The sequence below is a fragment of the Nakamurella sp. genome, from assembly GCF_044224575.1.
Taxonomy (GTDB): domain Bacteria; phylum Actinomycetota; class Actinomycetes; order Mycobacteriales; family Nakamurellaceae; genus Nakamurella.
Genome location: NZ_JBGAKE010000031.1, coordinates 1 through 57115, shown reverse-complemented (window position 1 = coordinate 57115; position 57115 = coordinate 1). Strand labels below are relative to the sequence as shown.

Genomic DNA, 57115 nt, shown 5'->3' with positions numbered 1-57115 from the left:
TCCGGCACCTACCTGTGGCTGATCGGCCGGGAGGCCGGCGCGGTGAGTTACCGCGCCAAACTCACCCTGACGGCCAACGGCGTCACCACCCTCTCGTTGACCCGTAGCAACAACGGCACCGACACCACCCTGGCGACGGTTCGGGTACCCGGCACGGTTGCCGCCGGCACGACGCTGCGGCTGCGTTTCGAACAGTTCGGCAGCGCGCCGACCAGGCTGCGCGCTTCGGCCTGGCCGGCGGCCGGGGCCGAGCCGGCGGACTGGATGCTGACCACCACCGACGCGACCGCGGCGCTGCAGTCACCCGGCGGATTCGGCATCGACAGCTACGTGTCCAGCAGCGCCACCGCCGGCCAGACGATCCAGGTCGACCGGTACTCGATCACCCGTCCCGGGTCGTCCCCGCCGCCACCGCCGCCACCGTCCAACGTCGCACCGACCGCGGTCATCGGCACCCCCGGGATCAACGGCCGGGCGGTGACGCTGGACGGCAGCGGGTCGGCGGACACCGACGGCACGGTGACCGCCTGGCAGTGGTCGTTCGGTGACGGCACCACGGCGGACGGGAAGAACGCCACCCACACGTACACCGCCGACGGCACCTACCCGGTGATCCTGACCGTCACCGACGACGATGGAGCCAGCGGGACCGCAACGGCGTCGGTGACGGTGGCCGCGCCGCCCCCGCCGGCCGCCGAGGCTGCGCGGGATGCATTCGGCCGCAACGCGACCGGGGCATGGGGGACCGCCGAGACAGGCGGCGCCTGGACGGTGCAGGGTGCGGTCGCCCGCTACTCGGTCGCCGATGGCGCCGGCCGCCAGGTGCTCGGCACCGCCGGCAGCACGGCCGAAAGCGCACTTCACTCGGTCGCGGCCACCGGATCGGACACCCGGTTGCGGATCGCCTGGAGCCGCACCGCGGCCGCCGGCACCCTGTACGCCACGGTCGTCCCACGGGCCGTCACCACTGCCGCCGACTACCGGGTCAAGGTGGTCGTGGGATCGAACGGGCGCCCGACGCTGTACCCGATCAAGCGGGTCGGAGGGGTCGAGACCAACCTCGCCATGATCACCCTGCCGATCACCGTCACCGCCGCCACGTCGTACTCGCTGGCGATCCGGTTGGCGCCGAGCGGCGCGTCGACGGTGCTGTCGGCGAAGCTGTGGCCGACCGGCACGGCGGAGCCGACGGCCTGGCAGGTGAGCGCGACCGACGGGACCGCCGCGTTGCAGGGCGCCGGCTCGGTCAGGCTGAGCAGCTACCTGTCCAGCTCCGCGACCGCGCCGGTGACGACGACGTTCGATGATCTGGTGATCAGCCGGCTCTGAGCGCCTCCGGGCGCCCCGGCCTGTGGGCCGGTCAGCCGGCGAGCAGGTCGGCCGGGGCCTCCGCCAGGTCGACCGGTTCGAGGCCGAGCAGCCTTTCCAGGTCGGCCGGCGAATGGTCGCGCAGGAACGCCGGGTACTTGCGGGCCACTGCCGCCCAGTGCTCCTCGGCCACTTTCCGGCTGATGAACAGCCGGCGGGCGATGCTCTCGAACTTTTCCCCGCGGGCCCGGGCCGACAGCACCATCTGCTGACGCTCGGTGAGCGACGGCACGGCCGAACGATCCAGTTGAGCCAGACCGGTCAACGTGGTGGTGACGACCAGCCGGCCGGCGGCGGCACCCCGGACCGCGGCCCGCAGCTCGTCCAGCGAGTCCGAGGTGTGGGCCATCGCCGTCGCCCCGGCGGTCAGGCACCCGAGCAGCACCAACGCGCTGCGCTCCGGGGTGTGCAGGCAGACCCGATAGCCCACGTCGGTGAGCGACCGGACCGCCCGGGCCCAGGCAGCGGACGGGGCGTCGTCGGTACCGGCGCGGTGGACGCCAAGGATGACCACGTCGGCGACCGGTCGGGCGGCCAGTAGCTCGTCGACCGTCGCGAACGCGCCGGCGCACGCGAACTCCGGCAGCACCAGCGGCAGCGCGGCCCGGGTCAAGGTCTGCGGGTCGATCACGGCGACGGTCCGCCCGGAACTGGCCGCCGAGCTGACGAGAGCGGAGTGGGCGCTGCGTGTCGCCACGGGGAACGATCCTTTCTGCCGACCGACGATGCCTGGGACCTATCCTGTCCAGCCACCGCCACGATCCGGCCCCGGATCGGTGAATCCGGACGACTCCGAACATGTGGCGACTATCTCCGCAGGTCTGAGCCCTCCACCGGGCCCGAGGGCGGTGGCGGTCGAACGTCCCAATCCGGAAACTAAGGTTGAGGTCATGACGAAGGGGGCAATTTCGGGTCGGTTCGCGGCGCCCGAGGGGGAGGATCCGTCGGCGATCGACGGCCGGACGGAATTGGCGGCGGCGTTGACCCGCCTGCGGGAGCGAAGCGGCCTGAGCGTGCGCGACCTGGCCCGGCGGGTGGACAGCCCGGTCGCCACCGTCGGCGGCTACCTCAGCGGTCGGCACCTGCCGACCACGGCCCAATCGGCGGTCTTCCTGCGGATGCTGGCGGCGTGCGGCGTCACCGATGACGCCGACCGGCGGGCCTGGTGGGAAGCGGTCGCCCGGGTACGGCGGGCCGGCGCCGCCCGCCCGGCCTCCGCCGTGCCGCCCTATCGCGGGCTGGAGAGCTTCCAGGTCCAGGACGCCGCTCTGTTCTTCGGGCGGGAACGGCTGACCGCTGATCTCCTTGCCCGGGTGAACGCGATCGGCGGCGCCGGGGGCCGCATGGTGGCCGTGGTCGGCCCCTCCGGTTCAGGTAAGTCGTCGCTGGCCCGGGCCGGGCTGATCCCGGCCTGGTCGGCCTCCGACGGTGCCGCCGAACGGCACCATGCGGACATGCCGGCGGACCGTGGCGGGCCGCGGTCCGGCGAGCCGTCCGCCTTCGTGATCACCCCGGGTGACCGACCGCTCCGCCGGCTGGCCGAGGTGCTGGCGGCCGGCCCGGGGTCGGGGCCGACCGGGGCGGAGGCCGTCGAACGAGCCCTGCGCGCGGAGGCGCCGGTGGCCGCCGGGTGGCTGGCGTCCGGCTTGCTGGTCGTCGACCAGTTCGAGGAGGTCTTCTCCTCCTGCCCCGACGAGCACGAGCGTCGGATCTTCATCGCCGCTCTCTGCGGGCTCGCCGGGGTGGGTGGTCCGCCGGCGCCGGGCGCTCGGGTGGTGATCGTGATCCGCGCCGACTTCTACGCGCCGGCCATCGGCGAGACCGCCCTGTTGCCGGTGCTGGCGCAGGCCCAGGTGGTGGTCGGCCCGATGACCACCGACGAGGTGCGGCGGGCCGTTCTGGAACCCGCCCGGATCGCGGGATGCGAGGTCGACGGCGAGCTGGTGGAGGTGCTGTTGCGGGACCTGAGCCCGCGGGGCGCCCCGTCCGGGGCCCTGGACGCGGCCGCGTTGCCGCTGCTGTCCCATGCACTGAGCGTCACCTGGCAACGGGCGACCCGGCGGCGTCTGACGGTGGCGGACTACCTGGCCACCGGCGGCGTCGCCGGCGCGGTGGCCCAGAGTGCCGAGGCCGTGCTCGCGGCCATGCCGGCCCGGCAGCAGGAGCTCACCGCCCGGATGTTCCTGCGGATGATCAACGTCGATGACGAGGCGGCCGTCACCCGTCGCCGGATGCCGCTGGCCGAGCTGCCCGGCCTCAACCTGCTCGCCGGGGCCGGGCCTACCGACGAGGCCGGCGGCAACGACCCCGCCGGGACCGGCGGGGTGGAACCGAACCGGGACGCGCAGGACGTCGTCGACCGATTCGTCGCCGCCCGGCTGATGACCATCGACGCCGAATCGGTGCAGATCTCGCATGAGGCACTGCTGGGGGCCTGGCCGCGGTTGCAGGGTTGGATCGACGAGAGCCGGGTCGCGCTGGGTGCGCAACGCCGGCTCGGCGAGGCGATCCGGGTGTGGCACGACAGCGGCCGTGACGCGTCGGCGCTGCTCGGCAGTACCCGGCTGGCCGCGATGCAGGAATCGCTCGACGCCGGATCGATCGTCCTCACCACCGGGGAAGCCGAGTTCCTCGCCGCGAGTGCGGCTGCCGTCGCCGAGCAGCGCGCCGCCCGGGTCCGCGGTACCCGGCGGCGCCGGGTCATCGTCGCGGCCATCACCGCGCTGGCCGTGCTGGCCTCCGGACTGGCCGTGTTCGCGGTTGTCTCCCGCCGGGCCGCCGCCGTCCAGCAGCAGGCCGCGGCGGACTTGCGCAACCTGGCCATGGCGGGCGACCTGGCGACCGCGGCGGCGAACACGGTCCGGTCGCAGGATCCCAACGTGGCGGCGCAGCTGACCATCGTGTCCTACCGCATGGCGCCCACCCTGCAGGGCCGGTCCGAGCTGCTGAACGCGACCGCCCAGCCGCTGGTCACTCGAGTGCTGGGCGCGAAAGGCCCAACCATGCAGGCGTTGTCGCCGGACGGCCGGCTCCTGGCCGTCGCCGACGGGTCCGCCGGCTCGGTACGGCTGATGTCGATCGCCGACCCCTTGCACCCGACCGTGCTCGGTACCGCGGTGCCGGCCGCGCGGACGCAGCAGTTCTCGGTGGCGTTCAGCCCGGACGGCCGGATCCTGGCCGCCGGCAGCAGCAAGGGCGTGGTCCAGCTCTGGGACGTCACCGACCCCGCCCGGCCGGAACCGCTGGGTGAGCCCATCACCCGGTTCCCGTCGGGAGTCTTCGGCGTCGTGTTCACCCCCGACGGGCAGACCCTGCTCGCCGGCGGGGAGGGCGGGACGATCGCTCGGTGGTCCATCGCCGACCCCGCCCGCCCCGCCGAGCTCCCCGGCCTGCCGACCATCGGCCTGGTGCAGACCATGTCGCTCTCGCCCGACGGGTCGCTGCTGGCCGTCGGTGGTCGCGACCCGAACGTGCAGCTGTGGTCGCTGGCCGGTCCGGACGGACCGACCCAGGTCGCCGCCGTCCCCGGCGGGCAGCTCGTCGTGACGTCCGCGGCGTTCGGCCCCGACGGGACGACCCTCGCGGTCGGCGCTCGCGACGGCGCCGTCACCGTCTGGAACGTCGGCGACCCGGCCGCCCCCGTCCGGATCGAGGCCGGCCTGACACCGTTCACCAACCTCGTCAACGTGCTCGCCTTCAGCGCCGACGGGTCGCTGCTGGCCGCCGGCGGGTCCGACGGAACGGTCCGGGCCTGGCGGACCACCGACTGGGTGCCGGTCGGCCAGATGGCCCACCCCGGGCCGGTCACCGGGCTGGCCGTCACGGCCGACGGCTCGCGGCTGATCTCGTCCGCCGCCGACGGCACCACCCGGCTCTGGCTGACGGCCGGCACCGCGATCCGCGAACTGCCCGACACCGTGTTCAGCCTCGGCTGGACGCCGGACGGGAGGAACCTCGCCGTGGCCCCGGGACCGGCCGCCAACGCGATCTCGCTGTGGGACGTGGCGGGCAGTCCGAACCCCGTCAAGGAATCGACCGCGGCCCCGACCGACCCCACCCAGCGCTACGGCGGAGGGGTGGCGATCAGTCCCGACGGCCGAACGATGGCCGCCACCCTCAGCGACGGCGGCACGCAGCTGTGGGACATCGCCGATCCGGACCACCCGGTGCCGATCGGCACGCCGTTGACCGGACCGACGGACATCGTCCAGCAGGTGACGTTCAGCGCCGACGGCAGGCACCTCGCCGTTGCGGTCAACGATGCCTCGGTGTGGTTGTGGAACGTCGCCGACCCCGCCGTCCCGGTGCCGGAGGCGACGCTGCCGGACCTGGGCGGCCCGGTGTACTCGGTGGCATTCGGGGACGGCGACCGGATCCTCGCCGCCGCGACCACTGCCGGCCAGGCGAAGGTCTGGACCCTCGACGATCCCAGCCATCCCGTGTTGGCCAGCACCATCGACGCCGGGCAGAGCTACTCGTTCGCCGTGACCGTCTCCCCGGACGGGCGCGAGCTGGCCGTCGCCGGCGCCGACCGGGAAGTCCGCCGCTGGGACATCCACGATCCGGCGAACCCGGCGGAGATCAGCCGCCCGTTGACCGGACCCGGTAGTGACCTCTACTGGGTCGACTACAGCCCGGACGGCCGGCTGCTCGCCGCCGCCGGCACCGACCACAGCGTGTGGCTGTGGGACGTCAGCGATCCCGCGAACCCGCAGACCTACGCGACCCTCGGGAAGTCCGACGGGCCGCTGTTCGTCGCCGAGTTCAATCCCACCGGGAGCACGATCGCCGCCGGCGGGTCCGACCACTCGGTCCACCAGTGGCTCACCGACCCGGCGGCCGCGCAGGACATGATCTGCGCGACCGTTGGTGCCCCGCTCACCGAGCAGGAATGGCAGGTCTACCTGCCGGACGAGCCGTACGCGCCGCCCTGCACCTGACCGTCCGGTCCCGTGTCAACCCGGATAACTCCGGGTTGTCCGGTTTCGCCGGTTCGGCGAAGCTGGAGGCGGAGGGTGAACCAGGGGGCCGCCGCACACGGGGCCGAGGCCCGACGTCGGCCCCGTGTGCGTCGGGACGGAAGGTCCATCCGAATGTCGCCGGCGAGAGCGCCGTGTGATCACCGTCGCAGTGAAATATTCCTCGAATCGGAATCAAACTGCCCTGCCGGGCGTCTGTATAAGTGGCCGGCCCTGGATGCGAAGGTGGCAATCACCGGCAGACGGTGCGCGTGACGCGCGCGGCAGTCGAGCTTGGGCGATGCGGGAGGTTCGATTCCTCCCGACGGCACCACGTGTTTCTTGATGCGAACCGCACGCGGCCTCTCCGAGGAAGTTCGGAGGGGCCGTTCTCGGCATTCGGCACAGGTGGTCGGCACCCGGCGCAACAGACCGCGCGACCCCGTCACTCATCGTCACGTTCGCCGCGGAAGGCTGAACTGCGCGACTCGCGCGGGGGACAGCAGGCGCGGCGGGTGTCGTGAGCCGCCGGACTGAGCGACAGTGGCCGGACAGCACGCTCAGCGGGCGGCACGCCTGGCCGGGTCGCCCTTCCGGGGGGCCAGTGAGCACGATCGACGAAGGTGCGGCGGATTCTCGAGCCGTCGCCCCGGGCCGTGGGGGACCAACCGTGTGGCGCAGGCCCGCGGTCTACTGCGCGGGCGCCTTCACCGCATTGCTGATCGCGGCGTGCCTGCTGGCCAACCTGCTGACCGGCGAGGACTCGTCGACGGCGTCCGTCGTGTACAACCTGGCCCAGCTGGCCGCCGCCACCCTCGCCGCGGTGGCCTCGGCGGTGGTCGTGCGAAGGCACCGGATGCCGGTTCGCCGGACCTGGATCGTCGTCGCGATCGCCAGCGGGTGCTGGGCCATCGGCCAGAGCTACTGGTGCTATGTCGAGGTCCTGCGCGGTGGCGAAATGACGACGGTGTCGATCGCCGACCTGTTCTTCCTGGTGTTCGCCGCGCTGATGGTGGTTGCGGTCGCACCGACCCAGGGCCTGCAGACCGACCGGCTGCGCACCTTGCTGGACGCCTTCATCATCGGCATGTCGCTGTTCACCATCAGCTGGTCGACGTCGATCAACGAGATCGCCAAGACGGCGGCCGACGGCACCGAGATCCTGACCCTGCTGGTCAACCTTGCCTATCCCTGCTTCGACATCGTCGTGCTCACCATGGTCATCCTCAATGTCTCGCGGCGAACCGGGCAGCGCTCCAGCCTGACCGCGCTGGCGCTGGCCATGGGCCTGATCACGGTCTCGGACAGCTTCTACGTCTATCTGATCGCGACGGAGTCGTTTTCGTCCGGATCCACGGTCGCCCTCGGATGGATCGCCGGCTTCGGGCTGATCGGGTGCGCGGCCTTCGCCAGCCCGGATCACCCGTCGACCGGGTCCGCCCGTGGGTCGGTCGGGCCGGCGCGGCCGATCCACACCCGGCGGGCGAGCAGCCTGCCCTACATCCCGTTGGTGCTCGCGCTCCTGGTCGTGGGGATCAACCGGTTGGACAATGTCGTCGACCGGGTGAGCGGCATCGCCCTGGTGCTGACCTTCATGGGCGTGCTCGCCCGCCAGTACCTGACCATTCGGGACAACGCCACCCTCACCCAGGACCTGGAGAAACGGGAGAGCGAGCTCGCTCGGCAGGCGTTTCAGGACATCCTGACCGGTCTGCCCAACCGGGCCCTGTTCATCGACCGGGCGGCCCATGCCCTGGAACAGCATCGCCGCAGCATGCGCCCGCTCGCGTTGATGTTCGTCGACCTGGATGACTTCAAGGCGGTCAACGACACGCTCGGTCATCCGGTCGGCGACCAGCTGGTGATCCGGGTGGCGGAGCGCCTGCGCGGGGCCATCCGGTCCAGCGACACCGTCGCCCGCTTCGGTGGTGACGAGTTCGCGGTGCTGGCCGAAGGGGAGGACACCGACGCCGTCGAACTCGGTTCCCGGCTGGTCGAGTCATTGCGCCCGCATTTCACGCTGGGCAAGGAACAGCTGTCCATCGGCGCGAGCATCGGAATCGCCGAGGTGGCGGCGGCTCAGGTGACCCCCACCCTGGACGAGCTCTTCTCGCAGGCGGACATCGCGATGTACGCCGCCAAGCGGGCCGGCAAGGGTCAACTCGCGATCTACGAGCCGTCGATGGTGCTGCCGGAGGCGGCCGACCTGCGATACCGGCCGCTGCTGACGGAGGCCATCCGCACCGGCGCGATCGACTGCGTCTACCAGCCGATCCTGGACCTGGCCACCGGGCGGGTGCAGTGCATGGAGGCGCTGGCCCGCTGGCAGGTCGACGGCCAGCCGGTCCGTCAGGACTACTTCATCAAGCTCGCCGGCCGACTCAAGCTACTGCCGGCGCTCACCGACCTGATGGTCGATCGGGCGTGTGCCCAGCTCGCCGACTGGGCCGCCCGGCTCGGTCGAAGCGACCTGCAGGTCGGGGTCAACGTTCCGCCCGGCCTGATGACCGATCGCGAGTTCCCGCACCGGATCGCCGCCACCCTGCAGCGGCACCGGGTCCCCGCCGACCGGCTCGTGCTGGAGATCACCGAGGACGCCCTGCTCGGCGAGCTGGCGGTGGCCCGCTCGGTCGCCGATCAGCTGCGCCGGGCCGGGGTGCAGCTCTGGCTGGACGACTTCGGCACGGGGTACTCCTCACTGCTGAGTCTGCGGCAGATCAGCCTGCAGGCGGTCAAGATCGACATCGCGTTCGTGGCGAACATTCACACCGACCCGTCGGCAGCGCAGTTCCTGCGGGCCCTGCTCGCGCTGGGTCGTGATCTCGAGCTGACGGTCACCGCCGAGGGGGTGGAACTGCCCGAACAGGCGGCGGTGCTCCGCGAGCTCGGCTGCCCGTTCGTGCAGGGCTTCCTGTACGCCCGCCCGGCCCCGGCCGGCGAATTCGACCTGCTGCTGAGCACCGGAAGCGCCGAGGCGGCCGAGGCCGCCGCGCGCTTCGAGTCGGGTGCGCCGACCCGACCGACCACTCCGGTCGACCGGGGGCACCCGCTCACCCTGGGTTGACCATGGAGTGCGGTTGCTCGTCGGGCCGGCTCTGACCGGGGTGGCCGGTCCGTGATCGGCAGCGATGCGGGAGCGGGGTCGGGTCGGCTGTGGGGTCAGCCCGGGCGTTGACCCCACATACGCGCGATGGCGATCGCGTGCCGCCACCGGGCGCGTTCCGCGTCCCGCCGGTCCACCGGCATCGACGGGCGCCATTCACCTGCCTTACGCCAGAAGCCGCGCAGCACCTGCCGGTCGGACCAGTATCCGGCGCCGAGCCCGGCCGCGTACGCCGCGCCCAGCGCGACCGTCTCGGCCATCATCGGCCGGACCACCGGGATGTCCAGCACATCGGCGATCGTCTGCATCAGCAGGTTGTCGCTGGTCATCCCGCCGTCCACGGCCAGCGACCGGGCGGCCACCCCGGCGTCGGCGTTCATCGCGTCCACGACGTCGTGGGTCTGCCAGGCCGTCGCCTCCAGCACCGCCCGGGCGATGTGCCCCTTGCGCACGTACGACGTCAGGCCGACCAGGACGCCCTGGGCGTCGTTGTCCCAGTACGGCGCGAACAGTCCGGAGAACGCCGGCACCAGGTAGCAGCCGCCGTTGTCGGGTACGGATCGCGCGAGCGTCTCGATCTCCGCCGGCGAGCGGATGAGGCCGAGACTGTCCCGGCACCACTGCACCAGGCCGCCCGCCTGGGCGATCGATCCCTCCAGCGCATACACCGCCGGCTCCCCGTCGAACTTGTGGGCCACCGTGGTGATCAGTCCGTGCGTCGATCGCACCACCTCCTGGCCGGTGTTGAGCAGCAGGAAGCTGCCGGTGCCGAACGTGCACTTGGCCTCGCCTGCGTCGAACGCGGTCTGCCCGAACAGGGACGCCTGCTGGTCGCCGATCAACGCCCCGATCGGGATGCCCGGCACCGGATCCACGGTCGTCCCGACGGTGCCGATGGTGGGCCGGATCTCCGGCAGCACCGCTCGCGGGATGTCCATCGCCGCGAGCAGCGTCTCGTCCCAGTCCAGGGTGTCCAGGTTCATCAGCATCGTGCGGCTGGCATTGGTCACGTCCGTCACGTGCACTCCCGGCGGCCGTCCGGTGCCCCCCGGGCCGCCGGTCAGGTTCCAGGTGATCCAGCTGTCCATGGTGCCGAACATCAGCTCGCCGGCCTGGGCCGCGGCGGCCACGGCCTGGTCGCGATCAAGCATCCAGCGCAACTTGGACGCCGAGAAGTAGTTCGCCATCGGTAATCCCGTACGGGCCTGGATCGTGGCCGGGCCGATCCGGTCGGCGAACCGGGCCAGCACCTCGGCGGTCCGGGTGTCCTGCCAGACGATCGCCCGACCGACCGGAACGCCCGTCCGCCGGTTCCACAGCACCGACGTCTCCCGCTGGTTGGTCACCCCCAGGGCCACCACCTGGGTGGGGGACACCCCGGCGTCGTCGAGCGCCTGCGGCACGATTCGCCGGACGATCGACCAGATCTCGGCGGCGTCGTGCTCGACCCAGCCCGGGTGCGGGTAATGCTGCTGGTGCTCCCGCTGAGCGATCGACACCATCCGGCCCCGCCGGTCGAACAGCATGCACCGGGTCGACGTGGTGCCCTGGTCGAGCGCCGCGACCAGCCGCTGCGGGCTCGTCACCGCCACCCCCGGCGTTCCCCGCCAGGCTGATCAAACCCGCGCGCGGTCCCCGGTTTGCCCGGTCGGGGCGCGGCTTTGATCAGCGGTCCGCCGGGCGGCGTCGGGGTTCGCTGATCAAACCCGCGGCCTGTGCCCGGTTTGCCCGGTCGGGGCGCGGCTTTGATCAGCGGTCCGAGGTGGGCCGGCCGGGCGTAGACCCTCATCGCGCCGCTCGCCCGTGCCCGAGCTCACGGGAGATCGCCCGACCGGCCCGGACAACCTGGTTGACCAAGGCGGTCCGCGGCCGCAGGCGGTCGTCGCAGACCCGATCAGTCGCCCCCTCGATGCCGACGACCGCCACGACATACCCGCCGCGGTCGCGGATGGGGGCGGCGATACCCGCGACCACCGGATCGACCTCACCCACCGACCCGGCCCAGCCCACGTCCCGGATGCCGGCGAGTTCCTTCTGCAGGGTGACCCGATCGGTGATCGTCCGGCCGGTCAGGGCGGGCAAGTCCTGCCGCAGGATGCTGCGGGCGGCACCCGGGTAGAAAGCGAGCAGCACCTTGCCCAGCGCGCTGGCGTGCAACGGGACGATCGAACCGGTCATCAGCACCTGCGTGCCGCCGTCCGCCCGGAAGACATGGTGGGCGACCTCGGCCCGGCCGCGATGGAAGGTGGCCACCCGGGCCGACTCGCCGGTGCGCGCGGCCAGCGCGTCCGTCCAGTTCATGGCCAGCGACCGCAGCTCGTTCGGGTCGAGCTTCTCGCCGCGTCCGAGGTGGAACAGGTCGGCGGCCACCCGGTACGGCCCGTTGGGCACGTCCTGCTCGACGAAGCCGACGTCCTCCAACGTGCGCAGGATTCCGTGCGCGGTCGGCTTGGCCAAGCCGAGCGCGGAGGCGACCTGGGCCAGGGCCAGGGGCTCGTCCTCGTCGGCCAGCAGGCGCAGGATCGACGCCGCGCGCTCGACGGACTGAACGTTGCCGGGCACGCTCGCACCCTACTCCGCGGTCGGGCCACCCGTTCGACTATGTCGAACGCCACGGATTGTGCGGGGTCGGTGGCCCGGATACGGTCGCGAGCGAATGGGCACTGGGCCATGATGAGGCGGACGGCGAGGAGGCGGTGGGATTGCGGATCGTCGCGGCCCGCTCGACGTGCTCGCGGTCGCGTTCCGTGCCAGCGTGGTGCGCGGTTGCCGCCGGTCCCCGACCGGTGGTCCACCCGGCCCGTCCGCCCTTCGAGTGAGGATCCATTCATGACCAGCACCCAGCCCCGTTCCACCGGCCGCAAGCGCGAGCCCGACCGCAACCTCGCGGTCGAGCTCGTCCGCGCCACCGAGGCCGCCGCGATGGCGTCCGGCCGATACCTGGGGCGTGGCGACAAGAATCAGGTGGACGCGGCCGCGGTGGACGCGATGCGGCCGGTGCTGGGCACCGTCGCCATGCGTGGTGTCGTGGTGATCGGCGAGGGCGAGAAGGACGAGGCGCCCATGCTGTTCAACGGCGAGCAGGTCGGCGACGGCACCGGGCCCGAAGTCGACATCGCGGTCGATCCGGTGGACGGAACCACCCTGGTCGCCAAGGCCCTGCCGGACGGGCTGTCGGTGGTCGCGCTCGCCGAGCGCGGCAAGATGTTCGATCCGGGCCCGTGCTTCTACATGCGCAAGCTCGTGGTGCCGCCGGCGGCGGCCAGCGCGATCGATCCGGAGGCACCCGTCGGCGAGATCATCGCGGCGGTCGGCAAGGCGCTGGGCCGCAGGACCGACGATCTGACGGTGGCCGTGCTCGATCGCCCCCGGCACGAGGGGCTGATCGAGTCGATCCGGTCGGTCGGGGCAATGATCAAGTTCCTGCCCGACGGGGACGTGGCCGGGGCGATCATGGCCGCGTCCGAGGACACCATCGACGCCGGCGTCGACCTGCTGTTCGGCATCGGCGGCACCCCGGAGGGGGTCATCGCCGCCGCGGCCCTGCGCTGCCTCGGCGGGGCCATCTTCGGTCGGTTGCATCCGCGCAACGACGAGGAGCGGGCCGCGGCCATCGAGCAGGGCTACGATCTTGACAGGATCCTGACCACCACCGAGTTGTGCGGTGGGGATGACGTCTTTTTCGCGGCCACCGGTGTCACCGATGGTGCGCTGCTCAAGGGTGTGCGCTACGGCTCGGAGCGCATCAGCACCACCTCGCTGTCCATGCGTGCGCGCTCGGGCACCATCCGTTTCATCCAGACCTTCCACGATCCCGATCGTTCGTCCCTGGTACCCCCGCTCGGCTGAGCGCGGGTCCGGGCTGATTCAAAGGAGAACAGCGAATATGGGCGTTCAGCCCTCCGAACTCAGTCCCACCACCCGGGCCAAGGCCCTGGACGAGATGGCCGCCGGCGAGGTGGATGTGCTGGTCATCGGCGCCGGCGTGGTCGGCGCCGGGGCGGCCCTCGATGCGGCCAGCCGAGGACTGTCCGTCGCCCTGGTCGAGGCCCGGGACCTGGCGGCGGGCACCTCGAGCCGGTCGTCCAAGCTGGTGCACGGTGGCCTGCGCTACCTCAAGCAGCTGAACTTCTCATTGGTGTTCGAGGCCCTGCGGGAGCGCTCGCTGATCCTCGAGACGCTGTGCCCGCACCTGGCCCGCCCGGTCGAGTTCATCTACCCGTTGGAGCGCAAGGGGATCGACCGCGGTTACGTCGGTCTCGGCATCGGCGTGTACGACGTGCTCGGCGCGGGCAAGGGCGTGCCGTCGCACCACAAGCACCTGAGCAAGCGCAAGACACTGGAGATGTTCCCGGACGGCAAGAAAGGACACATCCAGGGCGCGATCAAGTTCTACGAGGGCCAGCTCGACGACGCCCGGCACACCATGATGATCGCCCGGACCGCCGCCGCCTACGGCGCGCTGGTGGCGACCAGCGCCCGGGTGACCGCGCTGACCAAGCGGGGCGAGAAGGTGGTCGGCGCGACCGTCCGCGACCTGGAAACCGGCCGGGACATCCAGGTCAAGGCCAAGACCGTGGTCAACGCCACCGGCGTCTGGACCGACGACATCCAGCAGATGATCGGCGGCAAGGGCGGCTTCCGGGTGCAGGCGTCCAAGGGCGTGCACATCGTCGTCCCGCGGGATCGCATCAAGTCCAAGACCGGGCTGATCACCGAGACCGAGAAGAGCCTGCTGTTCATCATTCCGTGCCCGTGGAGTGACGACTTCTGGGTGATCGGCACCACCGACACCCCATGGGATCTGGACCGGGCGCATCCGGCCGCCAGCCGCACGGACATCGACTACATCCTCGAGCACGCCAATGGTCTGCTCGAGAAGCCGCTCACCCGTGACGATGTCGTCGGTGTCTACGCCGGCCTCCGGCCGCTGCTGGCCGGCGAGTCGGACCAGACCAGCAAGCTGTCGCGCGAGCACGCCTGCGTCTCGCCGGTACCCGGGCTGGTCATCATCGCCGGCGGCAAGTACACGACCTACCGGGTGATGGCCAAGGACGCCGTCGACGAGGCCGCCAAGCAACTCGCCGGCCCCGTCGAGAAGTCCTGCACCGAAAAGGTTCCCCTGATCGGGGCGGACGGCTACCAGGCGTTGTGGAACACCCGGGCCCGGCTGGCCGAGCGGACCGGCCTGGATCTGCCCCGGGTCGAGCACCTCCTCGGCCGGTACGGCAGTGCGATCAACGATCTGCTCGCCCTGATCGACGACGATGCCGCGCTGGCCCAGCCGCTCACCTCGGCGCCGAAGTACCTGAAAGTCGAGGCCGTCTACGCGGTTTCGCACGAGGGAGCGTTGCATCTGGATGACATCCTGGCCCGGCGTACCCGCATCTCCATCGACACCTGGGACCGGGGTGACGGTGCCGCCCGCGAGGTCGCCGACCTCGTCGCGCCGATCCTGGGCTGGGACGCGTCCGCGATCGAGCGCGAGGTCGACCACTACCGCAGCCGGGTGGCTGCGGAGCGTGAGTCCCAGGAGCAGCTCGACGACCGCACCGCCGACGCGGCCCGCCTCGGCGCGGAGGACGTCCGGGTCGGCGCCGGATGACGCCATTGATGTCGAATCGAGAACATATCGTCACAAAGTGATCACAGCTGAAAAGTCTGGGCTCGTGACCCCCGGGAAGGGCGTACGTTCCGTTCTGATCGCTTGGTGATCATGGTATTTCCCGCCCCGCAGGTGTTGCGTGGGCGGCTCGATCGGCAAGGAGGCCGCATTGCATCCGACCAACGGACAGATCTTCATCTCCGAATTCACCGGCACGGCGATGCTGTTGCTGCTGGGTTGTGGGGTGGTCGCCACCGCAATTCTCAAGGGCAGCAAGGGTGAGGGCGGAGGTTGGCTACTCATCAACTTCGGGTGGGGCCTGGCCGTGTTCGCGGGCGTGTACGTCGCGTTCCGCAGCGGCGCCCACCTGAATCCGGCCGTCACCCTGGCGCTGGCGATCACCGGACCCGACAACGGCGGCATCCCGTGGTCGGAGGTACCGATCTACTTCGCCGCCGAACTGCTCGGCGCCTTCGTCGGCGCGATCGTCGCCTGGCTGGCGTTCAAGCAGCACTTCGACGCCGAAGAGGATCCGGGCAAGAAGCTCGGCGTCTTCTCCACCGGCCCGGCGATCCGCAACTACGGGTGGAACACGCTCACCGAGGTCGTCGGCACCTTCGTCCTGGTGTTCGTCATCCTCATCTCCGGCGGCACGCCGTCCGGCCTCGGCCCGCTGTTCGTCGCCCTGCTGGTCGTCGGCATCGGCGCCTCGCTCGGTGGGCCCACCGGATACGCGATCAACCCGGCCCGTGACCTCGGACCGCGCATCGCGCACGCCATCCTGCCCATCAAGGGCAAGGGCTCGTCGGACTGGGGCTACTCCTGGGTCCCGATCGTCGGCCCGTTCATCGGTGGTGCGCTCGGCGCGCTGCTGTTCCTGGCGCTGGGTGGCCCGGGGATCTTCCCGGGCGTGTCCTGACGCCCGTCCGCACCATGTGATCGGCGAGGTGCCCGGCCCTATCCGGGCCGGGCATCCCGGCCGTGTTCCCCACCAAGTGGTTCACCGCTTCACCGTCGAAGCAACGAAAGGGAAGTAGCAGCGCATGAGTGAGAAGTACGTCGCCGCAATCGATTCCGGTACGACCTCGGTCCGGTGCATGATATTCAACCGCGAGGGCCGGGTCGTCTCGGTCGATCAGCGCGAACATGAGCAGATCTTTCCGCGCGCCGGTTGGGTCGAGCACAACGCGACTGAGGTGTGGCACAACACGCGGCTCGTGGCCGCCGATGCGCTGGCCAAGGCCGACCTGAACGAGAGCGACATCGCCGCGGTCGGCATCACCAACCAGCGGGAGACCGCGCTGGTCTGGGACCGCACCACCGGCGAACCGGTCTACAACGCGATCGTCTGGCAGGACACCCGCACCGATGCCATCTGTCAGGAACTCGGCGCCCTCGGTGGGGGCGCCGAGCGGTACAAAGCGAAGGTGGGTCTGCCGCTGGCGACCTACTTCTCCGGCCCGAAGGTCCGCTGGATCCTGGACAACGTCGAGGGTGCGCGGGCCAAGGCCGAGGCCGGCGACCTCGTGTTCGGCAACATGGACACCTGGACGTTGTGGAACATGACCGGCGGGGTGGACGGTGGCCTGCACGTCACCGACCCGACCAACGCCTCCCGGACCATGCTGATGGACCTGGACACGTTGTCCTGGGACGCCGGGATCGCCAAGGACATGGGCATTCCGCTGTCCATGCTGCCGGAGATCCGGTCGTCGTCCGAGGTGTACGGCAACGGCCGGGAGAAGGGCTCCTTCGCCGGGGTGCCGATCGCCGGCATTCTGGGCGACCAGCAGGCGGCCACCTTCGGCCAGGCCTGCCTGTCCCCGGGCGAGGCCAAGAACACCTACGGCACCGGCTGCTTCATGCTGCTGAACACCGGAACCGAGAAGGTGCCGTCGAAGAACGGCCTGCTGACGACGGTCTGCTACAAGATCGGCGACCAGCCGACCGTGTACGCGCTGGAGGGCTCGATCGCCATCGCCGGCTCGCTGGTGCAGTGGCTACGGGACAACCTCGGTCTCATCTCCAGTGCCCCGGAGATCGAGGAGCTGGCCGCCGACGACAACGGTGGTTGCTACTTCGTGCCCGCCTTCTCGGGTCTGTTCGCCCCGCACTGGCGCTCCGACGCCCGCGGCGCGATCGTCGGCCTGACCCGGTACGTCAACAAGACGCATATCGCCCGGGCGGTGCTGGAGGCCAACGCCTACCAGACCAAGGAGGTCCTGGACGCGATGAACGCCGACTCCGGCGTCGCGCTCACCGCGCTCAAGGTCGACGGCGGCATGGTCGCCAACGACACCCTCATGCAGTTCCAGGCCGACATCCTCGACGTCCCGGTGATCCGCCCGGTCGTCGCCGAGACCACCGCGCTCGGCGCCGCCTATGCCGCGGGCCTGGCCGTCGGGTTCTGGAACTCCGAGGACGACATCCGCAACAACTGGGCCGAGGACAAGCGCTGGGAGCCGTCGATGGACGGGTCCGAGCGGGATCGGCTGTACCGGCAGTGGAAGAAGGCCGTCACCAAGACCCTCGACTGGGTCGACGAGGACACCGCCTGAGTGGTGCTGGGCCCGTCCGCCCGGAGCAGTTCTGGCTGCGGGCGGACGGGCCGAACCGGATCAGATGTAGATCGCGGGGTCGTCGAACTCGGCCCCGTCCTGGGCGGATCCGGGCAACGGCCGGATCCGCACCGGGATGCCGACCGCCAGATGGTCGGCCGGCACGTCCGAGATGACCACGGCGTTGGCCCCGATCTGGGCGCGCGCGCCGATCGAGAGCGGACCAAGGATCTTCGCGCCCGCCCCGACGGTGACGTGGTCGCCCAGGGTCGGATGCCGCTTGCCCTTGCGCATCGACCGCCCGCCCAGGGTGACGCCGTGGAACAGCAGCACGTCGTCGCCGACCTCGGCGGTCTCGCCGATCACCACACCCATCCCGTGATCGATGAACAGCCGTCGACCCAGCCGGGCGCCGGGATGGATCTCTATGCCGGTGAGGAACCGGGACGCCTGCGACAGCAGCCGGGCCGGCAGGCGCAGGCCCGGCCGCTGCCACAGCCAGTGCGACACCCGGTGGATCCAGACGGCGTGCACACCCGGGTAGCCCAGCGCGATCTCGACCAGAGAACGGGCCGACGGGTCCTGCTGATGGGCCGCCCGAAGGTCCTCCAGGGCGACGGTCAGCGCGAGCCGGAGACCGGCCATCAGTCCATCAGGTCGGCGTAGAGCACGGACGACAGGTAGCGCTCGCCGAACGACGGCACGATCACGACGATCAGTTTCCCCGCGTTCTCCGGACGCCCCGCCACCTGGATCGCGGCATGGATCGCGGCACCGGAGGAGATGCCGACCAGCAGGCCTTCCTGGGTGGCCGCCGCCCGGGCCACCGTCACCGCGGTCTCGGCGTCGACATCGATGATCTCGTCGTAGACGGTGCGGTCCAGGATGTCCGGCACGAAGTTGGCCCCGATGCCCTGGATCTTGTGCGGGCCGGGCGCGCCTCCGTTGAGGATCGGCGATTCGGCCGGCTCGACCCCGATCATCTGCACGGACGGCTTGCGGTCCTTGAGGACCTGGCCGACGCCGGTGATCGTCCCGCCGGTGCCGATGCCGGCCACCACCACGTCGACGGTGCCGTCGGTGTCGTCCCAGATCTCCACGGCCGTGGTCTGCCGGTGGATCTCGGGGTTGGCGGGGTTGGCGAACTGCCGGGCCAGGACGGCGCCGGGACGTTCCTTGGCGATCTCCTCGGCCTTGTCCACGGCCCCCTTCATGCCCAGCGGGCCGGGCGTCAGGATCAGCTCCGCGCCGTAGGCGCGCAGCAGGGCGCGGCGTTCCTTGGACATGGTCTCGGGCATCGTGAGGACGACGTTGTACCCGCGGGCCGCGCCGACGAAGGCCAGCGCGATCCCGGTGTTGCCACTGGTCGCCTCGACGATCGTGCCGCCGGGCGGCAGCTCGCCGGACCGCTCGGCCGCGTCGATGATCGCGACGCCGATCCGGTCCTTGACCGAGCTGGCCGGGTTGTAGAACTCGAGTTTGGCCACGACGGTTGCGCCCAGGCCCTCGGTCAGTCGGTTCAACCGCACCAGTGGCGTGTTGCCGATCAGCTTCGTGACGTCGTCGTAGACCTTCACGTCCGGATCCTTCCCGTACCGTCGTTCGGCCGATCCCGGCCGTGCACCAACCTACGTCGCCCGGCCGAGCGCGACCGCCCGGGCCAGCACCTCATCCAGCATGGCCGGAGTCAGCCGGCCGGTGAAGGTGTTCTGCTGGCTGACGTGGTAGCACCCCAGCAGAGTCAGCGCCCGGCCGTCCGGATGGCTCAGGACCAGCTCCCGGCCGTGGCCGAACGCCGGCCGGGGCCGGGGGACGATCCAGCCGTCGGTCGCCAGGACGGCCAGCAGCGCGGACCAGCCGATGGCACCGAGGGTGATCGCCACCCGCAGCGTCGGCGCCAGCAGCTCCAGTTCCCGGCGCAGGTAGGCCGCGCAGGTGCGGATCTCCTCCGGTGTCGGCTTGTTGGCCGGCGGTGCGCAGTGCACCGGCGCCGTGATCCGGACTCCGGCCAGCGTCAGGCCGTCATCGATGCGGGTCGCGGTCGGTTGGGATGCGAGGCCGGCCCGGTGCAGGGCGGCGTAGAGGACGTCGCCGCTGCGGTCCCCGGTGAACATCCGGCCGGTCCGGTTCGCGCCGTGGGCGGCCGGTGCCAGGCCGACGACGAGCAGCCGGGCGTCGGCCGGCCCGAAACCGGGAACGGCTCGGCCCCAGTACGTCTCGTCGCGGAAGGCGGCGCGCTTGACCACGGCGACCTCCTCCCGCCAGGCCACCAGGCGCGGGCAGGCCCGGCAGCCGGCGACCTGCCGGTCCAGCTCGGCGATGGTGGTCGGCTCGGTCACCCGGCCGATGGTAGGCGCCGACCGTTCTCGATCGACCCGGCCTGTCCACCGTTGATCATGGCGAACTCTGTCCGACACACCGACGACACGCCGGTCGGGCAGCAGAGAACGCCATGATCAACTCAGGATGTGGCCGCGGGATCGGGCCCCGGCGGGCTCCGGTGTACGAGGAAGGGAAGGGACGGGACGGTGGAGATCAGGCAGCTGGAGGCGTTCGTAGCCGTCGCCGAGGAGTTGCACTTCGGCCGGGCCGCCGCCCGGCTGCACCTGGCGCAATCGCCCCTGAGTCAGACGATCCGGAAGCTGGAGCGCGACCTGGGGGTCACCCTGTTCGACCGCAGCACGCGCAGCGTCGCCCTTACCCCGGCCGGTGCCGCACTGCTGCCGCACGCCCATCGGGTGTTCGAGGAGCTCGAGCTGGGCCGGCAGGCCACCCGCGCGGTGTCCGGGGAGGTCTACGGCACCGTCACCATCGGCTTCTCCGGAGCGCTGAACCACCGCACCCTGCCGCCGCTGACCCGCGCGGTGCGGCGCCGCTACCCCCAGGTGACCCTCGACCTGGTCGCCGGCGTGCTGACCGGCGACGGGGTGGTGCAGATCGAGCGGGGCGCACTGGACCTGGCCTTCGTCGCTCTGCCGCTGGACCCGTCCCCGCGGCTGCGGAGCCGGTTGATCGCCCGGGAACCGCTCGGCGTCGCGCTGCCCACCGACCACCCGCGGGCCGGCGACGAATCGGTCGACCTGGGCGAGTTGGCCGATGACGACTTCATCACCATCCCGGCGGCGTCCGGCTCCGGCCTCCGGGAGACCGCCATGCGGGCCTGCATCGTCGCCGGCTTCCGCCCCCGGGTGGTGCAGGAGATCACCGATCCGTTCATGATCCTGACCCTGGTGGCGGCCGGTGTCGGGGTGTCGCTGGTCTCCGACGGCGTCGCCCAGATCATGCCGTCCGGGTCGGTGTTCGTGCCGCTGGCGGGCCCGCCGACCTACCTCGACCACGCCATCGCCTGGGCCGCCGACAACCCGTCGCCCGTGCTGCGGGCGGTGCTCGCCGTCGCGGACGAGGTGATGCCGACCCCCAGCTGAGCCACTCCGGATTATGCGCCATGGGAACAAATTGTTTGATCTATTCGGTGTTGGACGGGACATACTCGACCGTGGGAACGTCGGTGCATGCCAGCCACCGACACCGACGTCAGCCCCGCCACCCATCCCGACGACCAGTGGGACGAGCAGGTCGATCTGCTCGTCCTCGGCACCGGGGCGGGAGGCCTGGCGGCCGCGGTGACCGGCGCGCACGAGGGCCTGTCGGTTCTCGTGCTGGAGAAGACCGAGTTTCTCGGCGGGACCACCGCCTATTCCGCCGGGACTTGCTGGATCCCGAACAACCGGTTCCAGCGGGACGCCGGGGTGACCGACGACGCGCAGGTCGCCGCCGGCTACCTGGACCGGCTGGTCGGGGACAAGGCACCACGGGAAGTGCGCGAGTCCTACCTGCGCAACGGCAGCGCGGCGATCGACTACTTCGACCGCCTGGGAGTGCGGTTCTGGCACTCGAAGACGGTCGTCGACTACCACCCCGAGGTCGAGGGCGCCAGCCTGGGTGGCCGGGCGCTGGAGCCGCAGACATTCGACGGGCGGACCCTGGGCCGGGAGAACTTCGACCGGGTCCGGCCGCCGGTGCCCGAATTCGCGTTGTTCGGCGGCACCATGATGGTTCGCCGCGCCGAGGTGAACCAGCTGCTCACCCTGCTGCAGGGCTCACCGAAGGCGGCGCCGCTCGCGGTGAAGCTGGGCGCACGATGGGCCAAGGACCGGCTGACCTACCGCCGCGGCACGCGGCTGGCGATGGGGAACGCGCTGGTCGCCAACCTGTTTCACCGGCTCCTGGAGCGGGACGGGCAGGTCTGGTTTCATGCGACCGCCACCCGGCTGGAGACCGGGACGGACGGCCGGGTGACCGGCGCCATCGTGGCGTACCAGGGTCGTGAACTGCGGGTCCGGGCGCGGCGCGGCGTGGTGCTGGCCGGCGGCGGGTTCGCCGCGAGCTCGCAGTGGCGGACGGCGCACCTGCCGAGTCCGGTGCCGCAGTACACCCGCGCGGCGGAAGGCTCGACCGGGGACACGCTGTCCCTGGGCCGCAGCGTCGGCGGCGAGCTGAGTGCTCCCCAGGACGACAACGCCTTCTGGTTCCCGTCATCGGTCGCGCGGCGCCCGGACGGGTCCGTCGCGGTGTTCCCGCACATCTGGGACCGGTCGAAGCCGGGGATCGTCGCGGTCGGTGCGGACGGTCGGCGGTTCGTGGACGAGTCAGTCTCCTACCACCGCTTCGTCAGAGCGATGTACGCGACCAACACGGTGCCGGCCTGGTTGATCATCGACGCCCGCTCCCTGCACCGGTACGGGCTGGGCATGATTCGTCCTCACCTGCCCAAGGCCTACCTGCGCAAGTACCTGCGCCGCGGCTACCTGCACGCCGCGCCGACGATCCGCGAGCTCGCCGAACGGATCGGGGTGGACGCGGGCGGGCTGGCCAGGACCGTCGCCGACAACAACCGGTCTGCCGCCACCGGGGTGGACGCGGAGCTCGGGAAGGGCACCAGCCCGTTCGGGTTGCAGTACGGCGACCCGGCGCACCGGCCGAACGCCAGCCTGGGCCCGATCGAGACGGCGCCGTTCTACGCCATCGCCCTGGTGCCGACCCCGTTGGGTACCGCGCTGGGATTGCGGACCAACGGTGACGCGCAGGTGCTGGGCGCGGCGGGTGAGCCGGTCGCCGGCCTGTACGCATGCGGCAACGACGCCGCATCGATGAGCGCGGCCGAATACCCGGGCGCCGGCTGCCAGGTCGGCGGTGGGCTGACCTTCGGCTACGTCGCCGCCCGGCACGCCGCCCACGCTGCGCCCTCCCCTGTCGAAACCCTTGCCTCCGTGGAGATGTCATGACCGAAGGACGGCCCACCAACTCGTATCCGCAGCTGTCCGGACAGACCCTGGTCGTGCCGATCGTGGGTGACCCCATCGCCCAGGTGCGCTCGCCCGACGGCATCACCCGGGCGTTCGCCGCCCGCGGCCGCAACGCCGTCGTCGTCCCGCTGCAGATCACCGGGGAGCGCCTGGACGCGTTGATCGAGGGACTCATCCTGTCCGGCAGCATCGGCGGCATCATTGCCACGGTGCCGCACAAGTTCGGGCTCACCCCGCACTGCGCCACGCTGACCGACCGGGCCGCGTTCCTGGGCTCGGTCAACGTCGCCCGCCGCAATCCGGACGGCACCCTGCACGGTGACCAGGTCGACGGCGCCGCCTACGTCACGGCCGTCATCGCGAACGGCGGCGAGCCGGCCGGCGCCCGGGTGCTGCAGGTCGGCGCGGGTGGCGCGGGCACCGCGATCGCCCTGGCCCTGCTGGAGGCCGGCGCCGCCGAACTCGCCCTGCACGACGCCGACCCGGTGCGCCGGGACAGGCTGATCGGCCGGCTGCGGGAGCGCTTCGGGGACCGGGTCACCGTGGGATCGAGCGATCCGACGGGCTTCGACATCGTCGCGCACGCCACCCCGATGGGCATGCGGTCCGGCGATCCCCTACCGATCGACGTCACGCAGCTCAAGCCGGCGACCTTCGTCGCCGACGTCGTCACCAAACCCGCGGTGCCACCGCTGATCGAGGCGGCCCGGGCGCTGGGCTGCGGCACCTCGACCGGCTCGGACATGTTCGCCGCCGTCTCCGAGCTGATCACCGACTTCCTGGTCGCCGACGGCCCGCTGAAGGACCGGTGAGCGTCATGGCGCTGACCGTTGACGTGGCCGTGATCGGTAGCGGTGCCGCCGGTTTGGTCGCCGCCTGCCGGGCCGCCGACGGCGGACACTCCGTCGTCGTGCTGGAGAAGGCGGAGTTGCTGGGCGGCACGTCGGCGATCTCCGGCGGTGTGGCCTGGATGCCGAACCACCATTTGATGGGCGCCGAGTTCCCCGACTCGGCCGATGCGGCCCTGACCTACCTGACCGCTGCGACCGGCGGCCGGGTTCCGGCCGACAGTCTCCGTTGGTACGTCGAAACATCGGGCGAGGCGGTGCGCTGGCTCGACGACAGCACACGGGTCCGGCTGGCCGCGCTGCCCCGGCCCGACTATCACACCGAGTGGGCGGGGGCGGCCCGCGGCCGCGGCTTGGACAACCTCCCGTTCGACGGGACCGAGCACCCCGGTCTGACAGCCCGGATCCGCCCGCCGACGTACTTCCCGTCGATCACCATGACCGAGCGGGATGCCATGGCGGCCAGCGGCTTCGACGCCGAACTGATCGCCGGCCGGGACGCGGATGGCACCCGGACGATGGGCGGCGCGCTGATCGCGTCGCTGATCGTGTCGGCGCAGGAGCGCGGCATCGACATCCTCGCCGGCTGCGGCGTCGAGGATCTCCGCCGGACCGGGGACGGCTGGGTGCTGACCACCACGCGGGGCGCGGTCACCGCCCGGGCGGTGGTGCTGGCCACCGGTGGGTTCGAGTGGAACCCGCGGCTGCAGGAGGCGTTCCTGCCCAACCCGGTCACCCCGATCAGTGCCCCCAGCAACACCGGCGACGGGCTCGAGCTCGGCCTGGCCGCGGGCGGCACCGTCAGCACCATGCGGGCGGTCTGGGGCGTGCCGGTGCTGCAGGACCCGGCGCACGTGTACGACGGGCGGCCGTCCGGGCGGATGGCCAACGTCGAGCTCACCCTGCCCGGTTCGATCATGGTCAACGCCGCCGGCCGGCGGTTCGTCAACGAGGCGGTCAACTACCACGACCTGAACAAGGTATTCCGGTCGATCGACCCGACCACCGGTGACCACGCGAACATCCCGGCGTGGCTGGTGGTGGACAGCGGGTACCTGTCCCGGTACTCGATCGGCGGGGTGCCGGTCGGGCAGGTGCCGGCGTGGGCGGTCAGCGGAGCCTCCGTCGAGGAGCTGGCGGGGGCGCTGGGCATCGACCCGTTCGCGTTGGCCGCGACCGTGACCGAATTCAACAAGTTCGCCGCCGACGGTCGGGATCCGCTGTTCCACCGCGGCGTGAGCGCGGCCGACCGGTACCTGGGCGACCCGCGGCAGCCGCACCCGTGTCTGGGCCCGCTGGCCGATGGCCCGTTCCATGCCATCCCGATCCGGCCCGGCACCCTGGGCACCTGCGGCGGCCTGGTCACCGACGACGCCGGCCGGGTGCTGGATCGTCGCGGCGAGCCGGTCGGCGGCCTCTATGCCGCGGGCAACGTGGCCGCGACCGTCTTCGCCGACGCCTACCCGGGCGGCGGCGCCACCCTGGGATCGGCGATCACCCGGGCCTTCGCGGTGGGCCGCGCGCTCGCCGACACCCTCTGACGCACAGTGCCGAAAGGCAGTACCGAGCCGAAAGACATCACCGAAAGGGAACGACCATGGCTTTGCACGCCGTCATCTACCGCTACGCCGACGAGCCCGCCCGGCTGGACGAGCACCGGCCCACGCACAAGGACTATCTGGCATCACTTTTCGAGCAGGGCCGCATCGTGATCAGCGGGCCGCTGACCACCGGCGGCCCCGGCGCCCTGCTGATCCTGGACGCCGCCGACGAGGCGCACGTCGCCGAGCTGCTGGACGGTGACCCGTTCTGGGGCCTCGGTCTGATCGCCGACCGGCAGATCCGCGGCTGGAGCCCGTTCTTCGGCGCGGCCAAGCTGGCCCCCACCGGGGTTCGCTGATCAAACCCGCGCCGAGACCGAACATATCCGGCGCGGACCGCGGATTTGATCAGCGCGCCCGGCGGACACCCGCGCCTTCGCTGATCAAACCCGCGTCGGAAACGGACACTTCGGGCTCGGGCCGCGGATTTGATCAGCGAACTGGGGTGGGCCCGGGCTGGACGGCGGCGCCCCGCCCCCGGAACGGGGGCGGGGCGCCGTGAGCGAGGGTCCGGTCAGGCCAGCGCGGCCGCGGCCTGCGAGAGCGAGCCCGCGACGGGCACCAGCCGGGTCAGCTGGGTGACGTGCCGGGGTTCCAACTCGTCCAGGGTGGAGACGCCGAGCAGGGCCATGGTGCGCTCGATCTCACTGCGCAGGATGGCGATCGTCTTGTCCACGCCGGGGCGTCCGCCGGCCATCAGGCCGTACAGGTAGGCCCGGCCGACCAGGGTGAATTTCGCGCCGAGCGCGACGGAGGCGACAATGTCGGCGCCGTTCATGATGCCGGTGTCGACCATGACGGTGGCGTCCCGGCCGACCTCGCGGACGACCTGCGGCAGCAGGTGGAACGGGATCGGTGCCCGGTCGAGCTGCCGTCCGCCGTGGTTGGACAGGATGATGCCGTCGACGCCCTCGTCGATCAGCCGCACGGCGTCGGGCACGTTCTGCACGCCCTTGACCAGCAGCTTGCCGGGCCATAGGTCGCGGATCACCTTGAGGTCGTCGTAGGAGATCGTCGGGTCCATCGCGGAGTTCAGCAGGTCGCCGACGGTGCCGCCGGTCGAGGACAGCGACGCGAATTCCAGGGTGGGGGTGGTCAGGAAGTCGATCCACCACCACGGCCGCGGCAGCGCGTTGATGATGGTGCCGGGGGTCAGCTGCGGCGGGATGGAGAAGCCGTTGCGCTTGTCCCGCATCCGGTAGCCGGCCACCGGGGTGTCGACGGTGAACATCAGCGTGTCGAAGCCGGCCCGGGCGGCGCGCTCGACCAGACCGTAGGAGATCTCCCGCTGCCGCATGACGTAGAGCTGGAACCAGTTGCGGCCGTGCGGGTTCGTCGCCTTGACGTCCTCGATCGAGGAAGTGCCCAGGGTGGACAGGGTGAAGGGGATGCCGGCCGCGCCCGCGGCCCCGGCGCCGGCGATCTCGCCCTCGGTGTGCATCAGGCGGGTGAACCCGGTGGGCGCGATGCCGAACGGCAGGGCGCTGGTGTCACCCAGGATCGTGGTGGCGGTGTTCACGTTCGGTGCCGGCCGCAGGATGTCCGGGTGGAACTCGACGTCCTCGAAGGCCTGGCGGGCCCGGGTCAGCGACAGCTCGGCCTCGGCGGCCCCGTCGGTGTAGTCGAAGGCCGCGGCCGGGGTGCGGCGCTTGGCGATCGCACGCAGGTCGTAGATCGTCAGAGCCTTGTCCAGGCGACGCTTGCGGCCGTTCAGTTCCGGCTTCTTGAACTTCATCAGTTCGGCGAGCTCGGCGGGCTTGGGCAGTTGGCGCTTGACCATGCGGGATTCCTTTTCGACGGTGAATTGGACGGTGGGTTCATATGGTCAGACCATATGTGGTCTGACCAAGAGACTAGAGGCTTCCGACCCGCCGGTCAATGGTCAATCCCGGACGAGTTCTCCCCCGAGCTTTCGAGTCCGCCCCCGAGACGGCAACGCGCCCCACGTCCGTGGGGACGCGGGGCGCGCAGTGCCGGCCTGCTTGGCGGAGGTTCGGTTCAGAAGGCCGCTTCGTCGACCTGCATCAGCGACAGATCGGCGCCGGCGATGATGCCCCGCCGGGCGGTCAGCTCGGGCAGCATGTTGCGGGTGAACCAGCGGGCCACCGCGAGCTTGCCGGCGTAGAAGTTCGCATCCTTCGGCGATGCCCCTGCGTCCAGGGCGGCCTGCGCGACCAGCGCCTGGCGCAGTAGCAGGTAGCCGATCAGCAGATCGCCGACGCTCATCAGCAGCGCGACGGCGTGCTCGCCGACCTTGTACACCGACTCGGGCTCCTGAACCGCCTGCATCGCGTACCCGACCAGCGTGGCGACCATCGCCTGCACGTCGGCCAGCGCGGTGCCGAGCAGGCCGAGTTCCTCCTTGAGCCGGCCGTCCCGGGTCTCGGACAGGCTGGTCCTGACGAAGGCCGCGATCTCCCCGGCCACGGCGCCGAGCGCGCCGCCGTTGTCCTTGACGATCTTGCGGAAGAAAAAGTCCTGGGCCTGGATCGCGGTGGTGCCCTCGTACAGGGTGTCGATCTTGGCATCCCGGATGTACTGCTCGATCGGATAGTCCTGGGTGTAGCCGGACCCGCCGAACACCTGCAGCGACAGCGCGAGGTTCTCGTAGGCGCGTTCGGAGCCGACGCCCTTGACGATCGGCAGCAGCAGATCGTTCACGTGCACGGCCAGCGCGAGGTCGGTGCCGCTCAGTTCGCCGGTGGCGATCCGGTCCTGCCAGGACGCGGTGTACAGGTACACCGCCCGCAGGCCTTCGGCATATGCCTTCTGCCGCATGAGGATCCGCCGGACATCCGGGTGGTGGATGATCGTCACCCGCGGCGCGGTCTTGTCCGCCGCCCGGGTCAGGTCGGCGCTCTGCACCCGCTGCTTGGCGTACTCCAGCGCGTTCAGGTAGCCGGTGGACAGGGTGGCAATCGCCTTGGTTCCCACCATCATCCGGGCGTACTCGATCACCTGGAACATCTGCGCGATGCCGTCGTGCCGCTCGCCCAGCAGGTAGCCGACCGCCGGGGTGCCGTGGATGCCGAACGACAGCTCGCACGTGGTCGAGACCTTCAGTCCCATCTTGTGTTCCACGTTGGTGACGAAGGCACCGTTGCGCTCGCCGAGTTCCCCGGTCGCCGGGTCGAAGTGGAATTTAGGCACGATGAACAGGCTCAGACCCTTGGTGCCGGGCCGGGCCTCAATGCCATCGCCTTCCGGGCGGGCCAGCACCAGGTGGATGATGTTGTCGGTCAGGTCCTGCTCGGCCGAGGTGATGAACCGCTTGACGCCCTCAAGGTGCCAGGTGCCGTCGGGCTGGCGGATCGCCTTGGTCCGGCCGGCGCCGACGTCACTGCCGGCGTCCGGCTCGGTGAGCACCATGGTCGATCCCCACTGCTTGGAGATCATCAGCTCGGCGATCTGCTGCTGCTCGGGGGTGCCATTGCGGTGCACGATCGTGCCGAAGTTCGGCCCACCCGAGTACATGAACAGCGCGGGATTGGCCCCCAGGATCAGCTCGGCGGCAGCCCACCGCAGGCTGGGGGAGGCGCCGTAACCGCCCAGGTCGGTCGGCAGTTCCAGGCGGTACCACTCCCCGTCGCGGATCGCGGCGTAGGACTTCTTGAACGACTCCGGCAGTCTCACGCTGAACGTGGCCGGGTCGTAGACCGGCGGGTTGCGGTCGGCGTCGACGAAGGACGCGGCGACCGGGCCGCTGGCCACCTCCTCGAACTGGTGCAGCACGTCCCGTGCGGTCTCGGCGTCCATCTCGGCGAACGGGCCCTTGCCCATGCGCTCGTCGGCGCCGAGCACCTCGAACAGGTTGAACTCGAGGTCACGAACGTTGGAACGGTAATGGCTCATCCTTGAGCTCCCTTGGAGATCGAGTCGCATCGGCGGTTCGACGGATCGGTCGGGAGAGTGTGCCGCCCCCGACGCTTGTTAACCCAGGTTATTACTGGCCAGTAACTTCCGCAAGGAAGATCGGCAGGGTCCCGGTGAACGGCCGCCGTCGAACAGGCCACAGATCCGCCACACCGGGCGGATGTCCACCCCCAGGCCGGCCCCCTTCAATCACGTCCGGCCGGACCACTCACGGAGGGAAACACGCCAGGCCATCGAGTCCGCGGTGACGCTTCGGGGCCGGGTTGACCGGGATGAATCAAGACGGACCTCATTCCCGGTGGGCCCGCACGAACCGGACCCGAACCGGATGTCCGCCGGGGCGCCACCGTCGCCTCATCGCCCGTACGAATCGACCGCCCTACCGAAAGGAAAAGCACCGATCGCAGTCGTCGGAAGATCTTGCGGACGGCGGCGAACACCGGCGATCTGGAGCCCGGTTGTCGGCCCGCGACAGGCCACTTCGGGGACCGGTCATCGCGGTAGGTCCGGGGCGAGGGCCTTCATCATCACGACGATCCACTGGGCCCACTGCTCGACCGACCATCCGCGTTCCCGGATGAGCTTGCCGAACACCTCCATGCTGGTGATGGCCCACATCTGGTCGATCACCGCGTCCGGCGGGAGGGTGTCGAGGTTCGCGGCGAGCCAGTCGACCAGGGTGCTGCGTCGGCGCCGTTCGTGTTCGACGCACCACCCGGCCACCTCCGGATCGTTGGCCGCGGCCTCCAGCATGGCCTGCCACACCCCGGCCACCGGGCCCGAGTACACCCGGCCGACCCACACGAACAGTGCGGGCATCCGCTCGCTCGACGGCAGTGCCTCGATCCGGTGCGCCTCCGGTCGTTCGAACAGCGGAACCGGTGCCGTGTCGCCGACGATGGCGACGTCCATCGCGGCGCCGAGCAGTGCCGTCTTCGAGCCGAAGCCGGCATAGACGGTCTCGACCGCGACATCGGCCGCGGCCGCGATGCCGGCCAGCGTCGTGCCGGCGTACCCGCGCACGGCGAACAGCCGGGTCGCCGCCATCAGGATGTCGGTGCGGGTCTGCTCGGCCTGTCGTTCTCGCCGGGCCGACGCGTACCGCCTCGAACCCAAGGTCGGCGCACTGTCCGAATCATTCACTCTTGCACCATTTAGCAATGCTTGCTTTAATACAGGCACGTTCCAGTCAATACAGTATGACCGGGGTCAAGGCGGTAGGCACGATGACGACCACCGAAATGCGACCGGAGCCGGGCGACGCGCCGGCGACCATCGAGGCCGTGGCCCGGCGACTGTATTCCGAGGTCTGGAACGAAGGGCGATATGAGGTCGCCGCCGAGCTGATCCACCCCGACTTCGCCTATGCCGCCCGGCCGGATCTGCGCGGGCCTGCGGCCAAGCTGGCGGCGATCCGGATGCACCGGGCGACCTTTCCCGACTCCCGGTTCACCGTCGAGGAGCTGATCGTGGTGCCGGGCCGGGTGGCCGTGCGCACCGCCGTCACGGGCACCGACAACGGGGGACTGGCGGGTCGATCGCCCTCCGGCCGGGTCGTCACCGCATGGTCGGTCGAGTTCCTCGGCTTCCGGGACGGCCTGATCGTCAGCGACTGGGTCGGTGCCGACTGGCTTGGCATCCTGGTGCAGACGGGTGCGGTCGCCGACCCCTGGGCCCGTTGATCCGAAGCGGGCGACTCGATTGGGAGCCGATCCGATCAAGTGGAAGGAAGATGCTCGTGTCAGTCGAGGAGAATCGCGCGCTGGTCTGGCAGGCGTACGACACCACATTCAACCGGCATGACCCGGAGGCGGCCCGAAGCTGTTACGCCGCCGGATATGTCGGGCACATGCCGCACCACCCGCAGCCGGTCGGCCGAGACGGCCTGATCGCCGAGAGCAACGAGATCCTCGCCGCTCTGCCTGATGTCACAGTCACCTTCGACGATGCCTTCGGCACGGACGACCGGCTCGTCGTGCGGCACTCGTTCGTCGGCACCCACACGGGGCCGCTGATGGGGATTCCACCGACCGGCCGCCTGCTCACCTTCTCCGGCACCGACGTCTACCGGATTGTGGACGGCGAGATCGTCGAGGAGTGGTCGCAGCCGGACCTGTTCGGGGTGCTCAATCAGCTCGGAGTGATCCCCGCCCCGGCGCCCTGACCGGCGCCGACCGGTGGGAGTCGGGCGCTCCGGTATGACCATCTGCGTGACTCGCGATCATCGCTCCGGATGGCTGTCACAGCGCTTCTCTGATCATTTCCCGCGGACCCCGGCCGGCGGACGCCACCGGATCAGGGTGCGAACGGCGGCTCGACGGTCGGGCCCAGCGTGGTCCGGGCCGAACCGGTTCGCTCGGGGCTCGGTCAGCCGGGCGGGAGGACCGGGATCTGCAGTTCGCAGCCGCCGGCCGGCCCGAGGTGCAGCGTGCAGCCGCCGCGGCCCGCCCGCCGGTAGCCGGCCGGGAACTGGCCGGTGATCGGGTTACGCCGGTGGAACCAGCGGCCCTGGATGTCCAGCCGGAGCTCGTCGCCGGCGCGGAAGCGGGTGGCCGAGGAGTGCAGGCCGATCTCCAGCCGCACCGGCACGCCGGGCCGCAAAGGCTCCCGGGAGGTATGCGGGTGGAACGGCTCGCCCGGCCGGGACTGATCCGGGTTCGTCGCGCGGTGCGAGGCCAGCAGGATGCCGTGGCTCACGGTGTCGCCGAGGAAGCCGAACGAGCCCTCGAAGGTGACCTCGCGCCCGTCGCGAAACTTCCGGACGGCAGCGAACACCGAGACGTCGTCGCCGGTGTCGATCGACAGGTGCAGGATCAGCAGCATCGGCCCGACCACGTCGGTGTCGGCGGTGAAGCGGTGGGTGAAACCCGCCCGGCCCCGGCGGGCGGCGAACGTCACCGAGCCGGCCGTGGCATTGTCGTCACCGAGGGTCCCGTCCGGGCCGCAGTGCATTGTGCGCCACCGGATCCCGGCCGGCGGCCAGTGCGATTCGGCACTGATCCGGCTGACAGTGCTGCGGTCGTCGCGGATCTCCAACCGGACCGGTGGATCGTCCAGGATGCCGGTGTCGTCCCCCCGGAGGAAATGGTCGAAGAACCGCGCCTGGGCGGCCAGTCCGGCGGGCGAGTAGTAGGTCGCCCACTTCGGTCCGCGGTGCGTGTACAGCCACTTGTGCGACGACGCGATGCGCCGGAAGCCTTCGAAGGAGCCGGGGCTGTGCAGGTTGTGGTCGGAGAAGCTGCCGCAGATCAGCGCGGGGACCTCGATCTGCTCGATGGCCCGATTGCGGTCGGTCCACCAACGGTCGACCATTGGCCGGTCCCGGGCGGGTCCGCGCAGGTCGACCCGGCCGCCCGACCGGCGCCCGGTCACGGTGGACCAGACCGTGAAGAAGCCGGTCTCCAGGACGCCGCCGGGCCGGGCGAAGTCGCGGTAGAGGTCGGTGAAGCCCTCCCACGGGCAGATCGCGGCCAGCTGCGGCGGGCGTTCGGCGGCGCCGGCCCACTGGCTGATGGCCAGGTAGGACACGCCGTTCAGGCCGACCCGCCCGGTGCTCCACGGCTGGGTCCCGGCCCACTCGACCAGGTCGTGCACGTCCTGCCCCTCCTGCTCGGACAGCACCGTCGGGTCGCCCTCCGAGGTGCCCCAGCCGCGCAGGTCGGCGTTGACCACGACATAGCCGCGCCCGACCCAGTGCCCGGGATCGGGCGATTCCCAGGACGTCCAGGCCGAATGGGTCAGCGGGGCAGTGCGCATCAACCGGTACTGGAACGAGGCCCGGTACCCGCGGCGGGTGCGGTGGTGCAGCGGGATGTCGTCCTTGCCGTACGGGTGGGCGCACATGATCACCGGCCACGGCCCGCCGGTCGCCGGCCGGAACACGTTCACCCGCAGCCGGACTCCGTCGCGCATGGGCACCGCCACGTCCCATTCGGCCACCGCGCCGGCCGGCGGATCGGCGATGGTGATCGGTGGGCGGATCAGGCGCCGGAGCGACGTCACGGCACGAACTAGAGCGTCACTACGCTTCATAGCCTGACTCTAACGCTAGGCTGTGCCGATGACCACCCCCGTCGGTGCCGCGACCAGCCGGCAGAAGCGGGCGGGCCAGGCCGTCCGTGAGCGGTCCCGGTTGCGGCTGGTCGTCGCCGCCGGGGAAGTCTTCGGCGAGCAGGGATACACCGGAGCCACCGTGCAGGCGATCGCCGAGCGGGCCGGCGTGTCGTTGCAGACCCTGTACGCGGCGTGGGGCAGCAAGCGGGCGCTGCTACGGGCGCACCTCGAGTCCACGATGACGGGTTCGTCCACGGCGATCGCCGAAGGCCGGTGGGCGCCGCGGGTGGCCGCCGAGCTCGGTGCCGAGCCCGACCCGGGTTCCGAGGCCCGGTTGCGGGCCCTCGCCGCGCTCTTCCGGTCGGTGGCCGAGCGGGTCGGCCCGGTCTGGCGCCTGTACCGGGACGCCGCCGCGGCCGACCCGGAGATCGCCGCCGACCATGCCGAACTGGAACGGGAGCGGCGGCGGACGATGGCCGGTGCGCTGGCCGGCCTCGACGACGAGTGCCTGCGCCCAGGGCTGACCCGGGACAGCGCCATCGACACGGTGCTGGTGCTCGCGAGCCCGGCGACCTACGAGTCCCTGGTCGAAAACGGGGGGTACTCGATGGACGAGTTCGAGGCCTGGTTGGCCGACGCCCTGGTGGCCGTTCTGCTGGGCCGGGCCGATCGCGACTCTGCGGTGCCGTCGCCGTCAGCGGCGGGTCAGGCGCCGCCCGGGCCGGCCGTCGGTCGTCGGACGGGCTCCGATCGCCGGCCGGGCTCCGATCGCCGGCCGGGCTCCGATCGACGGGAGCGGTAGGCCGCCGCGGCCATCCGGTTCCCGCAGCCGGAGTCGCAGAATCGCTTGGACCGGTTCTTGGACAGGTCCACGACGACATCCCGGCAATCCGGGGCCTGGCAGATGCGCAGGCGCTCGAGCTCGCCGCCGCGCACCACGTCCACCATCGCCATCGCGGCCTCGACGGCCATCCGGGCCGGCAACGGCGCATCCTGATCCGTGGCGTGCAGGTGGTAGTCCCACTGGTCGTGTTTGAGCAGTTGGGGCAGGGCGTGGAACTCGCGGAGCAGCCCGTTGACGATGTCGACCACCTCGTCCTCGTCGACCTCCCAGATCCGCCGGAGCCGAGGCCGCAGCGCACGGACGGCAACCAGTTCGTCCTCGCCCCGGGTGTGCCGACCGGTCCACCCCCACTCGGCGACGAAGGCGTCCAGGTCCTTGACGGTGCGGAGTTCCTCCGGGTCGGTGCGGCCGGGTGCGGTGTTCACCAGGGCGGCCGCCGCCGCCAGCGCCACCTCCGTGTCATGGGCAAAAACCATGTTGACTCCTGACGGCGATCGGGTCTAGCGTCATCAGCGTATCGCTTGATGACCCATGACGACCCGATCCGGGAGGTGTCCGTTGACCCGCGACCACACCCAGCCGCTGGGCGCGCCGCACCGACCCCGGTTCGGTCTGCTGCTGGCCCTGCTGACCGCCGCGGCGTTCGGCACCTCCGGCGCGTTCGCCCGGTCGCTGATCGACGCCGGCTGGTCGCCGTCCTCGGCGGTCACCGCACGGGTGACCATCGCCGCCGTCGTGCTGCTGGTCCCCTCGCTGATCGCGCTGCGTGGGCGCTGGCGGGTGCTGCGGCGCAACCTGCCGATGATCACCGCCTTCGGGCTGGTCGCCATCGCCGGCTGCCAGGTCGCCTACTTCAACGCCGTTCAGCACCTGTCCGTCGGGGTCGCCCTGCTGCTCGAGTACATGGGCATCGTCCTGGTGGTCGGCTGGCTGTGGGCCCGGCATCGGCAACGCCCGCGCGGGCTCACCATCGGCGGCACCGTCGTGTCCGTCCTGGGGCTGGTGCTCGTCCTGGACCTGGCCGGGGACGCCACGGTCGACCTGGTCGGCGTGTTCTGGGGCCTGGTGGCCGCGGTCGGTCTCGCGGTGTTCTTCGTGCTGTCGGCCAAGAGCGACCCCGAACTGCCGCCGCTGGTGATGGCCGGTGGCGGGATGACGATCGGCGCGGCCGTGCTGCTCGCGCTGAGTGCAATCGGCGTCCTGCCGGTCGCGGCCAACACGAACGACGTGGTGTTCGCCGGGCACGGCGTGCCGTGGTGGGTGCCGGTCGCCGGGCTGTCGCTGATCGCGGCGGTCTTCGCGTACGTCGTCGGGATCATGGCCGCCCGCTCGCTCGGGTCCAAGCTCGCCTCGTTCGTCGGCCTGACCGAGGTGCTGTTCGCGGTCCTGTTCGCCTGGCTGCTGCTGGGCCAGCTGCCGACGGTCGTGCAGCTCATCGGTGGGGTGTTGATCGTCGCCGGGGTAGCCCTGGTGCGGATCGATGAACTGCGGTCCGAGGTGCTCGACGACCCGGTGGTCCCCGCCCCGGCCGGGTGACACACTGGCGGCCATGGCCGCCGTCTCGACCCGACAACTGCTGGGTTGCGGGGTGCTGGCCGGCCCGCTGTTCGTCGGGGTGACGGCGATCGAGGCCCTCACCCGGGACGGGTTCGATATCCGCCGGCACGGCATCAGCCTGCTCGCGCTCGGCGGTCCTGGATGGATCCAGGTGGCCAACTTCGTCGCCGCCGGGGCGCTGTCGATCGGCTTCGGCGTCGGGGTGCGCCGGCTGCTGGGCCGGGGCGCCGCGGCCCCGCTGGTCTGGGGTTATGGCGCCGGGCTGATCGTCACCGGGCTGTTCCTGGTCGACCCCGGGGCCGGCTTCCCGCTCGGCACCCCGCTCGATGCATCCGGCCTGAGCTGGCACGGGGCGGTGCACGCCGTCGCCCCGCCGTTCGCGTTCGCCTGCCTGGCCGCGCTGTGTGGTTGGTTCGCCCGCTGGTTCGCCGCCCGGGGCCGACCGGGGTGGGCAGGGTCGGGCGGGTGGGCAGGGTCGGGCGGGTGGGCAGGGTCGGGCGGGTGGGCAGGGTCGGGCGGGTGGGCTGTATACAGCGTGCTCACCGCGCTGGCGGCGTTGCTGCTGATCTTTTTGCCCGGTGGGGGCGGGTCGATGCGGTCGGCGCTGGCGGTGGTGCTCACGTCGGCCTGGTTGACCGGGCTCGCGGTGGTGCTGCGCCGGTCGGTGCCGGTGCCGGCCGGCCCGGGATCGGCTCGGTTCGCTGTTCAAACCCTGGCGGAACCCGGCCATCCGGGCGCGTCCGCGCGGAATTGATCCGCGGACCGGCTGGGCGGGCCCGACTGGCACCCTGCGCTGATCCAAGTCCCAGAGAATCCGACAGTTCGGGCGCCGAGGTGGAACGTGGATCAGCGGACCGGTTGCGCGCCGGCCCCGCCCCGGGACTTTCTCGCTCGGGGAGTCGTCTACTGATCAGCGCAGGCGGCCGGACCCTGTCCCGCTGTTGGCGATCGCGTCCAGCAAACCCTGCACGGCCTGCGCCGAATGTCCTTCGATGAACGCGTCGACGTGCGGGAGCGCGGCGGCCATGCCGCCGGCCAGCGGGGCGAAACCGGGCGCGGCCTTGCGCGGATTCACCCAGATCACCCGGTGCGCGAGCCGCCGTAACCGGGCCATCTGCTCGCCGAGCAGGGCCGGATCGGCGCGTTCCCAGCCGTCCGACACCACGACGACCACCGCGCCGCGGGCCAACCCCCGGCGGCCGTCGGTGTCCAGGAACTCCTTGATCGCGGCACCGATCCGGGTGCCGCCCGAGGCGTCCGGAGACAGCGCGATGGCCCGGCTGATGCCGGACTCCCGCGGTCCGCGTGCCAGCGCACGGGTGACCGGGTGCAGCCGCGTGGCGAAGACGTAGGCGTGTGCGCGGGCGCCGAGCACGGCGCCCTGCAGCACTCGCAGGTACACCCGCGCGTAGGACTGCATCGAGCCGGAGACGTCGGCCAGCAGCACGATCCGACGGGGCAATGCGCTGCGCCGGCGGCGCACCCAGCGCACCGGGTCGCCGCCGCTCCGGCAGGCCCGCCGCAGCGTGCGGCGCAGGTCGAGGGACCGGCCCGGGCCCAGGGTCGGGGCCCAGCGTGCGGGCCGGGTCGGGGCGACGACCCGCATGCCGTCGACGATCCGGTTGAGTTCGGCCAGCTCGCTGTCGTCGCACTCGGCGAAGTCCTTGGCCAGCAACAGTTCGATCTCGGAGGCGACCGCGGCCGTGCCGGGCGGGGCGTCCTCGCTGCCGGCGTCCGCGCCGTCGTCGCCGACGGTCTGCAGGACCGACGGTCGGGATGTCTCGTCGCCCCGCCCGTCCGGGCCCTCCCGGGGCGCCTGCGGTTGCGCGGCAGTGCCCGGCAACCGGTCGGCCGGATCTCCGCGGAACTCGGCCGGGTCGGCCATCGACGGCACGGCCGCGGCGCCGAAGACGTGCGCGAACGTGGCGTCGAACACCGGCAGGTGGTCGGGCCGGTCGATCAGTGTGACCCGGGACAGCCAGTACAGGTCGCCGACCGTCGTCGGGCCGCCGGCGGTCACCGCGCGCGTCCACCACACCGCACGGTGCACGGGCACCGGCACGCCGTTGGTGGCCAGCAGCCCGGCGAACTCGGCGCCCAGGGTCGCAAGATCGGCGGGCGGTGGGGCAGCGGGGGATGAGGCGGGCGGTGGGGCCAAGGCCGGTTCAGACACCGATCATCCGGCCCAATCCGGCCGCGATGGCGGCCTCCTGGTCCTCCTTGTACTTCAGGACCGACCCCAGGGTCGCGGCTGCGGCGGCGTCGTCGAGCGTCGGGTGTCCCAGCACCTGCAGGGCGCGCAGCCAGTCGATCACCTCGGCGGTGCCGGGCGGCTTCTGCAGGTCCAGCCCGCGGAGCCGGGCGGCGGCCGCGGCGACTGCGGTGGCCAAGGCCTCGTCGACGCCGGGCACCCGGGATCGAATGATCTGGACCACCCGGGCCACGTCGGGATGCTCGATCCAGTGATACAGGCAGCGGCGCTTGAGTGCGTCGTGCACGTCCCGGGTGCGGTTGGAGGTGAGCACGCAGATCGGCGGCACGGTGGACCGCAGGGTGCCCAGCTCGGGCACGGTGACCGACTTCTCCGCCAGCATCTCCAGCAGGTACGCCTCGAAATGCTCATCGGCCCGGTCGATCTCGTCGATCAGCAGGACCGCCGGGCGCGGCCCGGGATGGGCCAGCGCCTGCAGCAGTGGCCGGTCGATCAGGAAGTCCCGGTGGAACAGGTCGCCGGTCGTGACGTCCTTGCCCTCGGCCTCGGCGACCCGGATGGCCAGCAACTGACGGGGGTAGTTCCACTCGTAGACGGCCTCGGCGATGTCGATGCCTTCGTAGCACTGCATGCGCAGCAGCCGGGTGTCCAGCGCGGTGGCGAGCGCCAGCGCGGCCGACGTCTTGCCGACGCCCGCCTCGCCCTCCAGCAGCAGTGGCTGGCCGAGCCGGGTGGCGCAGAACAGGGCGGTGGCCAGGCCGACGTCGGTGAGATACCCGGTCTTCCGCATCAACGCGGCCAGCGCGCCGACGTCCGGCAGCAGTTCGGGCAGGTCCGGCGCGGTCACGATTCAGGGTACCGAGCCGCGTCCGATTCGTACGCCCGCAGACAACCCGGGCCGCAGAACCACACCGTCCGCCCGGCGTATTCGATGTGCAGGCTTGCCGGCACCGTCGCGACCCTCATGCCGCACACCGGGTCGACCGCCGTCCCCACCCCCACCCTGCCGCGCGGATCATCTACGCCCGCGCGGACGAAGTCGTCGACTTCCGTCCCACCGTTCACATCCGGTGCGACTTCATCCGCGCGGTTGTCCCCACCGGCGGTGTGCATACCCGCGCGGACGAAATCGTTGACTTCCTGCTCGTCAGTCACATTCGGGGCGAGTTGATCCGCGCCGGCGTTGTTGATCCGCGCGGGGGAGGGGCTGGTGCTGGTGCTGGTGCTGGTGGCCGAGGCGGTGTCGGCGCGGGTGCGGATGATGGCGGCCAGGATCGAGACGGCCACCTCGCCGGCGGTCCGGCCGCCGAGGTCCAGGCCGGCCGGGGTGTCGACCCGGCCCAGCGCTGCGGCCAGCTGCGGCCGGGCGGAGGCGATCTCGGCCAGCACCGCCGCCCCGCGCCGCCGGCTGGCGACCAGACCGACGTACGGGACGTCCGCGTCGAGCGCCGTGGAGAGGACATCGGTCTCGTCCCGGCCGTGCGAGGCGACCACCACCGCATCGGCGCCGGCGACCGAGTCCGCGCCGGTGGTCGAATCCATGACGCCGCACCGGTAGCCGGCGGCCCCGGCCACCGCCGCCAGGGCCGCGGCCATCGGTCCGTCGCCGTGCACCAGCACGAGCGGCGGTGGGACCACCGGGTCGAGGAAGATCTCCAACGCTCCGCCGGACAGGCACGGGTTGTGCACCGTCAACGTCCCGCCGGCGGGATCGGAGGCGTCGGCGCCGTCCGGGTCGGCGTCGGGCCGGATCCGCAGCAGCAACGGCTCCGGTGCCCCCAGCAGCCGCAGGCTCTGCACCCGCACGGTCGACTCGGCGCAGGTCCCGCCGACGAAGCCCTCGATCGAGCCGTCCGCGTGCACGATCGCCTCGTCGCCCGGCTTCGCCGAGGTCGGCCGGTGGGCCACCACGACCCGCGCGCGGACGAACGGCTCACCGGCCGCGCGGAGCTGCGCGGCCCGTTCGTCCAGATCCGCCCGCGTCATGAGCCGGCGCTCACGTGATGGCGAGGTCGGTGCGCACCGGCGTGCCCTGCATCGCCATCCACACGTTCGCCGGGGTCAGTGGCATGTCCGCGTGCCGGACGCCGAACGGCGCGATCGCGTCGAGCACCGAGTTGACCACGGCGGGCGGCGAACCCACGGTCGCCGACTCGCCGACGCCCTTGAGCCCCAGCGGGTGATGGGGTGACGGCGTCACCGTCTCGCCGAGCTCCCAGCTCGGACACTCCAGTGCGGTCGGCAGCAGGTAGTCCATGAACGATCCGCCGACGCAGTTGCCGTCCTCGTCGAACGCGATCAGCTGCATCAGCGCCATGCCGATGCCGTCGGCCAGGCCGCCGTGCACCTGCCCCTCGACGATCATCGGGTTGATCCGCGGGCCGCAGTCGTCGACCGCGATGAACCGGCGCACCTTCACCTGACCGGTCCCGGGATCGACATCGGTGACGCAGATGTACGCCCCGAACGGGTAGGTCAGGTTCGGCGGGTCGTAGACGACGGACGCGTCCAGGTGGCCTTCGACGCCCTCGGGTAGTTCCAGGGTGCCGTGGGACAGCATCGCGATCTCGGCGATCGTCTTGCCCTGATCGGGGTCGCCCTTCACCTGCCAGCGACCGTGCTCCCATTCCAGGTCCTCGACGGACGCCTCCAGCGCGGCGGCCGCAATGATCCGCGCCTTGGTCCGGATGCGTTGCGCGACAATGGCGGCCGCCGCCCCGGACACCGGGGTGGACCGGGACCCGTAGGTGCCCAGGCCGAACGGGGTGTTGTCGGTGTCGCCGTGGATGACCTCGACGTCCTCCGGCGGGATCCCGAGCTCCTGCGCGACGATCTGCGCGTAGGTCGTCTCGTGCCCCTGCCCCTGGCTCTGCACCGACAGCCGGAGCTGCGCGGTGCCGGTCGGATGCACCCGCAGCTCGCAGCCGTCGGCCATGCCCAGCCCGAGGATGTCCATGTGCTTCTTGGGTCCGGCGCCGACCCCCTCGGTGAAGAACGAGATCCCGATGCCCATCAACTCGCCGCGGGCCCGCTTCTGCGCTTGTTCCTTGCGCAGGGCGTCGTAGCCGGCCATCTCCATCGCCAGCCGCAGCGCCCGCGGGTACTCGCCGGAGTCGTACTCCCAGCCGGTCTTGCTCGTGTACGGGAACTGCTCAGGACGCAGCAGGTTCTTCAGGCGGAGCTCGGCCGGGTCCATGTGCAGCTCGGCGGCCAGCAGGTCCACCATCCGCTCGACCAGGTAGACGGCCTCGGTGATCCGGAACGAGCAGGCGTAGGCGACGCCACCCGGCGCCTTGTTCGTGTAAACGCCGGACACCTTGCAGTGCGCGGCCTGCAGGTCGTACGAGCCGGTGAAGATATGGAAGAAGCCGGCCGGGAACTTCGTCGGCTGCGCGGTGCCGTTGAACGCGCCGTGGTCGGCCAGCACGTCCACCCGCAGGCCCTGGATGGTGCCGTCCTTCGTCGCCGCGATGCTCCCCGTCATGTGGTAGTCGCGGGCGAAGCTGGTGGCCATCAGGTTCTCGCTGCGGTCCTCCATCCATTTCACCGGTCGCCCGGTGACGATCGAGCCGACGACGGCCAGCACGTACCCCGGGTAGATGCCGACCTTGTTGCCGAAGCCGCCGCCGATGTCCGGCGAGATGATCCGGATCTTGTGCTCGGGGATGCCGGCGACCAGCGCGTAGATCGTCCGGTGCGCATGCGGGGCCTGGTTCGTCGAATAGACGGTGAGCTTGCCTGTCACCGGGTCCATGTGCGCGACGGTCCCGCAGGTCTCCATCGGCGCGGGATGTACGCGGGGATAAAGCATCTCCTGCGTCACCACCACCTCGGCGGCGGCGAACACCCGGTCGGTCTCGGCCCGGTCGCCGGATTCCCAGTCGAAGATGTGGTTGTCGGTGCGCCCCTCGACGTCGTCGCGGATGACCGGGGCGTCCGGGTCGAGCGCCTTCTTCGCGTCGACGACGACCGGCAGCGGCTCGTAGTCGACCTCGATCAGTTCCAGTGCGTCCCGCGCGATGTACTCGGAGTCGGCGACGACGTAGGCGACCTCCTGGTGCTGGAAGCGCACCTTGTCGGTGGCCAGCACCGCCTGCACGTCGGCCGAGAGAGTCGGCATCCAGGCCAGATTCAACCCGGCGAGGGTCTCACCGGTGATCACCGCGTGCACCCCGGGCAGGGCGGCCGCGGCGCTGGTATCGATCGACCGGATCCGGGCGTGCGCGTACGGCGACCGCAGGATGGCCGACTCCAGCATGCCCGGCATCCGCACGTCGTCGACGTAGTTGCCCTGGCCGCGCAGGAATCTCGCGTCCTCCTTGCGGTGCATCCGGCCGAAGCCGATCGGGTTGCCGGCCGGGCTGGTTCGATTCTGCGGTCGCTCGGTGGTCGTCATGCCGGCATCCCTTCGGAGCACCTCGCGGGCTCGGTCGCTCCGGAAGGAACGCCGGCAGGACCATCTCGAAAGATCGCTCGGCAAGCCTCGCTCATGCCGGCATCCCTTCGGAGCACCTCGCGTGCTCGGTCGCTCCGGAAGGAACGCCGGCAGGACCATCTCGACCGATCGCTCGGCAAGCCTCGCTCATGCCGGCATCCCTTCGGAGCACCTCGCGGGCTCGGTCGCTCCGGAAGGAACGCCGGCAGGACCATCTCGACCGATCGCTCGGCAAGCCTCGCTCATGCCGGCACCTCCTGGCTGGGCTCGCCGACGACGGTGCTGTCGCCGTCGGCGGCCGGGTCGGCGGCGGCGGACCCGGAGGGCTGCGAGGGATGCCCGGCGGCGTGCCGGACGGCCCGGACGATGTTCTCGTACCCGGTGCACCGGCAGATCTGGCCGGAGATGGCCTCCCGGATGGTGGCCTCGTCAGGATCGGGGTTGTGGTTCAACAGGTGTCGGGCGGTCATCATCATGCCGGGGGTGCAGAACCCGCACTGCAGGCCGTGCTCGGCCCGGAATCCCTCCTGGACCGGGTCCAGGGTGCCACCGTCGGCCAGGCCCTCGACGGTGCGCACCCGGTGCCCGTCGGCCATCGCCGTCAGCACGGTGCACGTCTTGACCGGTTCCTCGTCCAGCCAGGCGACGCAGGTGCCGCACTGGGACGTGTCGCAGCCCCAGTGGGTGCCGGTGAGCCCCACCGTGTTCCGCAGGAAGTGCACGAGCAGTTGGCGTCCCTCGACGTCCGAGGTGTGCTCGACGCCGTTGACATTGACCGATACCCGCATCTTCAGATCCTTCCCTGCGCGCGGTCGGCGGCGCGGCGCAGCGCGCGACGGGTGAGTTCGTCGGCCAGGTGTCGCTTGTAGGTGACCGGGCCGCGTTGATCGGGGCTGGGGTTGCTGGCCGCCGCGGCCAGCCGGGCCGCCTCCTCGACCGCAGCCGCGGTGAACGCGCGTCCGCGCAGGTACTCCTCGGCCTCGACCGGGCAGCCGTGCTCGACCCCCAACGCGGCCATCCCGATGCCGACGTCGCGCACGGTGTCGCCGTCCAGCACGAGGTAGGCGCCGACCGCGGCGACCGCCCAGTCGCCGGTCCGGCGCTCCACCTTCTCGTACGCGCTGCCCGCGCCCGGTCGGATCGGAATGCGGACCTCGGTCAGGATCTCGGTATCGGTGAGCACCGTCTGGTACGGCCCGTCGTCCAGCTCGCGGACCGGAACGATGCGAGACCCGTTGGTGGACCGGATGATTGCGGCCGCCCGTAACGCGGACAGGACGGCACTGAGATCCTCGGCCGGGTCGGCCTGGCACAGCGACCCGCCGACGGTGCCCCGGTTGCGGACGATCGGGTCGGCGATGACGCGCTCGGCGTCGTGCAGGATCGCGTAGTGCTCACCGATCACCGGGGAGGCAAGAACCGTCTTGTGCCGGGTCATCGCTCCGATGGCGAGATCGCCCGCATCGATGCGGACGTAATCCAGGTCGGTCAGGTCGTTGATGTCGATGACGCACTCGGGCTGGGCGATGCGCAGCCGCATCATCGGGATGAGGCTGTGCCCGCCGGCGATCACTCGGGCCTCGCCCCCGTACTTCTCCAGCAGGTCGAGCGCTTCCTCGATGCTGTGCGCGCGGGCGTAGTCGACGGGGGCGGGCGTCTGCATGCGCAAGTTCCCTTCGGCGCGGCGGTGGGCCTCGGGTCGCCGGCTGAGCCGGATGCATGCGGCTGCATCGAAGGTTCCGCGCGGCGGTGGACGGACCTCTCGCCAGTCTGCGCCTGTTGATCAACGGTGACAATGGCGGCCACCCGAACGATGTCGCTGCGACGAGGCGAGTCGGACAGAACGGTCGAGAGTGGGCGATCCGACCCCGTACCGAGGGAAATCACGGGTCGTCGTAGCCTGGGTACGCCCCACCCCCGGCGGTGCCGTGCCGGGGTCCGCCCGCCGAGGAAGAGACCAGTTCGACCATGACGCTGCCCACCCAGGCGCAGGCCGTGCTGGCGCCACCGGCACGGGCCGCGATCTTCCTCGTCGTCACGGTGCGCTCCGGGGCCGAGGGCGACGTCCTCGACCTGCTCGCCGACGTCCCGGGCCTGACCCGCTCGGTCGGCTTCCGCGAGCCCGAGCTGCAACTGAGCTGCGTGGTCGGCATCGGCGCCCGGCTGTGGGACCGGCTGTACGACAGTCCCCGGCCGGCGGGGCTGCACCCGCTGCCGGTGTTTGCCGGCACGGAGCACGCCGCCGTGTCGACGCCCGGCGACCTGTTGTTCCACCTGCGGGCCCAGCGTTTCGACCTGTGCTTCGAGCTGGCCAGCCAGCTGATGAACCGGCTGGACGGCCGGGCGGACGTGGCCGACGAGGTGCACGGCTTCCGCTACTTCGACGAACGCGATCTCCTCGGCTTCGTCGACGGCACCGAGAATCCGGCCGGGGCGGCGGCGGCCGCCGCGGTGTTCGTCGGCGACGAGGATCCGGCCTTCGCCGGCTCCAGCTACGTCGTGGTGCAGAAGTACCGGCACGACATGACCGCGTGGAATGCGTTGCCGGTGGAGGAGCAGGAACGGGCGATCGGGCGCAGCAAGCTCTCGGACATCGAGATGCCCGATGCGGTCAAGCCGGCCAACTCCCACGTCGCGCTGAACACGATCGAGGACGAGGACGGCAACCAGCGGCAGATCGTCCGCGACAACCTGCCGTTCGGGTCGGTGGGCAGCAAGGAGTTCGGCACCTACTTCATCGGGTACGCGGCCACTCCCGACGTGATCGAGCAGATGCTGACCAACATGTTCGTCGGCAACCCGCCGGGAACCCACGACCGCATCCTGGACTTCTCCACCGCGGTCACCGGCACCCTGTTCTTCGTGCCGACGCTGGACTTCCTGGACGATCCGTCGGCCCGGCCGGGGGCACCCGCCGCCGAACCGGATCCCCCGGGGGCCCCGCCCGCCACAGAGGCCACCACCACGGAGTCCATCACCACGGAGTCCACCACCACGGAGCCACCACGGGCCGACGGTTCGTTGGGTATCGGAAGTCTGCGAGGGAGCACATCGTGAACAACCTGCATCGGGAACTCGCGCCGATCACCGAGGTCGCCTGGGAGCAGATCGAGGACGAGGCGCGCCGCACCTTCAAACGGTCGATCGCCGGACGGCGGGTGGTCGACCTGGTGGGACCGGCCGGCCCCACACTGGCTGCCGTCGGCACCGGTCACCTGCGTCCGCTTGCTCCGCCGACCGACGGGGTGCAGGTCAGGGAGCGGCTCGTGCAGCCGATCGTCGAGCTGCGGGTGCCGTTCGCGGTCACCCGGGACGCGGTCGACGACGTCGAACGCGGTGCCCAGGATTCGGACTGGCAGCCGGTCAAGGACGCCGCGACCGAGATCGCCCGGGCCGAGGACCGGATGATCTTCCACGGCTGGGCGTCGGCCGGCATCACCGGCATCGGGCCCAGCAGCTCCAACCCGGCGCAGCAGGTGCCGGCCGACCTCGCCGATCTACCGGACGCCGTCGCGCACGCGATGAGCACGCTGCGGTTGGCCGGCGTCGACGGGCCGTACAGCCTGCTGCTGTCGGCGGAGCTGTACACGGCGGTCGCCGAGACCACGGTGCACGGTTACCCGATCCGCGATCACATCGCCCGGTTGATGGGCGAAGGGGAGGCGATCTGGGCACCGGCACTGGACGGCGCCCTCGTGGTGTCCACCCGGGGCGGCGACTACGCGCTGCACCTGGGGCAGGACGTGTCGATCGGGTACCTGTCCCACGACGCCGCCCACATTCAGCTGTACCTGCAAGAATCGCTGACCTTCCTCGCCTACACCGCCGAGGCCAGCGTCCCGCTGACCGCTGCGCCCTGACGTCCCGGCTCGGTCCGAGTCCTGGCCGGCCCGGCCGCTCCGTCGAGGAGCTGCCGGTGGCCGGCGGCGGCGCCGGCCGGCCCGGTCATGATCGGTCGCGGCGACGCTGCCGGCCGTCATCCGTCGTCGGCACGACCATCCTGGGCACGTCCGTCAACCTGGTGATTGGGTCGATCGGCCGCTGACCCCCGCCGGCCCCGGGTCACCTCCCGGTGCCCGGCGTCCAGCCGCCGGGTCCAGCCCCGCGCGTCCAGGTGTTCGAGCAGTGGAATCGCCACCCGCCGGGTCGTGCCCAGGGCCTGCCGCGCGTCGCTGGTGGTGAACGGCTGCGGCAGCCGGGCCAATTCCCGCATGGCCAGGGCGGGCGCCGACGGCAGCAGCACGATCCCGTCGCGCAGCCGCAGCAGCCGGCCGGCCCGTTCGGCCGCGGCCAGCTCACGGCTGCCGAGCTGCCGGGCCGCCAACTCCTCGGCCTCCGGCGCGGCGAACGGGAGCGCGGCCAACCGCTGCTCCACGGCCGCGATTGCCGCCTCGGCCGGCCCGAGGGCGGATCGCCGCCCCGGCCGGCGGATCCGGCCGCCCTCGCACTCCAACCCGGCCGCCCGGACGATGGAATCCAGCAGGGCCGGGTCGGGCAGGGCGAGCAGATCGCCCGCCGCGCCGCGAGTGAGCCCGTCGGCCAACGGATCCCGCTCCTGCAGATCATCGAGCGCGGCCCGCAGCCGGTTCTGCCAGGCCTGCTGGACCGGCGCATGCACCCACCAGCCGTCGACGACCTCGACCCCCTCGGGGACGTCGACGGTGGTGCCGACGAGGCCGAGGAGGCGCAGCTGCCGTTCCGGAACGGCACCTCGACGGGCCACCTCGGCCAGCGGATCGCCCGCCGGGTCCAGGTCGGCGAGCACCGCACGACGACGGGCCGCCGCGCCACGTCGGCGCAACACCGGCGGATCGGCGTCGAGTACCTGGGCGCCGCCGAGGATTCGCCGCGTCCCCGGGTGCCGGAGCACCAGCCGATCGCCCACCACCAGGGGCAGGGCCCGGTGCAGGGTCAGCCGGCCGTGGTCGTCGTCGAACGGCCGCAACCGCGCCGGCACCGCGGCGGTGCCCACGTGCAGGGTGACGTGCTCGGGCGCCTCCGGCAGACCCGGGCCGGTGACGCGGCGCACGTCGAGCAGCCCGGTGGTCGGCCAGGCTCCCGGGGTCACCACGGCGTCGCCGCGCCGGACCTGACGAGCCGCGACTCCCCGGAGATTGAGCGCGACCCGGTCGACGGGCTCGAGCGACTCGTGCGTCCGTCCACGGCTCTGCAACGAGCGCACCGTGACCGGACAGGTCTGGTCGCCCAGGACCGTCAGGTGGTCGCCGCGGGTGATCCGGCCGGCGGCCAGGGTCCCGGTGACCACCGTCCCGGCCCCGGTGACGCTGAACGAGCGGTCCACCCAGAGCCGCAGCCGGGCCGCCGGGTCCGGCGGCGGAAGGCCGGCGAGGACGTCGTCGAGCAGATCACGCAGCGCCGGGAGTCCGCGGCCGTCAACCGCCGACACGACGACCGCCGGCGCGTCGCGCAGGCCGGTGCCGGCGAGTTCGATCCGAGCCTGGGCCAACGCCGCCGCCCCGCCGTCGGCCACCCGGTCGGCCCGGCTGATCACGATCACCCCCTGGTCGATGCCGAGCGCGGCCACGGCGTCCCGATGGTCGCTCGACTGCGCCCGCCAGCCCTCGTCGGCGGCGACGACGAAGCAGACGACCGGCGCCGGGCCGAGGCCGGCCAGCATGTTGCCGAGAAACCTTTCGTGCCCAGGCACGTCGACGAACGCCACCTCCTGGCCGGATGGCAGCGTGGTCCAGGCGAAGCCGAGGTCGATGGTCAGCCCGCGCCGCCGCTCCTCGGCCCAGCGATCGGGCTCCATCCCGGTGAGTGCCCGGACCAGGGTGCTCTTGCCGTGGTCGACGTGTCCGGCGGTCGCCACCACGTGCACCGGGTCGGGCACTCCTCAGGCCCCCAGCGCCGCGCGGACCGCGGCGAGCAGCGCGTCGTCGTCGGCCTCGGGGATGCACCGCAGGTCGATCAGGCAGCCGCCCTCGTGCACCCGGGGCAGGACCGCCGGCCGGCCGGCCCGCAGCCGGGGCGCAACGGATTCGGGCAGTCGGACGGCCCAGCCGGGCAGCGGCACGCCGGGGGCACCGCCCCCGCCGACCCGACCGGCATGCGGAAGCACCGGTGCGCCAACGGCGTCGGCAAGGTTCTCGGCCCGCTCGCGGAGCCGGTCGGGGTCCGCGTGCAGGGCCGCGGTGACGGGTGCCGGACCTCCGGCCACGGTGGCCTCCAGGGCGGCCAGGGTGAGCTTGTCGGCGCGGACCGCCCGGGCCAGCGGATGCCGGGCCATCCGGTCGACGACGTCCGCCCGGCCGAGGATCACCCCGGCCTGGGGACCGCCGAGCAGCTTGTCGCCGCTGGCCGTCACCACGTCTGCGCCGGCGGACAGCGCCGTGCTCGCGGACGGCTCGTCGGGCAGCAGCGGGTCGTCCGCGAGCAGGCCGCTGCCGATGTCGACGAGGACGGGGATCTGCTTCTCGTCGGCCGCCCCGCGCAACTCGGCGACGCCCACCGCGGAGGTGAACCCCTCGACCCGGAAGTTGCTCGGGTGCACCTTGAGCAGGCACCCGGTGTCCGGTCCGATGGCCTCGACGTAGTCACGCAGGTGGGTGCGGTTGGTCGTGCCGACCTCGCGGATGCGGGCGCCGGTGGACGCGATGAGGTCGGGCAGCCGGAAGCCGGCGCCGATCTCGATCAGCTCGCCGCGGCTGACCACCACCTCCCGGCCGCCGGCCAGGGCGGTGGTGGCCAGCACCAGGGCGGCGGCGCCGTTGTTGACGACCAACGCGTCCTCGGCGGCCGGGCAGGCGGCGAGCAGCGCCGCGCGGGCGGCGGCTCCGCGTCGCGACCGGGTCCCGGTGCGCAGATCGAGTTCGACGTCGATGTATCCGGCCGCGGCGATCAATGCCTCGACCGCCGCGGCGGACAGGGGGGCTCGGCCCAGATTGGTGTGCACGACGACGCCGGTGGCGTTGAGCACCGGCGTCATGCTCGTCGGGGCCCGCCGTTCGAGGGCGGCGAGCAGGGCGGACTCGACCTGGTCGGGCCGGATCGCGCCGCGCCGCGCCCGTTCCTGCACCTCGCGCGCCAGCCCGCGGATCACCCCGTCGCCGAGCCGGCCACGGGCCGCCCGGGCGGCGGGCAGCGCCAGCAGGCGGTCCGTCCGAGGGATGAGCCGGCGCGGGTCGGTCTGGGTCACGCCCTGCATTGTGCTGGTCCAGGGGTCCCGGTGGCGGAGGCGGACGGGAATCGAACCCGCCAGGCCGAGATGCTCGACCTCACCGGTGTTGAAGACCGAGGGGACCACCAGGAACCCAGACGCCTCCGCGTGGACCAGCCCGGTCACCGTACCGGGCGGCGACGCGACGACCGGTGCGTGGGAACCGACGGCTCCCACCGGCCGGTGCGGCGGCCGGGAACGCCGCGGTTCGGCGCGTTCTACCCTCGCACGGTGAGCCCCACCGCAACGACGCCCGACACCCGCCGGTTGACCAGCTACGCCCACGGCGGCGGCTGCGCGTGCAAGATCCCGCCGGGCGAGCTGGAGGATGCGGTCCGCGGGCTGGTCGGGCAGGCCGGGGACGACGTGCTGGTCGGCCTGGACAGCGGTGACGACGCCGCCGTCGTCCGGCTCCGCGACGACCTGGCCGTCATCTCCACCGCCGACTTCTTCACCCCGGTCGTCGACGATGCCTACGACTGGGGCCGGATCGCCGCGGCCAACGCGCTGTCGGACGTGTACGCGATGGGCGGTACCCCGGTCGTCGCGATCAACCTGGTCGGCTGGCCCCGCGGCGTGCTGCCGATGGAGCTGATGACCGAGGTGCTCCGCGGGGGCGTCGCGGTGGCCGGGGAGGTCGGCTGCCCGGTGATCGGCGGCCACACCATCGACGACCCGGAACCCAAGTACGGCATGGCGGTCACCGGGGTGATCGACCCGAAAGACCTGCTGCGCAACGACTCCGCGGCCGCCGGGATGCCGTTGACGCTGACCAAACCGCTCGGCCTCGGGCTGTTGAACAACCGGCACAAGCAGACCGGCGAGGTCTTCCCGGAAGCGATCGAGACGATGACCCGGCTCAACCGGGCGGCGTCCGCGGCGGCCGTCACGGCTGGGCTGCGGGCGGCCACCGACGTCACCGGATTCGGCCTGCTCGGGCACCTGCACAAGATGCTCCGGGCGTCCGGGGTGGGTGCCGTGATCGACCGCAGCGCCGTGCCGGTTCTCGACGCCGCCCGGGTGGCGCTGCGGGACGGCTTCATCCCGGGCGGATCCCGCCGCAACCTCGACTGGGTGCGGCCGCACCTGACCGCAGCTTCCGACGTCACCGAGGACGACCTGATCGTCCTGGCCGACGCGCAGACCTCCGGCGGGCTGCTCGTGGTCGGCGAACTGCCCGGGTACCCGGTCATCGGGTACACGGTGCCCGGCACCGGCATCGAGGTGCGCTGACCTTCCGGTCGCTGCGCACCGGAACGCCGCGGCCCAGGCGTCAGCGCGAGCGAGTGGCGCGCAGCCGGTCTACTTGCGCCGGTGGCGCGCCACTCGCGGCGGCCCGGCCATGCGAGGGAAGGTCATCGCCCGCCGGCGTCGGCCGGCCCCCATTCACCGGAGCCTCCACCGTCGCCCGAAGGCACCCGCCGGCCCGGTTCGCGCGGACGAAGTCGCCGTCACCCGTCACACCAGTCACATCTGAGGTGAGTTGATCCGCGCCGGCGTAGTTGATCCGCGCGGAAACGTCAGCCGGCGGTGGTGATGGAGTCATCGGTGACGCCGGCGGCCCGACGGGCGGCGAGGCGGCGCTTCTGCGGTTCGATCGTGTACTTGGGGTCCTTGGCCGAATGGATGCCGGCCTCGAAGATGCCGAACCGGGTCAGCGCCGACGCCGCCAGCAACGTCACCCCGGAAGCGACCGCCACGGCCCGGTGACGGCCGGCCAGCAGGGCGCCGAGACCGCCGGCTACGGTGAGGATCTCGCTCGCTTTCAGCATCCGTCCGGCCGGTCCGTGGTGCAATGTCTCGGCGATGGTCGGGTCCATGTTGCGGTGCAGCGCCTTGGTCGCGACCGTCTCCACCGCGGCCCCGAGCATGGCGAGGGTCCGGGCCGGCCCGGCCTCGGCCACCGGCGTGGTGATCATCGCCAGCCCACCGGAGGCCAGCGTCGCGGAACTGACGAACACGAACGGCAGCTCGTCCTTGGCGGCGTTCCACATCGGGTTGGCGGTGTCGGCCAGCAGTACCGCGGTGTAGGCGGCCAACGGCGGCCCGAACGCGGCCGCCCACAGGCCGGCTCCGACGTCGACGGCGGGAATCAGCCGGCGCAGCGGGCCGAGCGGGAACCGGGACCCGGTCAGCCGGTCCACCTCGATCGCCGCGGTGACCCCGGCGCCCGCGCTGTACAGCGCCAGAATCCATGAACCGATGCTCATCGGCGAGGTCACCTTGACGGTGCGCAGCATGTTCAGGAAGCGCTCCGGCCGGCCGAGATCCTTGACCAGCGCGACGCTGCCGAGGCCGATCGCGGCGATCGCGCCGAGCCGGGCGTTGCGGCGCAGCACCGGTCGCCGGGTGAACTGGGCGCCGGCGGCGATCAGTCCCGATCCACCGGCCACCCCGCCGAGGAACAGGTACGCCGGGATCTCGTGCCCCCACGGCGGCGGCTTGACCACGTTGCGGCCGTAGTAGGAGCTGAACTGGGCGTCCGGCACCATCGGCATCTCGCGGGATCCGTCGGCGCCACCCGGCCGGCCCCCGGTCCCCTGGCCGCCGGCGCCCCCCTTGCGGCGTCGGCGCCGGCCACCTGGAGCGGGCGGCCGGAAGCTGTCGAAGTCCGAGGTCGTCATCGCCGCCGGCCGAAGACGAACGAGCCGATGACGGCGGCGATCATCCCGATCCCGGCGACCCCGGCCCGGTTGAACATCCGGGGCAGGTCGGCGGTCGGCACCCGCGGGTCCGGCGGCAGCCCGTAGACCTCGGGCTCGTCGAGGAGCAGGAACACCGATCCGGTGCCGCCGACGCCGTCGTTGGAATTGGCGCCGTACAGCCGGGCCTCGGTCATGCCCTGCTCGTGCAGATCGGCGACCCGCTGCTTGGCCTGGGCCACCAACTCGTAGTGGTCGCCGTACTTGATCGAGGTGGTCGGGCACGTCTGCGCGCAGGCCGGCGTCTGGCCGTCCTTGATCCGGTCGTAGCACAGCGTGCACTTCTGGGCGACGCCCTCGTTGCGCACATCGGGCGAGTCCGATCGGGCCCCGGTGGCGAAGGTGCCGTCGGATCGCCGCTCGATGACGCCGAACGGGCAGCCGGCCACGCAGGTGCCGCAGCCGTTGCACACGTCGTCCTGCACGACCACGGTGCCGAACTCCGTGCGGAACAGCGCCCCGGTCGGGCAGACGTCCAGACAACCGGCGTGCGTGCAGTGTTTGCAGACGTCCGACGACATCAGCCAGCGGAACTCGTCGGTGTCCGGGGGAGCGGTGTCCACCGGTGCCGGGGTGGACGAGGACCGCACGCCGGGCATGCCCAACCCGACCAGCGCCCGGCCGGACTCCCGGGCCTGCTCGATCCGGTCGCCGGTCTGCTCGATGAACGCGACGTGCCGCCAGGTGCTCGCGCCGAGCGAACCGGTGTTGTCGTAGGACGACCCGAGGATCTGCAGGTCACCGTCCCGCGGGTTGTGGTTCCACTCCTTGCACGCCACCTCGCAGGCCTTGCAGCCGATGCAGATCGAGGTGTCGGTGAAGAACCCGGTGCGCCGCTCCCGGTCCACCGACCAGCGGGCGGCGAACGCCGGATCGGCCGGCCCCGACAGCTGATGGGCCAGGTGCACGGCCTCGTCATGAATCGTGGGCGGCGGAGCCGTCGCGCCGCGCTTACGTGCCATCGTTGCCCCCTCGCCCGGCCGGTGGCCGGGCCTCGCTCGCACCCTCGGGTGCGCCGACATCCGATCCGCGCGGATGAAGTGATGTGCTCGCGTCACTCCCGTCCCACGATCGGTCAGTTGATCCGCGCCGGCCTTGTTGATCCGCGCGGGGAGGGGAAGCGGGGTGGGTCACCCGGACATTGTCAGTCTGCACCGTCGTTCCGGACCGGGACTGGTATTCGGCGACCAACCGCAGCAGCGCCTCGCCCTGCGGCCGCCGGCCCGGCCGGATGTCGCACGAGCCGGCCTTGGACTCCTGGATCTGCACGTTCGGATCCAGGGCGATACCGAGCAGGTCGTTGGCCGCGTCGCCGCTGACCACCGCGTCCCCGCCGACCCCCCAGTGGTAGGGCAGGCCGATCTGGTGCACGGTGTGCCCGCCGACGACCAGTGGGGTCATCCGTTCGGTAACCAGCACCCGGGCCTCGATCGCGGTCCGCGGGGAAACGATCGTCGCCCAGCCGTAGTTCTCCAGGCCCTTCTCGGCGGCCAGCTCGGGGGAGACCTCGCAGAACATCTCCGGCTGCAGCTCCGCGAGATAGGGCAGCCACCGGCTCATCCCGCCCGCCGTGTGGTGCTCGGTCAACCGGTAGGTGGTGAACACGTACGGGTACACGCCGGCGCCCGGCTCGCCGGCACTCGGCGAGAACAGGTTGTCCTTGCCGGGCATCAGGATCCGCGACGGGCTCTGCTGCTGGGGGTACAGCGCGTTGGCGATCGGCGATTCCTGCGGCTCGTAGTGGGTCGGCAGCGGGCCGTCCAGCATGCCCTTGGGTGCGAACAGCCAGCCCTTGCCGTCGGCCTGCATGATGAACGGATCGTCCCCGGCCAGCGCCGCGGCGCCGCCCAGGTCGGGGTCGGGCCGGCTGCCCGGGGCCCGGTCGGCGACGAAGTCGGGCACGTCGTCCCCGACCCAGCGGCCCTGCTCCGCGTCCCACCAGACGAGCTTCTTGCGCTCGCTCCACGGCTTGCCCTCCGGGTCGGCCGAGGCCCGGTTGTACAGGATCCGCCGGTCGGCCGGCCACGCCCAGCCCCACTCCTGCTGGCTGACCCCGCCGCCGCCGCGGTACGTCCGCCGGGCCGCCTTGTTCACGCCGTCGACCCAGACCCCGGTGTAGATCCAGCAGCCGCCGACCGTCGACCCGTCGGCGCGCATCTGCAGGTACGAGGTGAGTGACTTCCCGGCGTCCGGGCCGGTCAGGTGATAGCCGTTGATCTCCCGCAGCACCGACTCGGGGTCGATCTCGCCGTGCTCGTCGAGCGCGTAGTCCCAGGTCAGGTCGAGCAGCGGGCGGTCCCGCGGGTCGGTGGACCCGGCCAGCTTGGCCCGGATCCGCCGGCCCAGTTCGTAGAAGAACTCGAGCTCCGGCTGCGCCTGACCGGGTGGGTCGACCGCCTTCTCCCGCCATTGCACCAACCGCTGCGTCTGGGTGAACGTCCCGGCCTTCTCCACGTGGGTGGCCGCCGGCAGGAAGAACACCTCGGTGCCGATGTCCTCGGTCTTCAGTTCGCCGGAGGCGATCTCCGGGCCGTCCTTCCACCACGTCGCCGACTCGATGAGGTTGAGATCCCGGACCACCAGCCACTTGAGCCGGGCCATGCCCAGCCGCTGCATCCGGCCGTTGGCCGAACCGACGGCCGGGTTCTGGCCGAGGACGAAGTAGCCGTCGACCTTGTCCTCGAGCATGTCGTGCACGGTCTGGTACGTGCCGTGCGGTCCGGTGAGTTTGGGCAGGTAGTCGTAGGCCCAGTTATTCTCGGCCGTCGCCGCGTCGCCCCACCACGCCTTGAGGAGGCTGACGACGTAGGTGTCGGCGGCCGCCCAGTAGCCCTTCTGCTGCTTGGACGAGATCGCGTCCAGGTACTGCTCGTACGAGTCGTGCTTGCCGGCCATCGGCATCGGCAGGTACCCGGGCAGCAGGTTGAACAACGTCGGGATGTCGGTCGACCCCTGGATGCTGGCGTGCCCGCGCAGCGCCATGATGCCGCCGCCGGGCCGACCCATGTTGCCCAGCAACAACTGCAGGATCGCCGACGTGCGGATGAACTGGGCCCCCAACGTGTGCTGGGTCCAGCCGACCGCGTAGGCGAAGCAGGTGGTGCGGTCGCGGCCGGAGTTCGCCGTGATCGAGTCGGCCAGGTACCGGAAGTCGGCCGGGTTGATGCCGCAGACCTCCTGCACCATCGCCGGTGTGTACCGGGCGTAGTGCCGCTTGAGGATCTGGAAGACGCACCGCGGGTGCTGCAGGGTCTCGTCCCGCACCACCTTGGCGTGCGGCAGGCTCGGCCCGCCGCTGCCGTGCTCGTCGCCGGCGGCGCGATCCGACGCGGTGGCACTGTGCTCGTCGTCCGCCGCGGCCGTGTGGGCGTCATCGGCGGTCTCGTACGCCCAGGACGACAGGTCGTACGAGCCGGTCTCCGGGTCGAACCCGGAGAACAACCCGCCGAGATCCTCGGCGTCCCGGTAGTCCTCGTTGATGATTGTCGCCGCGTTGGTGTACGGCACGACGTACTCGTGGAACCACAGGTCGTTGTCCAGGACGTGCTTGATCAACGCACCCAGCAGCACCACGTCGGAGCCGGCCCGGATCGGGATGTGCTTGTGCGCGATCGCGCTCGTCCGGGTGAAGCGGGGGTCGACGTGGATGATCCGGGCCCCGCGCGCCTTGGCCTCGGACACCCACTGGAAACCCACCGGGTGGCACTCGGCCATGTTCGAGCCCTGGATCACGATGCAGTCGGCATTGGCCATGTCCTGCAACGATTGCGTCGCGCCGCCGCGTCCGAACGAGGCCCCCAGACTGGGAACCGTGGCGGAGTGTCAAATACGGGCCTGGTTCTCGACCTGGATCGCCCCGGCCGCGGTGAACAGCTTCTTGATCAGGTAGTTCTCTTCGTTGTCCAGGGTGGCGCCGCCGAGCGAGGCGATGCCCATCGTGCGGCGGACGGCTCGGCCCTGCTCGTCGGTGTCCTGCCAGCCGTTGCGCCGGGCCTCCAGGAACCGGTCGGCCACCATGTCGATGGCCTGGTCCAGCTCCAGCGTCTCCCACTCGGTGCCGTGCGGCCGCCGGTACAGGATGGTGGTCTGCCGGCCCGGGTTGTTGACCAGCTGCTCGCTGGCGGACCCCTTGGGACAGAGCCGCCCGCGGGAGATCGGCGAGTCCGGGTCACCCTCGATCTGGATGACCTTCTCGTCTTTGACGAACACCTTCTGCCCGCAGCCGACCGCGCAGTACGGGCACACGCTGCGCGCGACCCGGTCCGCCGTGGTGGTGCGGGCCGTCATGTCCCGGGTGCGCTGCGACATGACCGCCGGGCCACGGCCGAAGACGTCGCCGGAGCGGAACTGCCGGATGACCGGCCAGTCCAGCATGCTCAGGCGTCCCATACCCGTCACGGTAACCCACCTGTGGGCGGCCGGCCGGGGGCGTTCCCGCCGGGTGGAAGTCCTACCGGATGCGCTGCGCACCGATCACCGAGAGCAGTTGCAGCCGCTCGTAGCTGACGCTGCCCGGCTCGGCGGTGTAGACGAGCAGCAGGTGGGACTGGTCCGGGTCCAGCAGGGACTGGCAGTTCAGGTCCAGCCGGCCGACCTCGGGGTGGACGAAGCGTTTGACGGCGTCCGGACGAACGCCGACCTCGTGCCGATCCCACAGGCTCCGGAACTCCGCGCTCCGCGCGAGCAACAGATCGGCGTAGCGCGCGGCGCGGGAGCCCGGCCCGCGCAGCGTGAGGATCTCGCGGAGGCCCGAGGCGAAGAGCCGGGACAGGCGCTCGTGGTCCTCCGGCGCGTACCGCTCCCGAGCCGTCGGGTCGGCGAACCAGCGGTAGCCCAGGCTCCGGTCCGGGCCCGTGTACCGGGTGGCGTCGCCCGTCAACGCGACACCGAGCGGGCTCTGCCGCAGCGTCTC

41 protein-coding genes, 1 tRNA gene and 2 pseudogenes are annotated in these 57115 nt (G+C 71.5%); 20 read left to right on the top strand and 24 right to left on the bottom strand.

Annotated elements, in window-relative coordinates; genetic code table 11:
* Window positions 1–1329: PKD domain-containing protein (locus tag ACILSK_RS23585; protein WP_395729634.1), on the top strand; the 1329-nt coding region annotated here is incomplete at its 5' end.
* A gap of 31 nt (window positions 1330–1360) precedes the next feature.
* Here ACILSK_RS23585 and ACILSK_RS23580 read toward each other — a convergent pair.
* Window positions 1361–2065, bottom strand: coding sequence for a LuxR C-terminal-related transcriptional regulator (locus ACILSK_RS23580; RefSeq protein ID WP_395729633.1), 705 nt, complete (start codon window positions 2063–2065; stop codon window positions 1361–1363).
* A gap of 193 nt (window positions 2066–2258) precedes the next feature.
* On the opposite strand from ACILSK_RS23580, the gene ACILSK_RS23575 reads away from it, so the two are divergent.
* Entirely contained in the window at window positions 2259–6308 is a 4050-nt protein-coding gene (locus ACILSK_RS23575; protein ID WP_395729632.1) for a helix-turn-helix domain-containing protein, read from the top strand.
* Between the two features lie 688 nt (window positions 6309–6996).
* Window positions 6997–9390, top strand: coding sequence for a putative bifunctional diguanylate cyclase/phosphodiesterase (locus tag ACILSK_RS23570; RefSeq protein WP_395729631.1), 2394 nt, complete (start codon window positions 6997–6999; stop codon window positions 9388–9390).
* A 95-nt stretch (window positions 9391–9485) separates the two neighbouring features.
* On the opposite strand, the gene glpK (ACILSK_RS23565) is transcribed toward ACILSK_RS23570, so the two are convergent.
* Window positions 9486–11015 (bottom strand): glycerol kinase GlpK, encoded by a 1530-nt coding sequence (gene glpK, locus ACILSK_RS23565; RefSeq protein WP_395729630.1) that lies wholly within the window; start codon window positions 11013–11015, stop codon window positions 9486–9488.
* 199 nt (window positions 11016–11214) lie between these two features.
* Entirely contained in the window at window positions 11215–11991 is a 777-nt protein-coding gene (locus ACILSK_RS23560; RefSeq protein WP_395729629.1) for an IclR family transcriptional regulator, read from the bottom strand.
* Between the two features lie 267 nt (window positions 11992–12258).
* Here ACILSK_RS23560 and glpX point away from each other — a divergent pair, with 267 nt between their 5' ends.
* The 4 genes from glpX to glpK (ACILSK_RS23540) all read left to right on the top strand — a co-directional run bounded on the left by glpX (window position 12259) and on the right by glpK (ACILSK_RS23540) (window position 17592).
* A complete protein-coding gene (gene glpX, locus ACILSK_RS23555; protein ID WP_395729628.1) occupies window positions 12259–13278 on the top strand; it encodes a class II fructose-bisphosphatase in 1020 nt (339 codons plus the stop codon).
* 37 nt (window positions 13279–13315) lie between these two features.
* A complete protein-coding gene (locus ACILSK_RS23550; protein WP_395729627.1) occupies window positions 13316–15034 on the top strand; it encodes a glycerol-3-phosphate dehydrogenase/oxidase in 1719 nt (572 codons plus the stop codon).
* A 139-nt stretch (window positions 15035–15173) separates the two neighbouring features.
* Window positions 15174–15953: an MIP/aquaporin family protein gene (locus ACILSK_RS23545; protein WP_395729626.1), complete on the top strand. Its 780-nt coding sequence runs from the start codon at window positions 15174–15176 to the stop codon at window positions 15951–15953.
* Window positions 15954–16077: 124 nt separating this feature from the next.
* Window positions 16078–17592 carry a glycerol kinase GlpK gene (glpK, locus tag ACILSK_RS23540; protein WP_395729625.1) on the top strand — a complete coding sequence of 505 codons (1515 nt, stop codon included), beginning with the start codon at window positions 16078–16080 and terminating at the stop codon, window positions 17590–17592.
* A gap of 60 nt (window positions 17593–17652) precedes the next feature.
* Here the strand turns inward: glpK (ACILSK_RS23540) and epsC are convergent, their stop codons facing one another.
* Genes epsC through ACILSK_RS23525 form a run of 3 tightly spaced genes read right to left on the bottom strand, consistent with a single transcriptional unit; the run spans window position 17653 to window position 19931 of the window.
* On the bottom strand, window positions 17653–18237 hold the full coding sequence (gene epsC, locus ACILSK_RS23535; protein ID WP_395729624.1) for a serine O-acetyltransferase EpsC: 585 nt from the start codon (window positions 18235–18237) through the stop codon (window positions 17653–17655).
* Entirely contained in the window at window positions 18237–19169 is a 933-nt protein-coding gene (gene cysK / locus ACILSK_RS23530; RefSeq protein ID WP_395729623.1) for a cysteine synthase A, read from the bottom strand. The genes epsC and cysK overlap by 1 nt, the downstream gene beginning before the upstream one ends.
* A gap of 51 nt (window positions 19170–19220) precedes the next feature.
* Window positions 19221–19931: a uracil-DNA glycosylase gene (locus ACILSK_RS23525; RefSeq protein ID WP_395729622.1), complete on the bottom strand. Its 711-nt coding sequence runs from the start codon at window positions 19929–19931 to the stop codon at window positions 19221–19223.
* A gap of 189 nt (window positions 19932–20120) precedes the next feature.
* On the opposite strand from ACILSK_RS23525, the gene ACILSK_RS23520 reads away from it, so the two are divergent.
* From ACILSK_RS23520 to ACILSK_RS23500, 5 genes are all read left to right on the top strand, one after another.
* Window positions 20121–21017 (top strand): LysR family transcriptional regulator, encoded by an 897-nt coding sequence (locus tag ACILSK_RS23520; RefSeq protein WP_395729621.1) that lies wholly within the window; start codon window positions 20121–20123, stop codon window positions 21015–21017.
* An 87-nt stretch (window positions 21018–21104) separates the two neighbouring features.
* Window positions 21105–22877, top strand: coding sequence for an FAD-binding protein (locus tag ACILSK_RS23515; RefSeq protein WP_395729620.1), 1773 nt, complete (start codon window positions 21105–21107; stop codon window positions 22875–22877).
* Window positions 22874–23710, top strand: a complete 837-nt coding sequence (locus ACILSK_RS23510) for a shikimate dehydrogenase family protein (RefSeq protein WP_395729619.1) — start codon at window positions 22874–22876, stop codon at window positions 23708–23710. The genes ACILSK_RS23515 and ACILSK_RS23510 overlap by 4 nt, the downstream gene beginning before the upstream one ends.
* Window positions 23711–23715: 5 nt before the next feature.
* Window positions 23716–25287, top strand: coding sequence for an FAD-dependent oxidoreductase (locus tag ACILSK_RS23505; protein ID WP_395729618.1), 1572 nt, complete (start codon window positions 23716–23718; stop codon window positions 25285–25287).
* A gap of 56 nt (window positions 25288–25343) precedes the next feature.
* On the top strand, window positions 25344–25646 hold the full coding sequence (locus tag ACILSK_RS23500) for a YciI family protein (protein WP_395729617.1): 303 nt from the start codon (window positions 25344–25346) through the stop codon (window positions 25644–25646).
* 215 nt (window positions 25647–25861) lie between these two features.
* Here the strand turns inward: ACILSK_RS23500 and ACILSK_RS23495 are convergent, their stop codons facing one another.
* The 3 genes from ACILSK_RS23495 to ACILSK_RS23485 all read right to left on the bottom strand — a co-directional run bounded on the left by ACILSK_RS23495 (window position 25862) and on the right by ACILSK_RS23485 (window position 30363).
* The gene (locus ACILSK_RS23495) at window positions 25862–27127 is read right to left on the bottom strand and encodes an alpha-hydroxy-acid oxidizing protein (RefSeq protein ID WP_395729616.1); all 1266 of its coding nucleotides are present in this window, start codon (window positions 27125–27127) and stop codon (window positions 25862–25864) included.
* 218 nt (window positions 27128–27345) lie between these two features.
* Window positions 27346–29199, bottom strand: a complete 1854-nt coding sequence (locus tag ACILSK_RS23490; RefSeq protein ID WP_395729615.1) for an acyl-CoA dehydrogenase — start codon at window positions 29197–29199, stop codon at window positions 27346–27348.
* Window positions 29200–29712: 513 nt separating this feature from the next.
* Window positions 29713–30363: a TetR/AcrR family transcriptional regulator gene (locus ACILSK_RS23485; protein ID WP_395729614.1), complete on the bottom strand. Its 651-nt coding sequence runs from the start codon at window positions 30361–30363 to the stop codon at window positions 29713–29715.
* Window positions 30364–30446: 83 nt separating this feature from the next.
* Here ACILSK_RS23485 and ACILSK_RS23480 point away from each other — a divergent pair, with 83 nt between their 5' ends.
* Together ACILSK_RS23480 and ACILSK_RS23475 are read left to right on the top strand one after the other, a co-directional pair.
* Window positions 30447–30902, top strand: coding sequence for an ester cyclase (locus tag ACILSK_RS23480; RefSeq protein WP_395729613.1), 456 nt, complete (start codon window positions 30447–30449; stop codon window positions 30900–30902).
* 50 nt (window positions 30903–30952) lie between these two features.
* Window positions 30953–31384, top strand: a complete 432-nt coding sequence (locus ACILSK_RS23475; protein ID WP_395729612.1) for an ester cyclase — start codon at window positions 30953–30955, stop codon at window positions 31382–31384.
* Window positions 31385–31587: 203 nt separating this feature from the next.
* Here ACILSK_RS23475 and ACILSK_RS23470 read toward each other — a convergent pair whose 3' ends face one another.
* Entirely contained in the window at window positions 31588–33222 is a 1635-nt protein-coding gene (locus ACILSK_RS23470; protein WP_395729611.1) for a CocE/NonD family hydrolase, read from the bottom strand.
* A 58-nt stretch (window positions 33223–33280) separates the two neighbouring features.
* On the opposite strand from ACILSK_RS23470, the gene ACILSK_RS23465 reads away from it, so the two are divergent.
* On the top strand, window positions 33281–34075 hold the full coding sequence (locus ACILSK_RS23465) for a TetR/AcrR family transcriptional regulator (RefSeq protein ID WP_395729610.1): 795 nt from the start codon (window positions 33281–33283) through the stop codon (window positions 34073–34075).
* On the opposite strand, the gene ACILSK_RS23460 is transcribed toward ACILSK_RS23465, so the two are convergent.
* A complete protein-coding gene (locus tag ACILSK_RS23460; protein ID WP_395729609.1) occupies window positions 33979–34593 on the bottom strand; it encodes a CGNR zinc finger domain-containing protein in 615 nt (204 codons plus the stop codon). The two genes, ACILSK_RS23465 and ACILSK_RS23460, sit on opposite strands and share 97 nt — an antisense overlap.
* 106 nt (window positions 34594–34699) lie before the next feature.
* Between ACILSK_RS23460 and ACILSK_RS23455 the strand changes: the two genes are divergently transcribed.
* Complete coding sequence (locus ACILSK_RS23455) at window positions 34700–35653, top strand: EamA family transporter (protein WP_395729636.1); 954 nt, start codon at window positions 34700–34702, stop codon at window positions 35651–35653.
* 13 nt (window positions 35654–35666) lie between these two features.
* Complete coding sequence (locus ACILSK_RS23450) at window positions 35667–36428, top strand: DUF998 domain-containing protein (RefSeq protein ID WP_395729608.1); 762 nt, start codon at window positions 35667–35669, stop codon at window positions 36426–36428.
* 156 nt (window positions 36429–36584) lie between these two features.
* Here ACILSK_RS23450 and ACILSK_RS23445 read toward each other — a convergent pair whose 3' ends face one another.
* From ACILSK_RS23445 to ACILSK_RS23420, 6 genes are all read right to left on the bottom strand, one after another.
* Complete coding sequence (locus ACILSK_RS23445; RefSeq protein ID WP_395729607.1) at window positions 36585–37847, bottom strand: VWA domain-containing protein; 1263 nt, start codon at window positions 37845–37847, stop codon at window positions 36585–36587.
* Window positions 37840–38733 carry an AAA family ATPase gene (locus ACILSK_RS23440; protein ID WP_395729606.1) on the bottom strand — a complete coding sequence of 298 codons (894 nt, stop codon included), beginning with the start codon at window positions 38731–38733 and terminating at the stop codon, window positions 37840–37842. Before ACILSK_RS23440 ends, ACILSK_RS23445 begins: the two co-directional genes overlap by 8 nt.
* Window positions 38730–39872, bottom strand: a complete 1143-nt coding sequence (locus ACILSK_RS23435) for an XdhC family protein (protein WP_395729605.1) — start codon at window positions 39870–39872, stop codon at window positions 38730–38732. Before ACILSK_RS23435 ends, ACILSK_RS23440 begins: the two co-directional genes overlap by 4 nt.
* Before the next feature lie 10 nt (window positions 39873–39882).
* The gene (locus tag ACILSK_RS23430; RefSeq protein ID WP_395729604.1) at window positions 39883–42282 is read right to left on the bottom strand and encodes an aerobic carbon-monoxide dehydrogenase large subunit; all 2400 of its coding nucleotides are present in this window, start codon (window positions 42280–42282) and stop codon (window positions 39883–39885) included.
* Between the two features lie 281 nt (window positions 42283–42563).
* Window positions 42564–43109: a (2Fe-2S)-binding protein gene (locus ACILSK_RS23425; protein WP_395729603.1), complete on the bottom strand. Its 546-nt coding sequence runs from the start codon at window positions 43107–43109 to the stop codon at window positions 42564–42566.
* Between the two features lie 2 nt (window positions 43110–43111).
* On the bottom strand, window positions 43112–43984 hold the full coding sequence (locus ACILSK_RS23420) for an FAD binding domain-containing protein (protein WP_395729602.1): 873 nt from the start codon (window positions 43982–43984) through the stop codon (window positions 43112–43114).
* Between the two features lie 305 nt (window positions 43985–44289).
* On the opposite strand from ACILSK_RS23420, the gene ACILSK_RS23415 reads away from it, so the two are divergent.
* The gene (locus tag ACILSK_RS23415; RefSeq protein WP_395729601.1) at window positions 44290–45378 is read left to right on the top strand and encodes a Dyp-type peroxidase; all 1089 of its coding nucleotides are present in this window, start codon (window positions 44290–44292) and stop codon (window positions 45376–45378) included.
* Window positions 45375–46181, top strand: a complete 807-nt coding sequence (locus tag ACILSK_RS23410) for a family 1 encapsulin nanocompartment shell protein (protein ID WP_395729600.1) — start codon at window positions 45375–45377, stop codon at window positions 46179–46181. The genes ACILSK_RS23415 and ACILSK_RS23410 overlap by 4 nt, the downstream gene beginning before the upstream one ends.
* 116 nt (window positions 46182–46297) lie before the next feature.
* On the opposite strand, the gene selB is transcribed toward ACILSK_RS23410, so the two are convergent.
* The 3 genes from selB to ACILSK_RS23395 form a co-directional block, all read right to left on the bottom strand.
* Entirely contained in the window at window positions 46298–48163 is a 1866-nt protein-coding gene (gene selB / locus ACILSK_RS23405; RefSeq protein ID WP_395729599.1) for a selenocysteine-specific translation elongation factor, read from the bottom strand.
* A gap of 15 nt (window positions 48164–48178) precedes the next feature.
* Window positions 48179–49480: an L-seryl-tRNA(Sec) selenium transferase gene (gene selA / locus ACILSK_RS23400; protein WP_395729598.1), complete on the bottom strand. Its 1302-nt coding sequence runs from the start codon at window positions 49478–49480 to the stop codon at window positions 48179–48181.
* 31 nt (window positions 49481–49511) lie between these two features.
* Window positions 49512–49607, bottom strand: a tRNA-Sec gene (locus tag ACILSK_RS23395).
* Window positions 49608–49732: 125 nt separating this feature from the next.
* Here ACILSK_RS23395 and selD point away from each other — a divergent pair.
* The gene (gene selD, locus ACILSK_RS23390) at window positions 49733–50734 is read left to right on the top strand and encodes a selenide, water dikinase SelD (protein ID WP_395729597.1); all 1002 of its coding nucleotides are present in this window, start codon (window positions 49733–49735) and stop codon (window positions 50732–50734) included.
* Window positions 50735–51021: 287 nt separating this feature from the next.
* Here the strand turns inward: selD and nrfD are convergent, their stop codons facing one another.
* From nrfD to ACILSK_RS23370, 4 genes and pseudogenes are all read right to left on the bottom strand, one after another.
* Window positions 51022–52125, bottom strand: a complete 1104-nt coding sequence (gene nrfD / locus ACILSK_RS23385) for an NrfD/PsrC family molybdoenzyme membrane anchor subunit (protein ID WP_395729596.1) — start codon at window positions 52123–52125, stop codon at window positions 51022–51024.
* The gene (locus tag ACILSK_RS23380) at window positions 52122–53105 is read right to left on the bottom strand and encodes a 4Fe-4S dicluster domain-containing protein (protein WP_395729635.1); all 984 of its coding nucleotides are present in this window, start codon (window positions 53103–53105) and stop codon (window positions 52122–52124) included. The genes nrfD and ACILSK_RS23380 overlap by 4 nt, the downstream gene beginning before the upstream one ends.
* 217 nt (window positions 53106–53322) lie before the next feature.
* Window positions 53323–56592: pseudogene (gene fdh, locus ACILSK_RS23375) on the bottom strand (formate dehydrogenase); the annotation flags it as partial.
* Between the two features lie 61 nt (window positions 56593–56653).
* Window positions 56654–57115, bottom strand: a pseudogene (locus ACILSK_RS23370) (transcriptional regulator); the annotation flags it as partial.

Bases quoted from the DNA above. Each gene is read 5' to 3' on its own strand.
- ACILSK_RS23550 (WP_395729627.1), top strand. From the start codon at position 13,316: ATGGGCGTTCAGCCCTCCGAACTCAGTCCCACCACCCGGGCCAAGGCC.
- epsC (WP_395729624.1), bottom strand. From the start codon at position 18,237: ATGGCCGGTCTCCGGCTCGCGCTGACCGTCGCCCTGGAGGACCTTCGG.
- ACILSK_RS23435 (WP_395729605.1), bottom strand. From the start codon at position 39,872: ATGACGCGGGCGGATCTGGACGAACGGGCCGCGCAGCTCCGCGCGGCC.
- ACILSK_RS23475 (WP_395729612.1), top strand. From the start codon at position 30,953: ATGCTCGTGTCAGTCGAGGAGAATCGCGCGCTGGTCTGGCAGGCGTAC.
- nrfD (WP_395729596.1), bottom strand. From the start codon at position 52,125: ATGACGACCTCGGACTTCGACAGCTTCCGGCCGCCCGCTCCAGGTGGC.
- ACILSK_RS23490 (WP_395729615.1), bottom strand. From the start codon at position 29,199: ATGAGCCATTACCGTTCCAACGTTCGTGACCTCGAGTTCAACCTGTTC.
- ACILSK_RS23430 (WP_395729604.1), bottom strand. From the start codon at position 42,282: ATGACGACCACCGAGCGACCGCAGAATCGAACCAGCCCGGCCGGCAAC.
- ACILSK_RS23495 (WP_395729616.1), bottom strand. From the start codon at position 27,127: ATGGTCAAGCGCCAACTGCCCAAGCCCGCCGAGCTCGCCGAACTGATG.
- ACILSK_RS23510 (WP_395729619.1), top strand. From the start codon at position 22,874: ATGACCGAAGGACGGCCCACCAACTCGTATCCGCAGCTGTCCGGACAG.
- ACILSK_RS23465 (WP_395729610.1), top strand. From the start codon at position 33,281: ATGACCACCCCCGTCGGTGCCGCGACCAGCCGGCAGAAGCGGGCGGGC.
- ACILSK_RS23415 (WP_395729601.1), top strand. From the start codon at position 44,290: ATGACGCTGCCCACCCAGGCGCAGGCCGTGCTGGCGCCACCGGCACGG.
- ACILSK_RS23505 (WP_395729618.1), top strand. From the start codon at position 23,716: ATGGCGCTGACCGTTGACGTGGCCGTGATCGGTAGCGGTGCCGCCGGT.
- ACILSK_RS23420 (WP_395729602.1), bottom strand. From the start codon at position 43,984: ATGCAGACGCCCGCCCCCGTCGACTACGCCCGCGCGCACAGCATCGAG.
- glpX (WP_395729628.1), top strand. From the start codon at position 12,259: ATGACCAGCACCCAGCCCCGTTCCACCGGCCGCAAGCGCGAGCCCGAC.
- ACILSK_RS23460 (WP_395729609.1), bottom strand. From the start codon at position 34,593: ATGGTTTTTGCCCATGACACGGAGGTGGCGCTGGCGGCGGCGGCCGCC.
- ACILSK_RS23515 (WP_395729620.1), top strand. From the start codon at position 21,105: ATGCCAGCCACCGACACCGACGTCAGCCCCGCCACCCATCCCGACGAC.
- ACILSK_RS23575 (WP_395729632.1), top strand. From the start codon at position 2,259: ATGACGAAGGGGGCAATTTCGGGTCGGTTCGCGGCGCCCGAGGGGGAG.
- glpK (WP_395729625.1), top strand. From the start codon at position 16,078: ATGAGTGAGAAGTACGTCGCCGCAATCGATTCCGGTACGACCTCGGTC.
- ACILSK_RS23425 (WP_395729603.1), bottom strand. From the start codon at position 43,109: ATGCGGGTATCGGTCAATGTCAACGGCGTCGAGCACACCTCGGACGTC.
- ACILSK_RS23480 (WP_395729613.1), top strand. From the start codon at position 30,447: ATGACGACCACCGAAATGCGACCGGAGCCGGGCGACGCGCCGGCGACC.
- ACILSK_RS23500 (WP_395729617.1), top strand. From the start codon at position 25,344: ATGGCTTTGCACGCCGTCATCTACCGCTACGCCGACGAGCCCGCCCGG.
- ACILSK_RS23450 (WP_395729608.1), top strand. From the start codon at position 35,667: ATGGCCGCCGTCTCGACCCGACAACTGCTGGGTTGCGGGGTGCTGGCC.